This window comes from Bradyrhizobium sp. USDA 3364, assembly GCF_054056355.1.
In genome coordinates this window covers 618486-675748 of sequence record NZ_JBSRYG010000002.1, presented here as the reverse complement: position 1 = coordinate 675748, position 57263 = coordinate 618486, and the positions used below count along the sequence as shown (strand labels likewise).

The window sequence follows — 57263 nt, the reverse complement described above, 5'->3', positions numbered from 1 at the left end:
CGAACAAATCTTGGCAGACTGCCTCAACAAGATCAATGGCTTGCGGTGCGGCAGAAAAGGACTTGTTGAGTGCCGGGAAGAGTGGTCCGACTACCCTAACCAACAATGGAGCGCCGCCCGTGACCGTTCATCAGATTCCGAACACCATCAAGACCGATTCGTTCTGGATGCCCTTCACGTCCAACCGGCAGTTCAAGAAGGCGCCGCGGCTGTTCTCCTCCGCCAAGGGCATGTACTACACCTCGGTCGACGGCCGGCAGGTGATCGACGGCTCCGCCGGCCTCTGGTGTGTCAACGCCGGCCATAGCCGTCCGCAGATCGCCGCCGCCGTGGAGCGGCAGCTCTCGACCCTGGACTTCGCGCCCTCCTTCAACATGGGCCATCCGATGGCGTTCGATTTCGCCGAGCGGCTCGCCGAGATCGCGCCGAAGGGGCTGGACCGCGTCTTCTTCACCAATTCGGGCTCTGAATCGGTCGACACCGCGCTGAAGATCGCGCTGGCCTATCACCGCGCCGCCGGTCAGCCGACCCGCACCCGGCTGATCGGGCGTGAGCGCGGCTATCACGGCGTCGGCTTCGGCGGCATGTCGGTCGGCGGCATGGTCGCCAACCGCCGCCAGTTCGCGAACCATCTGCCGGGTGTCGACCACATCCGCCATACCCATGATCTCGCCCGCAACGCTTTCGCCAAGGACCAGCCGGAGCACGGCGCCGAGCTCGCCGACGATGTCGAGCGGATGGTGGCGCTGCACGGCGCCGACACCATCGCGGCCGTGATCGTCGAGCCGGTGCCGGGTTCGACCGCGGTGCTGCCGCCGCCGAAGGGCTATCTGCAGCGGCTGCGCGAGCTCTGCACCAAGCACGGCATCCTCCTGATCTTCGACGAGGTCATCACCGGCTTCGGCCGCCTCGGCGCGCCGTTCGCCGCCAATTTCTTCGGCGTCACGCCGGACATGATGACGACCGCCAAGGGCATCACCAACGGCACCGTGCCGTGCGGTGCGGTGTTCGCCAGCCGCCAGATCCATGACGGGCTGATGGTTGGCCCGGACAACGCCATGGAGTTGTTCCACGGCTACACTTATTCGGCGCATCCGGTAGCCTGCGCGGCGGGTCTTGCCACGCTCGACATCTACAAGGACGAGGCCCTGTTGACCCGCGGCGCCTCGCTCGCCGAGTACTGGCGCGATGGCCTGCATTCGCTGAAGGGCCTGCCGAACGTCGTCGACATTCGCAATGTCGGCCTGATGGGCGCGGTCGAACTGTCGCCACGTGACGGTGTCGTCGGCACGCGCGGCTACGACGTCATGGTCGATTGCTTCAATCGCGGCCTCTACTTCCGCATGAGCGGCGACTCGCTGGCGTTGTCGCCGCCCTTGATCGTCGAGAAGTCGCATATCGACGACATCGTCTCGATCCTCGGCGATGCCATCAAGCGGGTGGCCTGATAATTGCTAGCCTGATAATTGCTAGTGAGATATCAGTCGTATTGTGTCATGAGCCCCTCATGGTGAGGAGCGCGAAGCGCGTCTCGAACCATGAGGCCCATCTGTGGCCTACATCCTTCGAGACGCCCGCTTTGCGGGCTCCTCAGGATGAGGGGAAGCAGCATTCATGACGCGGTAGATTGGCTAGCTCTACAAATTGCTGTCGCCGTTGCGAAGCAGAGTGGTTTCGCAGCGGCGATTGCGTTTTTGCTGCAGGATGTGAGGAAAAGTGAAGGTCCTTGTTCTCGGCAGTGGCGTGATCGGCGTCACCTCGGCCTATTACCTTGCGCGCGCCGGCCATGAGGTGACGGTGATCGACCGTCAGCCGAAGCCCGCGCTGGAAACCTCCTTTGCCAATGCCGGCGAAGTGTCGCCCGGATACTCGTCGCCCTGGGCCGGCCCCGGCGTGCCTGTCAAGGCGGTGAAGTGGCTGTTGATGAAGCACGGCCCGCTGGTGATCCGCCCGAAGGTCGATCCCGTGATGTGGCTGTGGCTGCTCAAGATGCTGCGCAACTGCACCACGGCGCGCTACGCGGTGAACAAGGCCCGGATGATCCCGATCGCGGAATACAGCCGCGACTGCCTGCAGGCGTTGCGCAGCGAGATCGGCATCAAATACGACGAGCGCGCGAGGGGCACGCTGCAGCTGTTTCGTTATCAATCGCAGCTCGAGGGCACCGGCGACGACATCGCGGTGCTCAAGCAGTACGGCGTGCCGTTCGAGGTGCTCGACCGCGAGGGCTGCATCGCCGCCGAGCCCGCGCTCGCGAGCGTGAAAGAAAAATTCGCCGGCGGTCTGCGGCTGCCGCATGACGAGACCGGCGACTGCCACATGTTCACGCAGGCCTTGGCGTTGGAAGCCGAGAAGCTCGGCGTGCGCTTCAATTTCAACACCGGTATCGAGGGCCTGAACGCAGACGCTACCCGGATCACCGGCGTTGCGACCAGCGCCGGCATGATGACCGCCGATGCCTATGTGCTGGCACTCGGCAGCTATTCGCCGCATCTCGTGCGGCCGCTCGGCATCTCGCTGCCGGTCTATCCGGTGAAGGGCTATTCGATCACGGTGCCGATCAAGGATGCGTCCGGCGCACCGGAATCGACCGTGATGGACGAGAGCTACAAGGTCGCGATCACCCGGCTCGGCGATCGCATCCGGGTCGGCGGCACCGCCGAGATCTCAGGCTATTCGACCAAGCTCTACGCCGCGCGGCGCGCGACGCTGGACCATTCGCTGACCGATCTGTTTCCGCGCGGCGGTGACCTCCCGAAGGCGACCTTCTGGTGCGGCCTGCGCCCGATGACGCCGGACGGCCCGCCCGTGATCGGCGCGACGCGGTTTGCCAACCTGCACCTCAACACTGGCCATGGCACGCTCGGCTGGACCATGGCCTGCGGCTCGGGCCGCGTGCTCGCCGATATGCTGTCCGGCGGGAAGCCCGAGATCGACACCAAGGAGCTGTCGATCAAGCGCTACGATCACAGGTTCGGGTAGGGCGCCGCGGTCGCATACGAACCGCTATTCGGCGGCGTTCCGCACCGGCGGTTCGGCATCGTCGTCGCGCTTCGTGGCCGTCCAGCTCGACAGCGCGTTCGAGAGCCGGTCGAGATAGAGATAGACGACCGGCGTCGTGAACAGCGTCAGCGCCTGGCTCACGAGCAGGCCGCCAACCATGGCATAGCCGAGCGGTTGGCGGATTTCCGATCCGGTTCCGGTACCCAGCATCAGCGGTACGCCGCCGAGCAGGGCCGCCATCGTCGTCATCATGATCGGACGGAAACGGAGCAGCGCCGCTTTCCGGATCGATTCACGCGGCGACAGATGTTCCTCGCGTTCCGCGGCGATCGCGAAGTCGACCATCATGATGCCGTTCTTCTTCACGATGCCGATCAGGAGGATGATGCCGATCAGCGCGATCAGGCTGAAATCGAACCCGAATGCCATCAGGATCGCCAGCGCGCCGACGCCGGCCGACGGCAGCGTGGATAGGATCGTGAGCGGATGGATGTAGCTCTCATAGAGCATGCCGAGGATCAGATAGACCACGACCAGCGCGGCCAGGATCAGGAGCGGCACCGAGCTCAGCGATTGCTGGAAGGCCTGCGCGGTGCCTTGGAAGCTCGAACTGAGCGTGGCCGGCGCGCCGAGATCGGCGACGGCGTCCTGGATCGCATTGGTAGCCTGGCCGAGCGCCACCCCTTGCGCGAGGTTGAAGCTGATCGTGGTCGCCGGAAACTGCCCCTGGTGCGCGATCGCGAGCGGGCGCACCGGGATCGTCGTCCACTTGCAGAACACCGAGATCGGGACCTCGTCGCCCGTGGTCGGTGACTTGATGTAGAGCTTGTTGAGCGTGTCGAGCTTGCCCTGCAACTCGGGCAGGATCTCCAGGATGACGTGATAGCTGTTGAGCTGGGTGAAATACTGGGTCACCTGGCGCTGGCCGAACGCGTCGTACAGCGTGTCGTCGATCAGTTGCGGTTGGATACCGAAGCGCGAGGCGGTGTCGCGATCGATGGTCATCGTCAGCGTCGTACCCTCGGTCTGCTGGTCGGTGGCGACGTCGCGCAGCTCGGGCAGGGTCTTCATCCTGGCCAGGATCTTCGGCGCCCATTCGTTCAGCTCGGCGAGGTTGGCGTCCTGCAGCGTGTATTCGAACTGCGTCCGCGTGGCGCGGCCGCCGAGCCGGACGTCCTGGGAGGCCTGCATGTAGAGCCGCGCGCCCTCCACGGCCTCGAGCTTCGGCCGCAACCGTTCGATGATCTGCTGCGCACTCACGTCGCGCTCCTCGCGCGGCTTCAGCGTGATGTACATGCGGCCCGAATTGAGCGCGGTACCGCCGCCGCCGATGAACTCGGCCATGCTGTCGACCGCGGGATCGGCCCGGACGATGCTGCTGAGCTCCTCCTGATGCCGCTCCATGTCGGCAAACGAGATATCCTGCGCCATCTGCGACACGGCGATCAGGAAGCCGTTGTCCTGTTGCGGGAAGAATCCCTTGGGAATGATCACGAACAGGTAGACCGACAGGGCCACCGTCGCGAAGAAGATGCATAGCGTGGTGCGGCTCCAGCTCAGCGCCAGATCAAGACCGCGTTGATAGCCATGCAGCATCCTGTCGAATGCCGCCTCGCTCCATTGGTAGAGCCGGCCGTGCCTGGTTTCGGAGTGCGCGCGCAGGAAGCGCGATGCCATCATCGGCGTCAGCGTCAGCGACACCACCAGCGAGACGAAGATCGCCATCGCGAGCGTCACCGCAAACTCGCGGAACAGCCGGCCGATCACGCCGCCCATCAGCAGCAGCGGGATCAGCACCGCGACCAGCGAAATGCTGATCGACAGGATGGTAAACCCGATCTCGCCGGCGCCCTGCAATGCCGCGGCGAGCGGCCGCGCACCCTGCTCGACATAGCGCGTGATGTTTTCCAGCATGACGATGGCATCGTCGACCACGAAGCCGACCGCGATCGTCAGCGCCATCAGCGAAAGGTTGTCGAGCGTATAGCCGAACACCCACATCAGCGCGCAGGCGCCGAGCAGCGCCAGCGGCACGGTGACGGCGGGAATAACCGTCGCCCAGAAGCTGCGCAGGAAGATGAAGATCACCATGACGACCAGCACGATGGTGATCAGCAGCGTGATCTGGACGTCCTCGACCGCGGCGCGGATGGTCAATGTCCGGTCGCTGATGATCTTGATCTTGATGGCGGGCGGAATGGCGGCAATGAGCCTCGGAAGCTGCTCCTTGATCCGATCGACCGTTCCGATCACATTGGCGCCGGGCTGCTTGAAGATGACGAGGAACACGCCGCGTTGGCCGTCCGCCCAGGCGGCCTGTTTCATGTCTTCCGGCGCGGCGACAGCCCGGCCGATGTCGCGAATCCGCAACGGACCGCCGTTGCGGTAGGCGACGATGACGTCATTCCAGTCCTTGGCCTCCGGCAGCTGGTCGTTGGCGTAGATCGTATAGGCGCGGCTGGTGCCGTCGATGTTGCCCTTGGGACTGTCTGTCGTCGTGATGGCGATCTGGCCGCGGATATCTTCCAGCGAGAGCCCCTTGGCGACCAGCTTGGCGGGATCGATCTGCACACGAATTGCGGGCTTCTGCTGCCCGCCGATGAACACCTGGGCGACGCCCGAGATCTGGCTGATCTGCTGGCCGAGCTGGGCGTCGACCGCATCGCTCACCTTGATCAGCGGCAGCGTGTCCGAGGTCGCCGACAGTATGAGGACAGGCGAGTCCGCCGGGTTGACCTTGCGATAGGTCGGCGGCGACGGCAGGTTCTTGGGCAACTGGCCGCCGGCGGCATTGATCGCGGCCTGGACATCGTTGGCCGCGCCGTCGATGTTGCGGTTCAGATCGAACTGGATGGTCACCGCGGTCGACCCCAGCGAACTCGTCGAGGTCATTTGGGCGATGCCGGGAATCTGCGCGAATTGCCGCTCCAGCGGCTGCGCGACCGAAGACGCCATGGTCTCGGGGCTGGCGCCGGGCAGGCTTGCGGAGATCTGGATGGTCGGAAAGTCGACCTGCGGCAGCGGCGCGACCGGCAGCAGCGGATAGGCGACCATGCCGACGAACAGGATGCCGGCCATCAGCAGCGAAGTGCCGATAGGGTAGCGGATAAACGGAGATGAGATGCTCTCGTTCATTTCTGCAATCCAAATGAACGGCAGGCGCATCTTTTCCCGAATATCGGGAGTCGTCCTCGAAAGCTCGAGCTCGAACGCGCGTTTCCCTCGCCATGGCCAATCGGCAGATCGCGGAGTTGCCCTCCGCGTCCACCGGTTTTTTTGTCAGCATAGTCATTCCTGGAGACGGCGTGAATGGAAACATCGGATCGCCCATTCGACCTTCGTTGAATTGCCGGATGCCGCCCGCCCCGCGGCGCTGTTTTGGCAGACGTGAAACGTGTGCTCGGCGTGGAGTATATCTTATTACGATATATCTGCAGGCAATCGGTTCGGCCGGCAGGAGGCGAGGGGGGATCATCCCGCGATGACCACGAAAAAGCCCCGGCTTGCCGCGGCGCTCTTCGTCGGCGCAAATGAATCAACGAAAAGCCCGGCACGATGGCCGGGCTGAATCGCAAGTATGGATTGGCATTGGCAATGCGGCGATCCAGCCGGACGCCGATCGAACCATCTGTGCGCTTCGGCACATTCCCGCGGCCTTCGCCTTGCGACGCTCGCCTTGCCATTGGCCGCCGGACTGCCCGGCGCCCCTATGCGGCGCATATGCCGCGCAGCACGCAGTGCTCTCGAATTCATATCCCGCCCTGAAGATATTGCTCCCGAAAGCTCACGCATCGCGACCGTCCGGCCGAAGCGTCGGCCGGACGCGCGAGCGAACGAGAACAGGTGACATCATGACTTCGCTTCAATTGGCCCCCGGCGACAGGATCATCGAGCCGATGATCGCGCTCGCCGGCTGCTCGACCCAGCAACGCATCGTCGTGGCCGGCTCGAAAAGCATCGAACTGATGCTCGAACTGCATCGGCGCGGCTATCTGCGGGCTGCGGCGACCGGCAACTGCGGCCGCCCGGCTGCCCAGTATGACGCTGCGCTGGTCGATTGGCGGCGGCGCACGCTGCATGCGCTCGAGCCGACGCTGGACTGGCTGGCGAATTTCCTCAGCGCCCGCGCGGTGCTGGTGGTGTGGGTCGACGCGCAGAAGGCATCGGCGAACCAGAGCCTGCGCGCGTCGCTGGAGCGGCGCGGCTTCGTCGTCGAGCAGGGCATTGTGCATCAATTCGGATGCGCGCTTGCGGCGCGAAGGTCGCAGGCCCATCCGCTGCGGCTCGCGGCCTGACGCGAATGGAGGCAGTCCGGATGTCCAGGGTCCGACGCGCGATCATTCGCGAATGGATGACGTTGGCGCGTGAGAAACGCGAATTCGCCGAACAGGCATCAGCCTTCGCAACGGCCGCGCTGCAGCGCCACCGCCTGCCGCGCAGCCGGTGCACGCCGCATGCGGTGATCATGAGATGGCTGGGGCCGCGCACCGGTCGCCCCTGAAGCATGGCCCGGAAAGGCACGCGTAGCGGGCGTCGCCCGGATGAGCCAACAGGTCGCCCGAGCGCCACCATGGCGTAAACCTTCGACGTGGCGGGGCGACTCACATCGGCGGGACAAGCGTTCTGCAAGTTTTCCTTTGAAAGTCCGTCCGAAGACCCCACGCGACAGGTAAACCGGAGGAGGGCAGTCATGGCTATCGTGTCGTTTACGCGTTTCAAGAGCGACAAGGCCGAGGAAATAGTCAAGACCGCGAAGCAGGCGAAGGCAATTTTCGAAAAACATGGTGCTGAATTTCTTCGGCTATCACGTTTCCATACCGGCAACTGGGCGGGACAGTATCTGGTGACCGTGCGTTTCGCCAATTGGGAAGTTTACGGCAAAGTGCAGGAGGCGGTTGCTAAAGACGAAGCATTCGCGAAGCTCGTCGCCCATACGGCAACGTTTGCCGAATTGACGGGCCGCAACATCACGGTCGGGATTGATCTCTGACAATGGGCAATGTTGGGCTCCCGTAGCCCGGCAAAATAGAACGAAGGGCCAGCCTGTCCGGCGGGCCTTTCGTGCATGTGCGGACCCCGATCAGCAAACGTGGGTGAGCGAACGGCTAGCGTGCCGGCTTGCGGCTCGCCTTCTTCACAGGCTTCACCGGCGCCGCGTTATCCGCCGGCCGTACGCGCAAACCGTCCACGAACACGTCCAATAGCCGCAGCGCGGTGGTCTGCCAGCCCGGCTGGTCGTGCATGTAGCACATGCCGATCAGCGCGCGCAGCACGTCCTCGGCGCTGATGTCGTCGCGGATTGCGCCGGCCGCAACCGCACGCGCGAGCAGGGTGCCGATCGCCTTGGTCAGGCGATCGAACGAATAGGCATGCAGTTCGGTCGAGCCGGTCGCGACCAGCGCGAGTGCCGCCACCATGCCCTTCTTGGTTGCGACGAATTGCACATTGGCACGCAGCCAGCGCCGCAGCGCCTCGACCGGCTCGGGCGCGCCCTGCAACTGCTCGGCCAGATCGCCGAGCTGCTCGACCTCGCGGCGATAGACCGCCTCGTACAGCGCCTCGCGGGTCGGGAAGTGGCGATACAGCGTGCCGATGCCGACCCCGGCACCGCGCGCCACCGCCTCCAGGCTCGCCTCGCTGCCGCCGGCCGAGAACACGGCCTTGGCCGCTTCCAGCACGCGCTCGCGGTTGCGCACGGCGTCGGCGCGGGGCTTGCGGACAATTTCTGGTGATGGACCGGCCATTCCTTTTTCTTTTCCCCCTCTCTTGTAAACGGAGGACGCCTCCGTATATGGCGACCAGCACCGGGCCTGACAAGGCGCGCCGATCGCGGATCGGCGGCCACGGGAACGCGTTGCCTCGATTCAACCCGACCATACACGGATCGGAGCCCTGCATGAATCTTCCTATCAGTCTCACCATCAACGGCGTCCGCCGGGAAATTGCGCTCGACGATCCCCGCGTCACCCTGCTCGACCTCCTGCGCGAGCGGCTCGACCTCACCGGAACCAAGAAGGGATGCGACCGCGGCCAGTGCGGTGCGTGCACCATCCTGGTCGACGGCCGCCGCATCAACTCCTGCCTCGCCCTCGCCGTCAGCCATGACGGCGCCGAGATCACCACGATCGAAGGCATCGCGCGCGGCGCAGAGCTGCATCCGGTGCAGGCCGCCTTCATCGCCCATGACGGCTTCCAGTGCGGCTTCTGCACGCCGGGCCAGATCATGAGCGGAATCGGCCTGATCCAGGAAGGGCAGGCCGGCGACGATCCGGAGCGCGTGCGCGAATGCATGAGCGGCAATCTGTGCCGCTGCGGCGCCTATGCCGGGATCACGGAAGCCGTGCTCGAAGCCCAATCCAACATGACCGCGACCGAGCAGAGGCGCTCCGCATGATGAATTTCGATTACGTCAGGCCGGCCAACGTCGCGGATGCGATCGCGGCGGCCTCCGAAAAGGGCGCGACCTATCTTGCCTCCGGCACCAACCTGCTCGATCTGATGAAGGGCGGCGTCAGCCGGCCGAGCCGGCTGGTCGACGTCACGCGTCTGCCCGGGCTCGACCGCATCGAGCAGCTCTCCGACGGCGGCTTGCGGATCGGCGCGCTGGTGCGCAATTCCGATCTCGCGCATGACGCCGAGTTCGCGCGCACCTATCCCGCGATCGCCGAAGCGCTGCTGTCGGGCGCTTCCGCCCAACTGCGCAACGCCGCGACCGTCGGCGGCAATCTGATGCAGCGGACCCGCTGCGCCTATTTCTACGACGCCGGCAGCGCCTGCAACCGGCGCTGGCCGGGCGCCGGCTGCGACGCGCTGAAGGGCGAGAACCGCCTGCACGCGGTGCTCGGCTGGAGCGAGGGCTGCATCGCGACCCATCCGTCGGACTTCTGCGTGCCGCTGGTCGGGCTCGATGCCGTGGTCGAAATCGAGGGCAAGGGAGGCCGGCGCGAGCTGCCGCTCGAGGCGCTGCATCGTCTGCCCGGCGATGCGCCGGAGCGCGAGACCGCGCTGGAGCGCGGCGATCTGATCGTCGCGCTGCGCCTGCCGGCCGATGCGAAAAACTTTGCCCGGCATGCCCGCTACATCAAGGTCCGCGAGCGCACCTCCTACGCCTTCGCCGTGGTCTCTGCCGCGGCGGCCTTGCGCATCGAGAACGGCAAGATCCGCGAGGCGCGGCTCGCGCTCGGCGGCGTCGCGGCCAAGCCGTGGCGCGCGCGCGAGGCCGAGCAGGTGCTCGCGGGCGCAACGCCGGATGCGGGCATCTATCGCGAGGCGGCGCGCGCTGCGCTCGCCGAGGCCAAGCCGTCCGGCAACAACGCCTTCAAGATCGAGCTCGCGCAACGCATCATCGTGCGCGCGCTCACCCTTGCCGCCGCAGGCACGCCGGACCGCATTGCCGCGCTGCCGGGCTCTCCCTTCTCATCCGTTGCAGGAGCGTGACGCATGACGCTTGAGATCAGTCTGACCCGCGACCCCGCCCATATCAGGCATGGCTCGAATATCGGCCAGCCGCTGACCCGTACCGACGGCATCCTCAAGGTGACGGGCAAAGCCCGCTACGCCGCCGACAATCATCCGCCAGGCATGCTCTATGCCGTGATCGCGACGAGCTGCATCGCACGCGGCCGCGTCACTGCGCTCTGCGTCGACGCCGCCAAGCGCCATCCCGGCGTCGTCGACGTGATGACCCCGGCGCACAAGCCGGAGCTTGCCGAAGATCCCGACGCCAAGGGCAATCCGTTCGCCTTCCGCATGGAGCTGTTGCAGAGCGACGAGGTGCGCTACGCCAACCAGGCGATCGCGGTCGTGATCGCCGAGACGCTGGAGGTCGCGACCGAAGGCGCGGCGCTGCTGTCGCCGCGCTACCAGGTCGAGATCGCGCGCGTCGGCCTCGATGCGGGCGAGGCCTATGCGCCGCCGGTGGTCGGGATCGGCAACCCGGCCGAAGTCCGTCACGGCGATATCGATGCCGGTCTCGCCGCCGCCTCGAAGCTGACCGATGCGACCTATGAGACGCCGGCGCAGTATCACAACGCGATGGAGCCGCATGCGATCGTCGCGGTGTGGGACGGCGACCGCCTGTTCATCGACACGCCGAGCCAGGGCATGGGGTTCGCGCAGATGCGCGTCGCCGGGCTGTTCGGCATTCCGCCAGCGAATATCCACATCAACAGCCCGTTCCTCGGCGGTGGCTTTGGCTCCAAAGGCCTGATCTCGGGGCCACAGGTGCTCGGCATCATGGCGGCGAAGCTGGTAGGGCGTCCGGTCAAGCTGGTGCTGCGCCGCAGCCAGATGTATGGCCCGGTCGGCCATCGCCCGCCGACCCGGCAGCGGCTGCGCATCGGCACCGACGATGCGGGCATGCTGACGGCGATCGATCACCACGCGCGCATCACGACGTCGAGCTTCGACGATTTCTACGAGCCGGCCGCCGACGCCTCGCATACGCTCTATGCCAGTCCCGCGATCCACACCGCGCATGAGGCGGTGCGCGTCGACACCGGCACGCCGCTGTTCATGCGTGCGCCGGGGGAGGCCACCGGATCGATTGCGCTGGAGGGTGCGATCGACGAGGCGGCGTTCGCCTGCGGCATCGATCCGCTGGAGTTTCGGTTGAAGAACTATGCCGAGGTCGAGCCGACGACGGGAAAGCCGTTCTCGTCGAAGGCGCTGCGGCAGTGCTACGCCAAGGCCGCGGAGCGTTTCGGCTGGGCGCGGCGTCCGCTTGCGCCGAAGCAGATGCGCGACGAGAACGGCTTCCTGGTCGGCTGGGGCGTCGGCACCGCGACGTTCCCTGCGATCATGTTCCAGGGCAATGCCCGCGCCGTGATCCGCGCCGACGGCAAGGGCGTGATGGAGACCGGGGCCCATGACATGGGGCAGGGCGCCTGGACCGCGCTTGCGCAGATCTCGGCCGACTCGCTCGGCGTCGAGCTCGATCAGCTGACGTTCCGTTCCGGCAGCTCCGACCTGCCGGACGCCGGCATTGCCGGCGGCTCCGGCCATACCGCAACCGTCGGCGCCGCGATCCACAACGCGGGGGCTGGCGTGATCGCCAAGCTTGCCGAGCTCGCCACCACGGACCGGCGCTCGCCGCTGTTCGGCGCCGGCAATGCCGGCGTGATCGCGCGCGGCGGCCGGCTGCATCGCCGTGACGACGAGTCGCGCAGCGAAGGCTATGCCGAGATCCTCGCGCGCGCCGGGCTTGCCGAGATCGACGCCGCCGGCAGCGGTGCGGCCGATCCTGCCGCGCAGTCGCAATATGCGATGCACGCGCATGGCGCGGTGTTCGCCGAGGTCAAGGTCGATCCGGAGCTCGGCCAGATCCGCGCGACGCGGATGGTCGGCGCCTTCGCCGCGGGCCGCATCATCAATCCGCTGCTGGTGCAGAGCCAGCTTTATGGCGGCATGATCTGGGGCCTCTCCTTCGCGCTGCACGAGGAGGCAGTGATGGATCACAGATCCGGCCGCATCCTCAACGCAAACCTCGCCGAGTATCATGTGCCCGTGAATGCCGACGTGCCGCCGATGGACGTCATCACCGTCGACGAGCACGATCCGCACGTCAACGCGCTCGGCATCAAGGGCGTCGGCGAGATCGGCATCACCGGCAGCGCCGGTGCGGTCGCCAACGCCGTCTGGCACGCCACCGGCATCCGCGCCCGGAATTTCCCGATCAAGATCGAGGAGATCGTGATGGGGCTGGGCTGACGCGGACTGACCCGATCGCCGTGTAACCATCGTCGTCGTCCCGGCGAAAGCCGGGACCCATAACCACCGGGTCGTGTTGTTTGAGAGGGTTGCGACCCCGCGTCGCGCAATCATTTCCATTCGTGGTAATGGGTCCCGGCCTTCGCCGGGACGACGGTTGAGAAAGCGCGCACTCACCCCGCCGCCGTCACGCAGTTCACCCACAGCACCATGGCCTTGGCATCGCGGGCCGGATTGGAGAACCGGTGCGGTCTGCGGCTGGCGAAGCGGAAACTGTCGCCCTGCTTCAGCGTCCAGGTTTCCGTGTCCACCGTCAGCGTCATCTCGCCGGCAAGCACGAGGCCGGCTTCTTCGCCGTCATGGGTATAGAACTCGTCGCCGGTGTTGCCGCCGGGTTCGAGATGCACCAGGAACAGATTGAGCCGGCTCTCGCTGCCGGCCGGGCTCAACAGCTGCTTTGAGATTCCGGTGCGCCACAATTTCAGCTCGGCGCGCTGCAGCTCGCGGGTCACCACGCCGCCGGCGCTGTCATCCTTCGGCGTCGCGCCGAACAGCGCGGCGATGCCGACACCAAGCACGTCGGCCAAGGTCGCCAGCACGCGCAGCGAGGGCGACGACAGGCCGCGCTCGATCTGGCTGATGAAGCCGATCGAGAGACTGGTCGCGGCGGCAACCGTTTCCAGCGACATCTGCTTGCTGCGGCGGAGGTCGCGGATGCGGTGTCCGACCGCAAGGTCCATCGCGGGCTCGGCAGGCCTCTTGACCGGATTCTTGACTGGCTTCTTGACGGCGCGGCGTGCCGTCGCAGGCTTCGCTGCCGCTCCCTTGCGCATTCTCTTGCCGCCGCTCACGTCAATCCGCTTCCTTCATGTGCATGAAAACCGCTTGCATTGACCGCGGTTTCGTGACCACAATTTCATATTGGTGAAAATAGGCCGGAACGGCGTCGCCCGCAACCAAAAGCGCCGATACGCGGGCGATGCGGCGCCAAGGCCAGCTTCGGGAGGTGTTGCGATGTCCTTTCAGCGTCTCGTGCAGGCCGCGGTCGCGGCGCTTGCCCTTGCCTTGAGCGCGCCGTCAGGGGCGCAGCAGGTGCTGAAGGTGGGCTCGACGCCGACCGGCATCCCCTTCACCTTCCTCGACACCAAGACCAACTCGATCCAGGGCATCATGGTCGATCTCGCCACCGAGATCGGCAAGGACGCCGGCTTTTCCGTGCAGATCGAGCCGATGCAGTTCTCGGCGCTGATCCCGTCGCTGACCTCGAACAAGATCGACATCATCGCAGCCGCGATGTTCGCCACCGCCGCGCGCAAGGAGGTGATCGACTTCTCCGATCCGGTCTACACCTATGGCGAGGGTCTCGTGGTGCCGAAGTCCGACAGCAAGTCCTATGCCACGCAGGAGGATCTGAAGGGCACGGTGGTCGGCGCCCAGGTCGGTACCGCGTTCGTCGATGCGCTGAAGAAGACCGGCCTATTCAGCGAGGTCAAGGTCTATGACGCCATTCCCGACATCCTGCGCGACGTGAATGCCGGCCGCCTCAAGGCCGGCTTCGCCGACTATCCGATCCTCGCCTACAATCTGCAGCAGGGCAATTTCGCCGACGTGCGGCTGGTCGACGGCTACAAGCCCGTCACCGTCGGCACGGTTGCGATCGGCGTGCGCAAGAGCGACACCGAGCTGCTCGCCAAGATCAACGCCTCGCTGGCAAAGCTGAAGGCGAACGGCACGATCGGAAAGATTTTGGAGAAGTGGGGCCAGAAGGCCAACGCATCGTGAGGGACGTGCCGCGATGAGATTTGGTGTTGAGCTTCACTGTGTTCTCCGCGTCATTGCGAGGAGCGCTAGCGACGAAGCAATCCATCTCTCCGAGCTTGCGGACCGATGGATTGCTTCGCTCCGCTCGCAATGACGCTTCTATGATTTGAGCCGATGCAAAAGTTCTTCCACGACGCCGTCGAATTCGTGCCGATCCTGCTGCAGGGTGTCTGGCTGACCATCGTCGTCACGGTCGGCTCGCTCGCGCTGTCGACCGTGCTCGGGCTGGTGTGGGCCTTGATGCGGGTATCCGGCATCCGCATCCTCACAGGTTTCAGTGCGGCGCTGATCAATGTGATCCGCGGCATCCCGATCATCGTGCTGCTGTTCTACATCTATTTCGTGATGCCTGATTTCGGCATCGCGCTGACGGCGTTGCAGGCCGCGATCATCGGGCTCGGCATCGCCTATTCGGCCTATCAGGCGGAGAATTTCCGCGCCGGCATCGAGGCGATCGACAAGGGGCAGATCGAGGCGGCGCAGACCATCGGGATGGGCTGGTGGCTCACCATGCGCCGCGTGGTGCTGCCGCAGGCGGTGCGGATCATCCTGCCGCCCTACGGCAACATCATGATCATGATGCTGAAGGATTCCTCGCAGGCCTCCACCATCACGGTCGCCGAGCTGGCGCTGCAGGGCAAGCTGATCGCCTCCTCGACCTTCAAGAACACCAGCGTGTTCACCCTGGTGGCGCTGATGTACCTCACCATGAGCATCCCGCTCATCCTGCTGGTTCGGCACTTCGAGAACAAGGCGAACCGCAAATGATCGAGCTCAACGACGTTCACAAGAGCTTCGGCAAGGTCGAGGTGCTGAAGGGTATCACGGCGTCGGTCGCCAAGAGCGAGGTGGTCTGCATCATCGGCCCGTCCGGCTCCGGCAAGTCGACCATCCTGCGCTGTATCAACGGGCTCGAAAGCTACGATCGCGGCGAGATCAGCGTCGAGGGCACGCGCGTCGACAGCAATGACCGCTCGATCGTGGCGATCCGCACCCAGGTCTCGATGGTGTTCCAGCGTTTCAACCTGTTTCCGCATCGCACCGCGCTCGAGAACGTCATCGAGGGGCCGCTTTACGTGAAGAAGCAGCCGCGCGAGCAGGCGATCGCCCGCGGCCGTGCGCTGCTGGGGCAGGTCGGCCTCGCCGACAAGGCAGAGGTGCATCCGCCAAAGCTCTCTGGCGGCCAGCAGCAGCGCGTCGCGATCGCGCGTGCGCTGGCGATGCAGCCGAAGGCGATCCTGTTCGACGAGCCGACCTCCGCGCTCGATCCCGAGCTGGTCGGCGAGGTGCTCTCGGTGATGCGCAAGCTCGCCGATGACGGCATGACCATGGTGGTCGTCACCCATGAAATGGGCTTCGCGCGCGACGTCGCCGACCGCGTGCTGTTCATCGACGGCGGCGTCATCGTCGAGCAGGGCGCCGCCAAATCCGTCCTCAACCAACCGCAGCACCCGCGCACCCAGGATTTTCTGCGCCGCGTGCTGCATCCGCTGTGATCCGGTCTCATCCAATGAATGCTCCCGCCCGCCTGCCGCTGCCCCCGAGTCTCTATGCCGACACCGCGGTCGAGGCGACCCCGGCGCCGCCGCTGACTTCGGACAAGAGCGTGCCGGTCGCGATCATCGGCGGCGGCTTCACCGGCCTGTCGACTGCGCTGCATCTCGCCGAGCACGGCGTGCATGCGACCGTGCTGGAAGCGCAGGAGCCGGGCTGGGGCGCGTCCGGCAACAATGGCGGGCAGACCAATCCCGGGCTGAAGCACGACCCCGACCAGATCGAGCAGGATTTCGGCGCCGATCTCGGCCGCCGCATGATCGAGTTCTCCTACGGCACCACCAACTTCACCCATGATCTGATCCGCCGCTACCAGATCCCCTGCGAGGCGCGGCAGAACGGCACGCTGCGCGCCGCCTACAACGAGGCGAGCGCCGCGGCGATCGAGACCACGGCGAAGCAATGCATCCGGCGCGGCATGCCGGTGAAGCTGCTCAACGCCGCCGAGATGCGCGCGATGACCGGCAGCGACCGCTATCTCTGCGCGATGCTCGATGCCCGCGGCGGCGATCTGCATCCGCTGAGTTACGCGCGCGGCCTGGCGCGCGCCGCGATCGGGGCCGGCGTTGCCGTCCATGGCGAGACGCCGGCGCTGTCGCTGCGCCGCGACGGCGGCCGATGGCGGATCGAAACCCCGCGCGCGGTGGTGCACGCCGACAAGGTACTGCTCGCGACCAATGGCTTCACCGACGATCTCTGGCCCGCGCTTCGCCGTACCATCGTGCCGGTGTTCTCGTCGATCGCGGCGACCGCGCCGCTGCCCGACGAGATCGCCCGCGCCATCATGCCGAGCCGCCCGGTGCTCTACGAGAATGGCCACATCACGGTCTATTACCGCATCGACCAGCACAACCGGCTCTTGATGGGCGGCCGCGGCCCGATGCGCTGGATCAGCAAGCCGGACGACGTCGCCTATCTGATCCGCTACGCCGAGCGGCTGTGGCCGCAGCTCAAGGGCGCGAGTTGGACCCATGGCTGGAACAGCCGTCTCGCCATCACCGCCGATCATTATCCGCATGTCCATGCGCCGGCTGAGAATCTGTTGATCTCGCTCGGCTGCAACGGCCGCGGCGTCGCGCTCTCGACCGCGATGGGGGCGCAGCTGGCCCGCCGCCTGATCGGCGGTGCCAAAACCGAGATCGACATGCCGGTGACCGGCATCAAGCCGATCCCGATGCACGCCTTCTGGCGGGTCGGCGTCACCACGGCGGTGCTGACCGGGCGGGTGCGGGACCGGCTCGGTGTGTGAACCGGCTAACACAATTACAGAATGTGCTGGGCTATTCTCGCGCGTCGGATATATTCGCAGTCTTTACTGAAAGGCTGTTCATGCAGTGCGAGCGATGCGGTCATGCGAACCGGGCTGGCAACGATTATTGTGAAGATTGCGGTGCGCCGTTAGGCCTCAAATGTGATTCCTGTCACCATGTGAACGGGCCCTCCAGCCGCTTCTGCGGCCGCTGCGGCACCGTGCTCGCCGCGGCCGGCGCTCGTCCGGACATGCCCTCGCAGCGGATGCTGCGCTCGCTCAGCAGCAAGGGCGGCGAACGCAAGAACCTGACCTTGCTGTTCGCCGATATCCGCAACTCGACCAATCTGATCGACAGCCTCGGCGATCCCGAACTCGGGATGCGGCGGCTGGAGCCGGTGCTCGACCTGATGAAGGAGGCGGTCCACCGCTACGACGGCATCGTCAACAAGATCCAGGGCGACGGCGTCATGGCGCTGTTCGGCGCGCCGCCGCGCCCGCACGAGGACCATGCGGTCCGCGGCTGTCTCGCCGCCTTGGCCATGCAGGATTCGGTCGCACGGCTCGCCGATCCCGGCATGCAGATCCGGGTCGGGCTGCACACCGGCGAAGTCGTCGTCCAGACGGTGGAAAACACCATCTATCAGACCTACGACGCCGCCGGCGCCAACGTCCATATCGCCAACCGGATGGAGCAGATGGCGGATGAGGGCGCGATCCTCATCACGCGGGACACCTATCTCGGCGCGAGGCAGTTCGTCGAGGTGATGCCGCTCGGCATGCAGACCATTCGAGGCATCTCCACGCCGGTTGAGGTGTTCAGGCTGACGGGGCTGCTCAGCGCACCCGCCAGCGACGTATTCCGCAGCGGTAAGCGCCTGACCTCGATGGTCAACCGGACCGAGCAGATGGCCGCGCTGGACCACGAGTTGTCGCGGGCGGTCGGCGGCGACGGCCGGGTCGTCGGCCTGGTCGGCGACGCCGGCATCGGCAAGAGCCGGCTCTGCTTTGAGTTCACCGAGAACAGCCGCCGCAAGGGTATTCGCGTCTACGAGGGCCGCGTGCTGGCGCATGGACGCGCAACCCCCTTCCAGCCCGTGCTCGAATTGCTGCGCGACGTTTTCGGCATCCGCGTCAAGGAGCCCATCGAGACGTCGAGGCGGCGCGTCATCGACCGTTTCGCCGAGATGGCGTCGTCGGACCAGGAACTGCTGGTGCTGCTCGAATTTCTCGGGCTTGCCGATCCCGAGCATCCAGCCCCGAAGCTCGATCCGCGCGCGCTGAAGCTGCAGCTGCTCGACCTGGTTCGAACGCTGGTGCGCGCCCGCCCCGGCGACACGCCGACGGTCGTGCTGATCGAGGACCTGCACTGGATCGACGCCGCGAGCGAAGAGTTCGTCGAGACGCTGGTGGATGCGATCGTCGGCACTGCGACGCTGCTGGTAGTCAATTTCAGGCCGGGCTTCACCGCACCGTTCATGCAGCGGTCGCACTACCGCCAGATCGCACTGCCGCCGCTGCCGTGGTCCGATTCGACCGAGCTGCTCCGCGAGCATTTCGGCAAGCATCCCTCGCTGGCCTCGCTGAGCAGCAATGTCATCGAGCGTGCGCAAGGCAACCCGTTCTTCATCGAGGAGCTTGCCAACTCCGTCGTGGAGCGCGGCAATGTCGAGGGCGAGCGCGGCAACTACCGGCTCAAGCACGGCGTCGACGCGGTGCCGCTGCCCGCGACGGTGCAGGCCGTGGTGGCCGCGCGCATCGATCATCTCGAGGAGGTCGCCAAGCAGGTGCTCGAAACCGCGGCCGTGATCGGCCGGCTGGTCGCGATGTCGGTGCTGCGCCCGGTCGCGGCGCTGCCGAATGACGATCTCTTGAACGCCATCGCGCAGCTCCGGCAGGCCGAGCTGTTGTACGACCTGCCGCCCTACGACAAGGGACTGCTCGCGTTTCGCCATCCGTTGATCCAGGAGGTGGCCTACGCGACCCAGCTGCGGTCGCGGCTGACCACGCTGCACGCGACCGTCGCCAAGGCGATCGAGAGCTTCGACTGGGGCAAGCTCGACGAGTTTGCCGGATTGCTCGCCTATCACTACGAGGCCGCCGGTCAGCCGCTGGAGGCGGTCACGCATTTGCAGCGGGCGGCGCGCTGGATCGGCAAGACCAACTCCGCCGAGGCGATGAGGAGCTGGAAAAAGGTTCGCGGCCTGCTGCAGGACCTGCCTTCGTCCGACTATGTCGACCGGCTAAGGGCGATGTCGAGCGGCCAGATCCTCAACTTCGGCTGGCGCGAGGGCATGTCCGCCGAAGAGGTCAAGCCCTACGCCGAGGAGGCGATCAAATACGCACGCGCGGCGGACCCGATGCACGAGCCGATCCTGCTCGGCGCCTATGGCCGGATCCTGGCCGCGACCGCGGCGGCCGACGACTACGTCAATCTGGTGCAGGACGCCTTGAAGCTCACCTCCGGCACCGGGGACGTCGGGCGCTTTGCGACCGTCAATGCCATGCTGAGCCAGGCGTTCCTGCTGTCGGGCCGCCTCGGCGAAGCGTTCGACGCCGGGCAGGTGGCGCTCGCCGCCATTGCCGAACAGGGCGGCTTTCACAACAACGTCACACTCGGTCTCAACCCCAACCAGATTCTCGGCTTCGACGTCGAGCATTGGATCAAATGCGTCAGTGCCCGAATCCTGGTTCGCCTGGGCCGGTTTGCCGAAGCCGAACGACAGATTGCCGAGCTGTTGCGGGCAGGGCCTGAAGGTTTTGCGCCGGTCGTGCAGTTCATTCCGCATCTTGCGCTGGTGGAAATGGCCTGGAGACGGGGCCGGCCCAACCTCGCAAAGCCGCACGCGGCCAAGATCGCCGAATTGGCCGAACGGTCCGGGATGCCCTACCTCCGGGTCGCCGCGGTCTCCAGTGCCGGCCTTGCCAGCGCTACGACGGGCGATTTCAAGGTCGCCGCGGTTCAGCTTCGGGAGGCGCTCGACCTTGCGCGCTCCGCGCGCGCCGGCCTCGAATTCGAGGCCAGCATGCTCGCGGATCTGGCCGAAACCCTTTATCGCGCCGCCGACCATCACGCAGCTCTGCAAACAGCCGACGAGGCACTAATGGTAGCTCGTCGGCGAACCGATCGCGTCGCCGAGCTGCACGCCACCGTGCTGCGCGGCCTGATCATTTGCGCTTTGGGCAGCACGTCACATGATGAGCTTGACGAGCTTGTCGGCGGCGCTCAGAATTTGTTCGATATCTCCGGGGCAGTCTACTTCGCGCCACTACTCGACCAGCTTCGATTGCACCATGAGCGGCGTCGCTAGCGCGACGTTTTTTTCATTTCTGGAAACAAAGTACTGAGGGGGTTTTGATGGGAGCTTTCATTAAGGACGAAACGACGCGGGATGTTCTGGACCTGCTGAACAAGCGGTTCGGCCCGGACGGGATCAAGGAGATGGTCGAACTGCAAAAGGAATTCGACATCTTCTCGCCCGATCATCCGCTCGAGCAATCTTTCAAGCTGATCGGGATCGTGCCGAGCGACCCGGCTGAGCGGCAGCGTTGGTACACCTTCCTCGGCAAGCTCAAGAGCTATCCGTCAGACATGGCGAATGTGAACGGATACGATCGGGTGATCCAGGCATTCCGGCAGGCGCTGACGCAGGGGTCCGCCCTGCCGGTCCACGTCGGCGTTCACACCATGAAGGGCAACCCGCAGGTGACGTTCTCGTCCGAGGGCAGCTCGCCGCTGATCTACTCGACCCAGTCGTTCCGGGTGCTGTCGATCCCGACCAAGCCCAGCAAGGTCGCCCGCAAGGATGCCGCGGCGGCAGCCAAGCAACGGCGAGCCAAGAAGAAGTGAGTGAGAAGTGAGCCAGACATGAGCATCGCGGCGGAGACCGCGGACCCCGGCACCGAGGGCGACCGGGCGCGGTTCTCCGACCTCTATGCCGATGTCGAGTCCTACTACAGCGCGCGGGTCGCCAAATACGGCGCCACCCCACGCGGGGTGGACTGGTCCTGCCAGGCCACCCAGGATCTCCGCTTCGTGCAGTTGCTGAAGATCTGCGATTTTTCCGCGCCGTTCAGCCTGAACGACATCGGCTGCGGCTACGGCGCACTGTGCGCCTATCTCGCATGGCGTCACCCGCAGGCTGAGATCGACTATCTGGGGACCGACCTGTCGCGCGCCATGATCAGCCGCGCGCGACGCCGCTTCTCGGCGCCGGGACGGCGGTTCAAGGTCGGCTACGGCAGCCCGCGCCGCGCGGCCTACTCGGTCGCGAGCGGCATCATGAATGTCAATGTCGGCGGCTCCCGCGCATCCTGGGAGGCGTTTGTCGCCGAGATGCTGGCCGACCTGCGCCGCGCCAGCCTGCGCGGCTTCGCCGTCAACTTCATCACCGGCGCGGCGGAAGGCGCGGCTGGTGCTGATGCCGCTCCGGTGCAGCTCTACTGCACCAGTCCGGAGGCGTGGATTCGCTATTGCGAACGCGAGCTCGGCTGCACTGTCGAGACCATCGACGGCTACGGCATGAACGAATTCACCCTGCTGGCGCGGTGTAGCGATCGCTGATCGAACTGGCCGCGCTATCGCGCTCCAGCCTCGCCCAGATGCATTCTGAAGAACGCGATGGCCTCGGCGTGGAAGCGCTGGTGAAACGCGGCGCGATCGAAGCCCGGCGCGTCGGTGCAGATGGCTGGAATCTTCTCGGCCTCCTTCGGCGTGCAGAGCGCGAGGAAGGAGAAGTGTTCGCCGGCCCGTCAGGGCCGGCTGGAACGTCGAAGGACCGCAGCCCGGCCGCCTGTGCCGCAGAAGCCGCAAGCAACAGCAGAGCGGACAGCACGAAGCAATGACGGCGCATGGCTATCGCTTGTCCAGAACCCGCAACTCGGCCGTCGCGGTCGCGACCGTCATGTTGTCAGCGTCGATCAAGTCGGCCGCGACGATCATGTCGCGGTCGGTCTGCGAAACGACCTTCGCCTTGGCCATGATCGGGCCGACGCGCGCCGGCTTGAGAAATCGCGTGGTGAGCGTTCTGGTCACCACGGTGCGCGTCGGAGGAAGCGCTGCCAGCGCGCCGAGCCCCGTGGCCGAGTCCAGCATCGCGGCGAGGAAGCCTCCCTGGATCGTGCCGTGCCGATTGGTGAAGGAGGGCTGCGCCTCGAAGCGGATCGAGGCGGTTTCACCGTCGATGCCCAGCCACTCGCGTCCAAGGAGTTGAGCGCCGGGTGGTGCGTCTGCGCTTGCATTGCTCAAGCCGGTCACCCTTGCTTGTCGTCAGTCCGAGCGGACTGTCTCGGACCTTACGCCGCCTTCGGAAACAATGGCCGGAAGAACGACCGGTCATAGCGCGTGAAGCAGCCCGTCTCCTTTGCGAAGGCTATCGCCTTCTGAACGTCCGGATCGGCGGCGGAATCCTTCCGATATTGCTCGTAGGCCGCGAGGCTCGGAAAGCTGAACATCGCCAGCGCGACGTCGCTCGCGCCTTCGGACGGCAGGAAGTAGCCGTGATGGATACCGCCGAACCGCGGCACCAGATCGAGCCACATTGCAGCATAGGTTTCGAAGTCGGCGAGCTTGCCCAGTCTGACCTCGTAACGCAGGTAACAGGTGATCATTCCGCGGTGCTCCCCGCCATCATTGACCAACGCTTCTCACTATATCTCAGCGGCAAACTCGCGCCACACCACGGCGTTTCGCGCGAGGGTGTTACCGGTTGGACACGACGGGCAACTCAGCAAGACCTGTCAATCCCGAGATAAGAAAATATTCCGTAGAGCAACGAAACGAAAGCTCGGACGATTTATGTCGCGAGAATGCGGAAGTTCGACTCACAGGCCGTGCAACAAACACAGTGTCGTCCCGGCGAAGGCCGGGACCCATAACCACAAATGCTCATGTTACGCGTGTTGCAACGACGAGTCCCACCGACAACATCTGCCGCGGAGTATGGGTCCCGGCCTTCGCCGGGACGACGGTGGAGATCACGTTTCACTCCGCCGCCGGCCACCACGGATACTGGCTCGGCATGTCCTGCGAGACCTTGCCCGGAAAGGCCGGTTTTCGCTTCTCGATGAAGGACTGCACACCCTCGCGCACGTCGGCGTGGCCCCCGCGCTCGACCGACATCGGTTTGTCGATCGCGAGCAATTCGAACGGATCGGGCGCGCCGGCGAAGCGCCAGAGCATCTGACGGGTCAGCGCGACCGACACGGCCGACGTCTCTGCCGTCATCTCCTGGGCGATCTGCCGCGCGCGATCGAGCAGCGCGGCAGGCTCGACCACCTCGCTGACGAGGCCGCCTTTCAGTGCCTCGCCCGCCTCGAAGGTACGGCCGGACAGGCACCAGCGCAGCGACTGCGGCAGGCCGACGAGTTTCGGCAAGAACCACGCGCTGCCGGCCTCCGGCACCAGCCCGCGGCGCGCGAAGATGAAGCCGATCTTGGCGCCGTCGGAGGCGATGCGGATGTCCATCGGCAGCGTCATGGTGATGCCGACGCCGACCGCGGCGCCGTTGATCGCTGCGATCGAGGGTTTCCGGCAGTTGAAGATGGCCTCGACGAAACGGCCGCTGCGCTGGCCGGAGCTTGCGAACACGCCGGCGCCGTGGCTGCCGGACGTGTCGAAGCTCTTGGCGCCGCCGGAGACGTCGGCGCCGGCGCAGAACGCGCGGCCCGCGCCGGTGACGATGACGGCCCGGACATTGTCGTCCTCATCGGCGCGCTGGAAAGCGTCGGCGATTTCCGCGCCCATCGTTCCGGTGTAGGCGTTGAGCTTATCCGGCCGGTTGAGTGTGACGGTCATCAGGGAGTCGCCGATGTCGCACGTGATCTGTTCGTAGTTCATGACCGCCTCCCCGGGATATTGTTGTTATGCGAGTCGTGATCGCCTCAGCCCTCCGCCACCGCATCGCTCCACGGATGAAACGGCTCGGTGGCGCCGCTGTTTGCCGTGCCTTCGCGCAGCACGATGCTGGGGCAGGCGAACTTCTTCGGCTGGGTCTGGATGCGTGCCTCCTCATAGTCGAAGCGGCCGCGCAGCGTGTCACGCACGGCTTGCGGCAGGCGGACATCGCCGATCACGACCGCGCCCTCGCTGGCGTCGATCCGCGGCTGATGGATCGCGGCGTCGAGATCCATGCCGAAATCCATCACGAAGGAGAGCAACTGCGATACCGCGGGCAGGATGCGGCGGCCGCCCGATGCGCCCGCGGCGAGACGTCGTCCATCGGCCGCCTCGGCCACCACAGGCGTGTAGTTGGTCAGGCAGCGCTTGCCCGGCGCCAGCGAGTTCGGATTGCCTTGCGCCGGATCGAACCACATGATGCCGTTGTTCATGGTGAGGCCAGTGTTCGGCGTCACGAATTTGGAGCCGAAGGTCGACAGCAGCGTCTGCGTCACTGCGGCCATGTTGCCGTCGCGATCGACCGCGGAGAAGTGCGTGGTGCAGCTTGGTGCGATCGCCTCCGCGCCGAGCGAACGGCGACCGTCGACGTCGCCCATGTCCTTCAGCCGCTCGCGATAGGCGGCCTGCAGCGTCTCGGCATAGGCGGCGTAGGCAACAGCATCCGGACCGCCCTGCGCCGGCGCGAGCGCCTTTTGCAACAGGCCGAGTGTGCGCGCCATGGTGGGACCGGCCGTCAGTTCCGGCGTCGCATAGACCGTGCCGCCGCGATAGGGAATTTTCAGCGGCTCGCGCAGATGGGCGCGGAACGCGGCGAGATCGCGCACCGACAGCGCGCCGCCGGCGGCCTGGATGTCGTCGGCGATGCTGCGCGCCAGATCGCCCTCGTAGAAATCGCGCGGACCGGCGGCGGCGAGTTGCGCCATCGCCGCCTTGAGCTTGTCCTGCGGCATGCGGACCACCGAACGGATGCCCCATTGCGCGTTCGGCGGCAGGCCATCCTGCAGATACGCCGCGGCGCTGGCGGAATAGCGCCTGAGATCGGCGGCGGAGCTTGCGATCATCGCGGTGGTCCACCAATCGACCAGCAGGCCTTCGCCCGCGAGCTTGACGCTCGGCGCCAGCAGGTCCTTCCACGGCATCTTTGCGTGGCGGCGATGCGCCTCTTCCATGCCGGCGACGACGCCGGGCACGGCGATCGAGCCCGGACCGTGCAAATTGCGGTCGTCCCTGACCCGTGCCCAGGGGAACAGGTCGGAGGCCGCGCCGCCGGTCAGCGGATAATCCTCGATGCGCAGGCCGTCCGGGGCGCGCATGCCGTAGTCGATCACCTCGACGCGGTTCTCGCGGGCGCGGTACAGCACCATGGCGCCGCCGCCGCCGGCGCCGCTCATCCAGGGCTCCACCACGCCAAGGGCAAAGGTCGTCGCAATCACGGCGTCGACACAATCGCCGCCCGCCGCCAATACCTCTGCGCCGACCTCGGCCGCCCTGCGCGACTGCGCGGCGACGATGCCGCCCTTGGCGCTGACGGCCGGCTTGCGGATCACTTGTGAGCTGGAGAACTGGTCGGACATGGCGTTGCTTTCGCTGTTCTTGTTGCGGGCGGGTTACGTTGGCGTAGCATGCCAAGCATGGCACTGTCAGTGCAACAACAAGAACCAATTTCAGGGAGCGGAAAATGAGCGGTGTGAAGCGCGAACGGGACGGCAAGGTCGGCATCCTGACGCTCAACGATCCCGCAAGCTTGAACGCGATGACGCCGGACCTGCTCGGCGATCTCGCGCGCGCCGTCGCCGAGATGAGCATCGATCCCGGCATCCGCGCGCTGGTCCTGACCGGGGAGGGACGCGGCTTCTGCTCGGGGCAGAATCTCAAGGCGTTCCAGTCGCTCGGCGATAATATCTACACCGGCGTGATGACGCATTACTGGCCGGCGATGCGGGCCTTGCGTGAATGCCGCGTGCCGGTCGTGGTCGCGGTCAACGGCGTTGCCGCGGGTGGCGGCTTCAGCCTCGCGATGTCCGGCGACATGATTTTGGCCGCGCGCTCGGCGAGCTTCATCCAGGTGTTCAGCCGGATCGGCCTGGTGCCCGATCTCGGCTCGACCTGGCTGCTGCCGCGGCTGGTCGGGCGCCAGCGCGCGCTCGACCTGATGCTGCTGAACGAGCCGCTGTCGGCCGAGCGGGCCAAGGAGTGGGGATTGGTGCGCGACGTGGTCGACGATGCAAGATTGCTCGACGAGGCGAAGACGCTCGCCGGCCGCCTCGCCGATGGCCCGACCCGCGCGCTGGTCGCGACCCGGCAGCTGCTCGAGGAGAGCGAGCACGCGAGCTATGCCGATCAGTTCCGCCGCGAGATCGAGTTGCAACAAGTGATCCGCGAGAGTGCCGACGCGAAGGAAGGCCGGCAGGCCTTCGTCGAGAAGCGCAAGGCGCAGTTCACGGGGCGCTAGGCATACATGTTAGCTGATCGCAATCGCGATCTTGCCGAAATGCGCACCGCTCGCCATGTGGGCGAACGCGTCCTTGACCTGGTCGAAGGCGAACACCTTGTCGATCACGGGCTTGACGCCGTGCATGCTGATGCCGTCGCACAGCGCCTGCAGATCCTCGATCGAGCCGACGGTGACGCCTTGCAGCCGCTGCTGCTGCATCACCATCAGCGGCAGCCTGCTGTCGGAGGAGGCCGGACCGGCGAGCACGCCGATGAAGGCGATGGTGCCGCCGATCCGGGTGGCGCGGATCGACTCGTTCAGCGTGCCGACGCCACCGACCTCGACGACGAGATCGACGCCGCGCCCGGTCACTTCGCGCGCCTTCTTGCCCCAGTCGGGCGTGGTCTTGTAGTTCAGCGTGACATCGGCGCCGAGCTGCTTGAGCCGCGCGATCTTGGCGTCGCTGGACGAGGTCGCGATGACGCGGGCACCGCACATCCTGGCGAATTGCAGCGCGAACAGCGAGACGCCGCCGGTGCCCTGGGTCAGCACCGTCTGTCCCGGCTTGATGTCGCCGAGCTTGACCACCGCGCTCCACGCCGTGAGGCCCGCGCATGGCAGCGCCGCGGCCTCGATGTCGCTGAGATGCTCGGGCGAGCGTACCAGCGCATGCGCGGGAAATATCCGGTACTCGGTCAGCACGCCGTCGACGCTGCCGCCGAGCGCCGCGCGCATCCGTGCCTCGCTCGGCTCGCCGCCGAGCCAGCTTTCGAAGAAGCTGCCGATCACGCGATCGCCGGCCGCGAAACCCTTGACCCCGGCGCCGACCGCCTCGACGACACCTGCGCCGTCGGAGACCGGCACCAGCGGAAATTTCTGGCGCGAGCCGTAGCCGCCCTTGACCGTGAGCAGGTCGCGATAGTTCAGCGTCGCCGCCTTCAGCCGCACCAGGACCTCGCCGGGGCCGGCTTGCGGAACCGGCTTGTCGACCAGCGCCAGCGCGTCGACGCCACCAGGGCCTTGCAACTCGTAGCATTTCACGGGACGTCTCCTGCTGGGTGTTCTTGTCTTGGGCCGCTTTTGGGCCGCGCTCCCGGCGCCGCCGCACATGCGCTGAGCATATGTCAGGCCTGCCGCGCGTGGCCAGAGCAGGCGGCACGGCCGACGGAATGGCGCCCATGCTTGAACGCGTTGGTACCGCCGACAAATACCGCCAATCTGTGCTGTCAATGAAGTGACCGAGCGGAGGTGACGATGGCTGCCTTGCTTGAGACGAAACGCAATCTGGTCGCCACGCGCGCACGCGGCGTGGTTCGTGTGCTGCTTGCCGCTGCATTGGTCAGTTGGGGTGGCGCGCTGGCGGCCGCCGACGACAGTCTTTACCGCGCGCAGACCGTCGTCACTGGCCAGGGCGAGCCGAACCGGATCGTCGGCTTCGGTGCATGTCTGGAGGACGTGCTGATCAAGGTTTCCGGTCAGCCGGCGCTGGCGAGCGACCGCCGGCTCGCCGCATACAAGTCGAAGGCCAAGGAGTTCGTCAGCAGCTTCGACTATCACGACCAGTACGCCGGCAAGCCGCATCATGACGAGCAGGGCACCCGCGACCGGCCCTACGACCTGACGGTGGCCTTCGACGACACGAAGATCGACGGCATTCTCGCCAAGCTCGGGCTCAAGCCGTGGCGATCGCAGCGGCCGGTGCTCGGCGTCTTCGCCGAGATGCAGCACGGTCCGAAGGACTACATCGTCACGTCGGACGGGACGCAATCGGACTTGCAGCGCGATGCGCTTGCGGCGGCGGCCGGCAAACGCGGCATGCGCTTCGTGCTGCCTGATGCGGCCGCCTTGACGAGCGCCAATGTCACCGCCGCCGGGCTCTTGAAGCAGCCGCGGGCGAGGCTGACGCCGATCGTCGCGCCACAGGGGGGTGAGGCTGTTCTGGTCGGACGGCTGGTCTGGGACGACAAGGATCTCGGCTGGGCCACGCAATGGCGGATGGCCTGGCATGGCAAGGACTACAAATGGCAGTTTCGCGGCGTCACCTTCGATGAAGCCTTCCGCCGCGGCGTCGGCGGCGCCGCGCAGGTGCTGTCCGACAATGGCGATCCGGGAGGCGCGAAATGAGCCTGCGCTCGCGCTGCGGCCGCGTCGTTCTAACCGGCGTAGCCGAGCGTCTGCGACGGGTATTCCCCGAACATCGCGCGGTAATATTGCGAGAAGCGCCCGAGCTCGATGAAGCCCTGTTCGAGCGCAACTTTGGAGACCGTGGTCTGGTCCGGCGTGCTCGCGCGCAGGATCGAGCGGACCGTGCAGAGCCGCTTGTAGCGCAGGAACGTCACCGGGCCGATGCCGAACACCTCGTGGAAGGCGCGGTGCAGGCTGCGGCGCGAGAGCCGGAGCTCGGCGCAGATTTCCGAGACATGGACCGGACGGGTGCCGGCGACGTGCAGATAGTCCTCGACGTGGCCCACCAGCTTCATCGCCGACGGCAGATAGCTGCTTTCGTCGGGCGGCAGCGCCGTGATGACCGTCCCCCTCACGCAGTCGATGATCGCGCGTTTCCAGAATTCAGCCGACGCGTTCGACAACGCGTCGGGATACTGCGCCAGATGCGAGATGATCTGCGGCAGCCTGTCCGCGCCGCTCATGCCGATGGCGGGGTCGGCGCGAAAGTGGTTCTTCGCTTGCCAGGTTTCGGCATCGGCGAGCCGCGGGTCGCCGCCGAATATGTCAGGCAGGTCGGCGAGGTCGAACCGGATGGCCGCGTAGGACGAGGCCTTGTGAAAGACGCCGTCATGCTCAACCGACGGAGGAATCACCAGCACGTCGGCCCGCTGCATGTCGAATGCCCAATGCGTGACGCGGTCCGTCGCATTGAGCAGCATTCCGATGATCAGCTTGTCGTCTGCCGAGGTGCGCTGGGTGCGGACCCCGACATTGAACGCACCGATACTGAGCGAAAAATCGCCGATTCCGACATGAGACAATGTGCCGCGCAGCCTGCCGCGCTCAAGCTGCATGACTTCGACATGCGATCCCTTGACGGCCTCGTGGAGTCCCTCGAAGCCGTCAAGCTCGCCGGTGCTGACCGTCAGGTGCTGGCCCATATCCACGCTCACAACTGTAGCGTGATTGGTTCGGTGAGGCCAAGTGCTTTAGGTCAATTCGCAGTACGCCCTGCGACAAATATGTGGGTTGATTTGTTCGCGTGGCGACATCGTCGCCGACGCGCGGATGGCGACGGACGAGAAAGGGAAGCAGGGCTGACGGATCAACGCCGCCGACGAGCCCGCACCGCCGGTGGTCAGGCTGCCATCAGTTGCTGAAGCGCAACAGCCTGCTCGCGGGTCTGGAATGCGATCGCGGTGTGCGTGAAGCCCGACGCGGCCTGGGTCTGCGCGATGTGGTTGAGGACATCGTTGCCCTTGACCACGTGAAGATCCATTCCAGGGCCGGCCGGGAAGATGCCGAGCACGACATCGTAGGCCTCGACGATCGCCTTCAGGGCGCCGCCCTTGTCTTCCGACGCGTCGATGAAGATACGAACATCCGCGGCGATACTACGAAGTTCGTCAAAGTCGATCACTGGAAGTCTCCCATACGCAACGCACTGATCGATCCTAGCTGCAACTTGCTTACTGAAACATAAATTACGCCCGGTTCCGTCATGCACTCACCGCACCGTGACTCGGATGTCGATCCGCGCGATCGTCGCTTTGCCGGCCTGCTGCGCTCAGGCGCCGGTCGGCGATCTCCGCTTCGCGATGCGCTTGACCGGCGCATGGGCCGGCGCGGCATTGCCGGACGGGTCGGCCATGTGGGGAATACGCTGCTCAATGTGATCAACGACACGGAAGAAGGTGTCCAGCGCCCTGGCGTCGAGGCCGGCGGTGAGGTTGCTGTGCCGGCGCAGGATTTCGTCCAGGCTGCGGTCGAGCAGCGCCACGCCCTGGGCGGTCAGCCGGATCTCGCTCCGGTTCCGGGCGCTGCCGCGGACCGGGGTCAATTCGATCAGTCCCTTCTTCTTCAGCGACGTCGTCTCGCGGCTGACGACGGCTTTGTCGAGCTGCGCGTTGGTCCAGATGTCGTAGGCGCTGGCGGGCTCATGCTCCCTGAGGAAGGACAATACCCGCCATTCGGCGAGCGACACGCCATAGGCCTGCGGGAAGAACGCGTTGGCGTTCGCGCGCAATTTCGCGACCAGGCTCGAGAGCACCGTCGGCACGTAGCGCTCGAAATCGATCACCAGTTCGGAGCGCGCGTCCTCTTGCGGGGCGCGGCGCGGGTCGGGGGCCTTGGTGCGGCCTGGTGCAGTCCGGCTTTTCATTCTTTCACGAGTTGAGAGCGGGCGATCAAGACCAGCACCGCCGCGAGGAGGAGAACGCCTGTTACCACGAGGAATCCGATGGTAAAACTGCCCGAGGCGTCCTTGGCGCGTCCGATCACGATCGGGATCGTCGCGCCGCCGATGCTGCCGATCATGCCGACCAGGCCGATCGCGCCCGGCGCGCTCTGCCGCGACATGTAGGACTGGGGGATGGTCCAGAACACGGCCTGCGTTCCATAGACACCGACATTGGCGACCATGAATCCGATGATGATCCAGACTGGTGACGTCGAAAAGGCCGCGATCGCAAAGCCCGCGGCGGCGATCACGAACGTCGTGGCCGCGTAGTAGAAGCGCTCACCGACATGATCGGAGTGCCGCGACAATGCAATCATGCCGATCAGGCCGGCGATCGGCGGGATCGCGGTCACGAAGCCGACCTGCGAGTTCGGCAGGCCGAACGACTTGATGATCTGCGGCAGCCAGGGGAACAGCGACGCCAGCCCGCAGAACAGGCCGAAATTGCACAGGCCGAACAGCAGCACCATCGGCTTGGTGATGGTCCTGAGCACGCCTTCGGCATGCACCACCCCGGTCGCCTTGGCGTCACGCTCCAGCGCGCCGATCAGCCAGTTGCGCTGCGCCGTCGACAGCCAGGTTGCCTGCTGCGGGCGGTCGGTCAGATAGAAGATGCCGACGATCCCGAGAATAACGGGCGGCAGGCCTTCGAGGATGAACAGCCATTTCCAGCCCGCAATCCCGAACAGCCCGTTCAGCTCGAGGATCGCGCCGGAGATCAGCGAGGCGAAGATATAGGAGATCGGCACCGCATAGTTGAACATCGCGTTGTAGCGGGCGCGATAGCGGAACGGAAACCAGAGGCTCAGCAGCAGCATCACCCCGGGAAACAGGCCGGACTCGGCAAACCCGAGGAAGCCGCGGAATGCATAGAGACTCAGCGGGCCCTGGGTGAATGCCATCAGCATCGTGGCGATGCCCCACAGGATCGCGATCCGCGTCAGCGTGATCCGCGCGCCGTACTTGCCGAGGATCAGATTGCTCGGGATCTCGAAGATGGCATAGGTGAAGTACATGATCCCGACCGCGATGCCGAACATCTCGGCACTGAGCCCGAGCTCCTTGTTCATCTGCAGTGCGGCAAAGGAGATGTTTCCGCGGTCGAGAATGGCGAGGAAGTACATCGCCATCACGAACCACATCAGGCGCAGCGCGACCTTGCGGATTGTGGTGCGTTCGATCTCCGGATCGGCGGTCGTTATCGCCGCCTTGTCGATCACGACTTCGGTCATCCCTGTTTCCCCCGGTTCTTGATTTTTGATCGCTGCCTCATGCGGGCAGGCAGACTTCCAGCCGGTCGCCTGTCACCCGGACGGGATAGGTCTGGATGTCGATCTCGACCGGACTGGTCAGCGCCTCGCCGGTCCGGATATCGAAGCGGCCCATATGCAGCGGGCATTCGATCTCGCAGCCCTCCAGCATGCCGTCGGACAACAGCGCTTCCGCATGCGTGCAGATGTTGCTCGTGGCGTAGTACTCATCGCCGACCCGATAGAGCGCGATGTGATGACGGCCGATTTCGATGCCGTACGGCTCGCCTTCGTTCAGTGCGCTCAGTGCGGCAGCTTCGTGCCAGGTTCCTTGATCCGCCATGCGTCCTCTCAAATGCTGTAGAAATCGAGCACGGTCGGGATGCGGTCATTGACCAGCGTGATGACCTTGCGCGCGATCTTCCAGGTGCCGCCCTCACGCCTCAGCGTGTGCTGATAGCGCCCGTGGCGCAGATGCTCCTTCGCCACGCGCGGGTCGTAGACATGGACCGAGAACACCGAGTGGCAGGTGATCTGGTCAGGTCCGGTTTCGGACGCCTCCAGGTTCGAGACCTGGTGCACGGTGCGCGGCAGCGGCAGCGCGGTGATCGATTTGCGCGACTCGATGCGCGCGATCCGCTCTTCCAGCCCGCGCCGCGCATCGTGGTAGAGCAGCGAGACCTGCGTATCGGGATCGCTGGTGGTGGTGTACTCGTCGAGCCATGCCGGCACCCAGTAGACGGCATCCTCGCAATACATCGCGACCCAGTCGGCCCACTCGCCGGTGTCGAGCAGGCGGGCCTCGCGGAAGATGGTCGCGGCTGCGACCGGGTGGGCATCCGTTTGCTTGATTGCGCCGTCAGCCATCACGCCGTCTCCCCCGCGGCGTGCTGCAACAACCTGCGCCACTCGCGATATCCGGGGTGGAAATTGGTCTCGCCGCCGAAGCTGGTGGGGCCGAACGACCATTCGGATGCGGTGATGCCGAGCTCGCGCGTATGCGTGCTCTCGCCGTGGCCGACATCCGCGACGCCTCGCAGATAGCCTTGCGTCGGCGCGGCGGTGGTCGCCTCGTAGCCGGTCTGGCAGAATTCATACATGACGTTGTCGTCGGAGCTCGCGAGTCCGGAGGCGTTGAAGAAGTCTTCGTAGTTGCGGATCCGAAGCGTGCGCGCCGCGGCGCTTTCGCCGACCGGCGCCAGGCAATGCGACACCATCTCGGTCCTGTCCGGCGCCAGCGGCCGCCAGGTCCGGACCTGCGCCGACAGGATGTCGATGACCTGCAGGTTAGGAAAAATCGTGAGGTTGCGCTGGCGGAGCATCCATTTGGCGCGGGTGCCGCCGACGCGCTGCCGCACCGCGTCAAGACGTGCGGGATCCATGCCGAGCGGCCGGCCATAGAGCTGCGTGCGCTTGATCGACCAGTTGACGGCATGGCCGTAATCGAAGCTGAAGCTGCCTTGCCCTTCCTGCTCGCCCTCCGGCTCCGCAGTGAATCCGGCGTCCGCACCGGCGGTGGCATTGCGCTTCTTCAGGATGTCGACATAGGAGCTGTGGGTGGTCGCGAAATGGTAGTAGTCGAGGCCGTTCTCGAACTGCAGCTTCCAGTTTGCGTCGAACGTGTAGGTGCTGGCGCCCGGCACGAACTCGACTTCACCGCTGTCGCTCTGATCGATGATGAGGTCGAGGAAGGCGCGGGTGTCGCCGAGGAAATCTTCCAGCGGCGGAACGTCGGCGGAAAGGCTCGCGAACAGGAATCCGCGATACGAGCCGAGCCGCGCGACCGGGAGCAGGTCGTGATTCTGGTTCGAGAAGGACGGCGGATACTGCCCGCTCGCTTCCTCCGTCACCGAGATGTTGCGTCCGCTCGAATCGTAGGCCCAGCCGTGATAGCGGCAGACATGGAATTTCTGCCGGCCGTGCTTGAACGGGCAGACGATCGTGCCGCGATGCCGGCAGGTGTTGAGGAATGCGCCGACCTTGCCGTCGGCACTCCGCATCACCAGGATCGGATGCCGGCCGATATGGGTGGTGACGAAGTCGTTCGGCCGGGCGACCTGGGATTCCAGGCCGATGAAATTCCAGGTGGCCTCGAAAATATGCCGCAGCTCGGCGTCGAACACGTCGGGATCGGTGAAGATCCGGCGATCGACCTCGAAGATGCGTTCGGCGGGGCGATCGTCAACCAGCCGGGAAATCTCCCGCAGCCGTGCCGCGTGGTTCTTCGAAGCAGCGTTCATGGCATCCTCCCTTCGATTAACCGCCGGCCGTGCACGACGCGGGGCAAGCCCCGAGGTCGCCCGCACCGCCATTGCAGTCTCACGGCTCTCGTCGTTCCACGGCGAGACCAGCCGGCTTGATCGCCAATCTTGGAATGACTCTATAGTTGGCATGACAACTATGGTCAAGACGGTTGGCCGACCGGAATGCCGGGGCATGGACGCAGTGCAGCCGGGCCGACCGTCTGTAACGGGCGACCGGAATGCAGCAAATGTGACGCGCGCATGCGGCCACTGCGCGGACGCAGCAGTCGTGGCGGTCAGTGTTCAGGTTTTGCGCGCCGGCGCGGTCAGGATGATTCCCTCATCCATCAAGGCGCGGCAGATCTTCTTCAACGCGGTGATCGCCTCGCGCGTTGCCCGGCTCACCGGCCGGCCGCGCGGCAGCGCCAGCACGCGCTCGGCGCGCATCCACGGCAACAACGCCGCCGAGAGCGCGCCGGCCGCCACTTCCTGGTGAATGCCGGAGAAGGGCAGCAAGGCATAGCCGAGGCCCGAGGCCACCATGCGCTTCATCGGCGTGCTGTTGTCGACCCGCACCGCACAGAGCATCGTCGACGGGAACGGGCTGCGGCTGAGCGGGGCCACGGCGGAGGGCAACGCGTCGAACTCCTTGCGGGTCAGCCTGCCACGCGTCAGCAGCGGATCGCGCGGCGGGCCGATCAGGAATACCTGTTCGACCATGAGCAGTTCATAGTCGAGGTGATCGTTGGGCGACGGTGTCGTCACGATCGCCAGATCGAGCTCACCCCGCAACAGCCGTTCGGACGCGCTCTCCGTCAGGCCCTCGCTCAACTCGAGCCGAACGCGCGGAAATTGCCTCACGAATGTCTGGGCAAGCGGCGGGTAGAGGATATCGCCGAGGCTCGGCGGCGCGCCGATCCGTACCGTGCCGCTGGGCTCGCGGTTCTCCGTGCGCACCTCGGCCTTGATGTCGTCGATCGTCCCGAGCAGCCAGCGTCCTCGCGCGAGCAGCACCTTGCCGGATTCCGTAACCGAGACGCCGCGCGCGCCGCGCTCGAGCAAGGCGCCGCCGAGTTCTTCCTCGAGTTCCTTGACGTGCCGGCTGAGCGCCGACTGGGCGACATTCAGCGTGCTCGCGGCGGCGGCGAAACCGCCACGCTCGGCGACGGCGACGAAATAGCGGATCTGCCGCAGGTCCATGATCGGCCTCCATCTCAAATCGAGATGGAAACCATATCAAACATATTCTTGTGAGATATCAAAAAGAGCGCAGTCTCCTCGCAACGGTCAAATGGAGGAGAGACGAGGATGGGCATCGCCACCGATGAGGCACGCCGGACGTCCGTATTCATCGCCGGCGGCGGGCCGGTCGGGCTTGCGATGTCGCTGCTGCTCGATCGCTTCGGCATCGACTGCGTGGTGGTCGAGAAGAGCCCGACGACGACAGATCATCCGAAATCGCGCGGCTGCTGGGTCCGCACCATGGAGATCTTCCGCCAGTGGGGCATCGAGCAGGCGATCCGCAACCGCGGCCTGCAGGACAATTCCGACATGTTCGTGTTCCTCGACAGCATCGCGGGACAGGAGTTCGGCCGCACCCGTCCCGAGCCGAATGTCGGTCATACGCCCGCCTGGAAGAGCCTGGTCGCCCAGGACGCCGTCGAGGAGGAAATCCTGCGGGTGGTCGAGAAGTCCAAGCACGCCACGGTGCTGTTCAACACGTCCTGTGAATCGTTCGAGGAGACCAACAGCGGCGTCAAGGTCACGACACGGTGCGAAAAGACCGGCGAGGTGACCCATTGGACGGCGACTTACCTGATCGCCGCCGATGGTGCAGGCAGCCAGACGCGGCGCAGCGCCGGGATCGAGATGGTCGGGCCCTCGACGCTGGCGGTGATGTCGAACGAGTATTGGCGTGCCGATCTGTCGCGGCTGCCGATCGCGCGCGAGGCCGCAGGCTTCATCATCGTCCCGGACAGGCCCGACCTGCCGCGCGCCGGCATCCTGAACACCAATGGCCGCGATCGCTGGCTGACGGTGACGCAAATCGGCCTGACCAAGGACGATCGCGAGCGGCCGTGGACCGACCAGGAGTTCATCGAGATCGCGTGCGGCCATGTCGGCATTCCCGATCTCGATGTCACTCTTTTGAACCGCTCGATCTGGCGCGTCAGCATGCAGGTGGCCGAGACCTTTCGAAAGGGCCGGGTGTTTCTGGTCGGCGACTGCGCACACCGCTTTCCGCCGACCGGCGGCTTCGGCCTGAACTCCGGCGTTCAGGACGCGCATAACCTCGCGTGGAAGCTGGCATTCGTGCTGAAGGGCTTTGCGGACGAAAAGCTGCTCGACAGCTATTCCAGCGAGCGACGTCCGATCGCGCAATCCAATGCCAATTTCAGCTACGGCAATCGGCTGAGATTCGGGCTGACCGACGACGCCGTGCGATCGCGCAATCCGGACCGGATCAGGTTCTGGATCAACGACATGGACAATCACCTGCACAGCATCGGGCAGAACCTCGGTCACAATTACGAGGAGGGCGCGGTGATCCCCGATGGCACCGTCGCGAAGGCGTTGAACTCCCGTTACTACACGCCGACGGATCGTCCCGGCGCGCGATTTCCGCACATGTGGCTCGAGCCCTCGCGCAAGAAGTCGACACTCGACTGGTTCGACAAGCAGTTCACCGTCGTCACCGGTCCGCTCGGCAGCGAATGGCTGGAGGCGGGACGGCAGGTCTCCGAGAAAACCGCCCTGCCACTGTCGCTGAAGCAGTTGCCGTCGGCGGATCCGGCAGACGGCTTTCAACTCGGCATGCGCGGCGCCGTGCTGGTGCGCCCCGACGGGCATGTGGCGTGGCGGATGCCGTGGCTGCCGTCGGATCCGGCGAAGGAACTGGCCGGCGCGCTTTCAACGCTGCTGCATTAGCGGGGACACCGATGCAATCGTTCGAATTCAACGGCGTCGTCACGGCGTTTGAGAAAACCGGGCGCGGCGAGCCGATCGTGCTGCTGCATGGCGGCGAGGCTGATCATGCGATGTTCGACGGCCTTGCGCCTGTCCTTGCGGCGAACTTCACGGTGATCGCCTATGACCAGCGCGACTCCGGTGCCACCCGAAACCCTCCGTCGTCCTATTCGCTGGCCGATTTGGCCGACGACGCCGCGGCCTTGATCGGAGGGCTCGGTTACGATCGTGCCCATGTCTTCGGAACCTCGCTGGGTGGGCAGATCGCGCAGGTGCTGGCGGCCCGTCATCCCGATCGCATCGACCGCCTGATCCTGAGCAGCACCTGGAAGGTCAACAGAAGCCCGCTCGACGTCAATGCGGATGTCTTTCGCAAGCTCGCTTCCTGGCGCGCGGACACCATCGCCAACGCATCGAAGATTGCCGAGTTCTTCTTCCCGCCGGCTTATCTGCGGGCGCGACCCGAACTGATCGAGATCTTCCGCGGCTCCAGCCGCGACGAGGGACAGAAGGCGCGCCGTGGCGCCTTGCTTGCGCAGCATGTCGCCGCCGATCTGACCGGCTTTGATCGCCCGACGCTCTTGCTGGCGGGCGGTGATGACCGGCTGATCCCGAATGCGGAAACATTTGCGCTCGCCCGCCATCTTGCGCGCGTCGAGACCAGGACCGTCGCAGGCGTCGGCCATGTCGCGTCGATCCAGGCCCCCGAGCGGGTGGCGGAGGCGGTGACGGCATTTCTGAATTCAAACAAGAAGGCGGCTTGACAACACCAGGGGGAGACCATGGCGGAGCAAACGAGCGCAGTGCCGTTCGACGAAGCGCCGGTAACGACGCGCTATTGGCTATCGATCATCATCTTCGCCGTCACCGGCGTGGTCGATTTCTTCGATTTCTTCGTGGTCGGATTCCTGGTCTCGGTGCTGGCGCCGAAATGGCACCTGACGTTTGGGCAAACCTCGATGATGCTGATGAGCGCCGGGATCGGCGCGATGCTCGGGGCGTTCGTTGCGGGGATCCTCGCCGATCGTTTCGGGCGCAAGCCGCTGGCGATATCAGGCGTTCTGCTCTGCGGCCTGACCTCGGGCGCGATCGCGTTCATTCCGGAAGACGGCTGGGTGGCGTTTGCGATCCTGCGCTTCTTCGTCGGCTTCGGCCTTGCCGCTGGCGCTGCGGCGGCGGTTCCGGCGATCGTCGAGTTTGCTCCCACCCGTCACCGCACCCTGGTCACGAGCCTCGTGGTCGTACCGGTCGCCTTTGGCGTGCTGTCGGCGTCGGTGACGGCGAGCTTCCTGCTGCCGCTGGTCGGCTGGCGCGGATTGGCTGCGGTCGGCTTCCTGCCGATCCTTCTCGGGATTCTGACCATGATCATCATGCCGGAATCGCCGCGCTGGCTCATCAGCAAGGGCCGCGTCCGTGAGGCGCAGGCGAACATCCGGAAACTCTATCGGGTCGGCGGCGATGAGTTTGCGCTACCCACACCGCCGCCCGCGAATTCAGCAACGTTTGCCGATCTGTTTGCCGAGCAGCGACGCTTCTGGCTGACGGTGCTGATCTGGTTCGGCGCCAGCACGGCGAATTACGGCGTGTTCCTGTGGGGGCCGACGATCGTCGCCCTGCTGCTCGGCGTCGCGCCCCAGGAGGCGGCGAAGATGTTCATCTATGTCAGCTTCGCCGGCGTCCTCGGCCGGACCGGCTTCGCCTTCCTCGCCCATCGGATCGGCCGCAAGCCGTGCGGCCAGTTGATGGGCTATGGCACAGCGGTTTCGCTGGCGCTGGCCGCGTATTTTCACAATGACTTCGCCGGCTCGGTGCCGCTGTTCCTGGTCTTCCTGATCGTCGGCGCCGTGTTCTTCGATGGTGGATTTTCGAACATCGGACCCTATCCGGCGGAAATCTTCCCTGTTCAGCTCTCGGGACGCGCAGTCGGCCTTGCCCAGCTCTCGAATGGGATCGGCAAGATCGTAGGTCCCCTATGTCTCGCATTGATCGCCGGTGCGGATAATCTCGTGCATCCAAGTGCGACCGCCGCGGCGGTGATGCCGGCGTTCTGCTTCCTTGCCGGCGCAGGCCTCCTGATCGGGCTCGCCTTCACGTTCCTTGGCGTCGAGCCGCACGGACGCCCGGTGGCGCTGTTTGGCGACAACGCAAGCGCGAGCGCCACATCGAAGTCGCTGGCGGCGAAAACGGCCACTTGAGAAGATGAAAGGTCACACCATGGACAATGCGTTCGACACGATCGCAACGGCGGCACCGTTCGATACGGCGAAGCTCGATCGGCTGATGGACGAGGCGGGGCTCGATATCCTGATCGCCACCTCGCGTCACAATGTGCAGTATTTGCTCGGCGGATACCGCTTCTTCTTTTTCGACGTCATGGAGGCGATCGGCACCAGCCGCTATCTGCCCGTCTTCGTCTATCACAAAGGGCACCCGGAGAATTCCGTCTATATCGGCAACCGCATGGAAAAGTTCGAGCAGGAACTCGGACGGATCTGGACACCGATGGTCAAGGTGGAGACGTGGGGAACGATCGATGCGATCGGCCTTGCGATCGACCATGTGCGAAAGCTCGGGGGCGCAGCCGGGCGTGTCGGCATCGAGGCCGGCTTCCTGCCCGCCGACGCCAGGGATCATTTGCTTGCCGGCCTTGCGAATGCCGAGTTCCGCGAAGCCCATTTCACGCTTGAGCGCCTTCGTGCGGTGAAATCTCCCGCCGAACTCGATCTCATCAGGGAAGCCTCCGAGCGCGTCGTCGATGCGATGATGGCGACGTTCAGGGTCTGCGCGCCCGGCATGACCAAGAACGATGTCGTCGCCCGTCTGCGCCGTGAGGAGCAGGAGCGAGACCTTGTCTTCGAATATTGCCTGATCGCCGCCGGCAAGAGCCATAACCGCGCGCCGTCGAACCAGCGTCTTGCGGCAGGTGACGTGATTTCGATCGATTCCGGCGGAAACTACCGGGGCTATATCGGCGACCTCAGCCGCATGGGTATCCTGGGAAAGCCCGACAGTGAGCTGCAGGAGCTGCTGCAACAGGTCGAGGACATCCAGCAGGTGGCGCGGCGCGCGATCCGGCCGGGCGCCATGGGTGGCGATATCATTGCGGCGGGCGAGGCTGCGGTCAAATCCTCGCCACGCCGTGCCGTGCTCGACTTCACCGCGCACGGCATCGGGCTCGTCAGCCACGAGGCGCCGCGCCTGACCGCAACTGGCCCGGTGCCTTATGCGCCGTATGACGCCGACCGGCCGCTCGAGCGCGGAATGGTGATCTCGATCGAAACCGCGCTGCTGCATCCGGCGCGCGGCTACATCAAGCTCGAGGATACATTGATCGTCACAGAAGCGGGCTGGGAAGCGCCTGGTGACCATGGCCGGGAATGGAATTCATCGCGTCTCATGGCGTGAACCGGTCAACGCCAGGGCGGCATTTTTGGATGGGGCACCGATTGAGCTGCGGCGCTGGAGGCGCCCTTCGGTCGATTTCGGAATATTAGAAATATATCCCTGATTTGCCCGACGTGTCAAGCTGCCCTGTCGCCGCCGGCTCCTTTGCATGGGGTTGTTTTCGATATTTCGGCAGCGCCCGCCTGCCGGCGGTCTTTGCTTCACTCGCGCCTCCGGTCATGCGATGCTTCGAACTGGTTGCAGCGGCGGTTCCGTGCTGTCTGCTCGCCAGGTCGGCGCCGACGATGGGCAGGTGCAACCGATAAGGATTGCCTCCCATCGACAGAAGCGACCCGATGACCGCCAACGCACTCCGCGACTACGCCCAGAGTATCCTGACCGCCCGCGTCTACGACGTGGCGGTCGAGACGCCGCTCGACCCGATGCCGCGGCTCTCGGAGCGACTGTCGCGATCCGTGTTGCTGAAGCGGGAGGATTTTCAGCCGATCTTCTCGTTCAAGCTTCGCGGCGCCTACAACAAGATCGTCAGGCTGCCGGAGGCGCAGCGCAGGCTGGGCGTCATCTGCGCGTCGGCGGCAATCACGCGCAGGGCGTGGCGCTGTCGGCGCGCAAGCTCGGCATTCCCGCAACGATCGTGATGCCGCGGACGACGCCCGCCATCAAGGTCGAAGCCGTGCGGCGGCTGGGCGGCGACGTTGTCCTGCATGGCGATGCGTTCGACGAGGCGCAAACCAAGGCGAGAGAGATCGAGGCCGCGCGCGGCCTGACCTTCGTGCATCCGTTCGACGACCCCGATGTGATCGCCGGCCAGGGCACGGTCGGGATGGAAATCCTGCGCCAGCATCCCGATCCGATCGAGGCAATCTTCGTGCCGATCGGCGGCGGCGGACTGGCGGCCGGCGTGGCCGCATTCGTGAAATTCCTCAACCCCTCGATCAAGGTGGTCGGCGTGGAGCCGGCAGATGCTGCGTCGATGGCGGCCGCGCTTGCCAAGGGGAACGTTGTCGCGCTGGATCAGGTCGGCCTGTTCGCCGACGGCGTCGCTGTCCGCAAGGTCGGAACCGAGACGTTCCGTCTTTGCCGCGACCTGCTCGACGAGGTCGTCACCGTGGATACCGACGCGATGTGCGCGGCGATCAAGGATATCTTCGATGACGTGCGATCGGTTGCCGAGCCTTCGGGGGCATTGGCGCTCGCAGGGCTGAAAGCCTATGCCGAGCGAGGCGCCCTGAGCGACGGAAGCCTGATTGCCGTCAACAGCGGCGCCAATCTGAATTTCGACCGGCTGCGTACCATTGCCGATCGTGCCGAGGTCGGTGAACATCGCGAGGCGCTGTTGGCCGTGACCGTGCCGGAGAAGCCGGGCAGCTACCGGCACTTCATCCGCATCCTCGGATCGCGCGCGATCACGGAGTTCAACTACCGCTTTGCCGAGACCACTGCACCGGCGCAGCTCTTCGTCGGCATCGCGCTGAGCCGCGGGGAGGCCGAGAAGCGCGAAGTCATGGAACTGCTGCGGCGCGAGGGCTATCCGATCCTGGATCTGAGCGACAACGAGATGGCCAAAGACCATGTGCGCTACATGGTCGGCGGTCGCGCGCCGCTGCTCAAGGATGAACTGATCTACCGCTTCGAGTTTCCGGAGCGTCCCGGCGCGTTGCTGATGTTCCTCGAGAGCCTCGCGCCCGACTGGAACATCTCGCTGTTCCACTACCGCAATCACGGCGCCGACTACGGACGCATCCTGGCCGGCATCGAGGTCAAGCCGCAGGAGCGCGCCCGGTTCGTTCAGGCGCTGGATGCGCTCGGCTATCCCTACTGGAACGAGAGCGAGAATCCGGCCTATCGGCTGTTCCTCTCCGCCGAGCAGGGATGACGCCGCTGGTGAAGACCGTTCGATCCGGGGTGGATCAGCGATCGGCGGTCAGTTGCCGGCGATAGCGCTCGGCGTCCCAGTTCAGCAGCGCGTGCTCATTCTCTGCCGTCAGATAGTTGACCCGCGCGGTCAGAGGCAGGCGGCAGGTGACCAGTGCAAGACAGCTCAGCATGGCTTCCGCGCCGTCGCTGGCATCTTCGCGGATCAGGCTGCCGACATCCGGGACGAGAAGCGCAACCGGCGGCGGCAGGCCGTTCGCGATGGTCTGCGCGGTCATGACGTTCAGGCTCTCGTGATGCTCGAGGACCGGCAGGCCCGGGCCAAGAAAGACGACATGATCAGGATACAGCGAGCCGCTGGTCGCGATCGCGCGGCTGTAGCGGTCGGTGGCGACGTCGTGGGCGCGCGGATCTCGCGGCAGGCGATAATTCGTGCCGGCGCAGATCGTCCGGAGCGCATCATGATCCGCAGCCGGCGCGCCACGCCGCTCCAGCGCGAGGCGTTGCTCGACCTCGGCGACCAGAGCCTCCGCCGCGTCGCAGGTGGCGGCGCCGACCACCAGGCCGTGATTGCCGAGGATCAGGAGGTCGACCGCATCCGGCGCGATCGCCTCGCTGACCGCGCGCGCCAGCGGCAGCCCGGGGTGGTGATAGTCGAGGTAACGCCAGGCCAGTCCGTCCAAGCGCCGGGCAAACTCGTCGCGGGCGTCGGTTCGCACCGCCCATGCGATGGTGTTGACGGAATGGACGTGCAGCACGATCCGATGCGGCATCAGCGCATGCAGCGAGGTCTCGATCGAAGCGCGCAGCGTCGTTCCGGCGTCCGGCGCGAGCGGCACGCGCTCGTCGCCCTGGGTCAGCGCCGCGCGAGCGGCCGACAGTGCGACCGGGACGAAGATCTCCTTGTCCTCGGCGTCGGCGAGCCAGGTGCCCGACGCCTTCACCCACAGCACGTCGCCATCCTTGACCGACGAATTGCCGCCGGCGCCCTGCACCAGCAGGATATTCCTGCCGACGCGTGCCGACATGCGGCGCAGTTCGTTCAGTGTTTGAGGTGGTCGCATCGCGCTGTTCTCACCAGGTCAGATGGTCCATCGTCCAGTGCGGCATCCGCGCGGCAGCGCCGGCGACGGTCTTGATCGCCCGCGGCAGATCGCTCGCCTGCGCGAACGTCGCGCGGTGCGCGCCGGAGCCGATCAGCAGGGTCAGCATGCCGGCGGTGCGTCCACCGGCGATATCGTGATCGAGGGAATCGCCGATGACGAGGATCCGCTCCGGCGGGGGATGTCCCAATTGATCGCGCGCGGCGGCAAACATCGGCGGATACGGCTTGCCGACGAACAGCACGGTGCCGCCGAGCGATTGATAGAACGCGGCGAGCGCGCCCGGCGCCGGGATCAACCCTGCGACGCCGAACATCACGAGGTCGGGATTGGCGCACAGCATCGGCAGGCGCCGCGCGGCGGCCGCCGTCAGTTGCGCACGCCAGCGCTCGGGCTCGGCCGCATCATCGTCGAGCCCGCCGAGCAGGATGAAATCGGCCTCGCGGATGCTCGAGACCACCACGAGGTCGGTGCCGTCGATGATCGAACGATCGCTGTCGCGGGAAATCAGGAAGCAGGCGCGTCCGAGCTCGGCAAAGGGCGCCTGCTCGCGCGCATGCAGGCCGCGCCAGGTGACCTCGCCCGACGACAGCACGCCGTCATAGGCCTCCGGCGGCAGGCCGAGCGCGGCAAGGCGCCGCTGGTTGCTGCCGGCGCGCTTGCCGGAATTGGAGAGGATCAGGATGCGCTTGCCGGCCTCGCGCAGCCGCGCCACGCAATCCAGCGCTGCGGGAAATACCGCCATGCCTTCATGCAGTGTGCCCCACTGGTCGAGCAGCACATGATCGAAACGGTCGGCGATGGCGTGAAGGCCGGCGATCGCGGTCGCATCGGCCTTCATGGCGGACCTCCGTTCAGTGCGAGCAGCGCGGCGCCGTAGCTTGCTTCGGTCTGTTCGGCGACCGAGACGGGCACACCGAGCACGCGGTGCCTGATCCTGGTCCATGCGTCGTTCTTGGCGCCGCCGCCGATGCCGATGACGCGGCGCAGAGTTGGCGCGCCGAGCCGTGCCAGCTGGCGGTAGGCGAGGGCTTCGACCGAGGCGATGCCTTCGAGCAGGCCCTGGAAGAAGCGGCAATCTTCCGCCGGGCGCGGCGTGATCCGCGCGGCGAGCGCCGGATCGGCGATCGGGAAGCGTTCACCGGGTTTCGGCAGCGGGTAGTAGTCGAGCCCGGTCGGCTGTTCCGGCTCGACCTGCGGCGTCAGCCGCTCAATCTCGTCGGCGGTGAAATGCAGCAGCAGCGCGGCGCCGCCGGAGTTCGAGGCGCCGCCGGCGAGCCAGCGCTCGCCGAGCCGGTGCGAATAGACGCCCTGATCGGCCGCGAAGATCGGCTGGCTCGCAAGCTGCTTCACCACCAGCGTGGTGCCGAGCGAGGTGACGGCGTCGCCCGGCTGGTCGGCTCGCGTCGCGATGAAGGCTGCGACGCCATCGGTGGTGCCGGCCGCGACCTGCGCTGTGGCTGGCAGCCCGAGCGACCGCGCGATCTGCGGATCCAGCTCGGAAAATGGCGTTCCCGGCACCAGCACTTCGGGAAGCAGATCGTCGCGCACGCCGAGCTGGTCGAGCCAGGACGGCCAGCCGCGCGCGACCGGGTCATAGCCGAGCTTCAGCGCGTTGTTCTCGTCGCTGATGCCATGATGGTCCGCAAGCCGGCCCGCGATCCAGTCCGCCTGGTGCACGGCGTGGCGCGGATCGCCGATGTAGCCATCGTTCTGCAGATACAGCAGCTTGGCGAGCGCGCTGCTCGCGCCATGCGCGCCGCTCTCGCGCGGTGCGACCGCGGCCACGCGCGTCGCCTCTTGCGTGGCGCGTGCATCATTGTACATCAGGCCCGGCGAGCAGGGGCGGCCGGCCGCATCGACCAGCAGCAGCGTGCCCGACGTGCCGTCGACGACGATGCGCGTGACGTCGCCGAGACTGACGGTCTTGCCGAGCTCGCGGATCGCCGCCACCACCGCCTGCCACCACAGCTCCGGTGTTTGGTCGATGGCATTGCCGTCGACGCGCGGTGCAGGCAGGGCGACCGATGCGAAGCCGCGGATGCCGGCCTGCGGATCAATCGCGCAGGCGCGGACTCCGCCCGTTCCGACATCGATGCCGAGATACAAACCTCCCATCCGACTTCACCGCTCTCCGGTGCCCGCGCATCGACATTGGTTGCGCTGCAGCACGTTTGGGGGATTGACGCCCCGTTCGGCCTCTGCAATTTTTTGCAGGACGTGAAGAAATTTGCAAGCGGACTTTTCCGGACATGCCGACCCCGCCCGACAGGCTGCCGATCATCGACGGCGAGGCGTCGCTCGCGACGCGCGCGGCGTGGCTGTACTTCGCGGCGGGGCTGACGCAGTCGGAGGTCGCCGACCGGCTCAACATCCAGAGCACCAAGGCGCACCGCCTGATCGCGCGCGCCAGCCGCGAGGGCATGATCCGCGTCTTCGTCGAGGGACCGGTCGCCGAATGCGTCGCGCTGGAGAACGAGCTCGCGCAGCGTTTCGGGCTGTCGTTCTGCCGCGTCGCGCCCGATCTCGGCGAGGGCGATTGGCCGCTGAAGGCGCTGGCGCTGGAAGGCGCGAGCTTCCTGCGCCAGATCCTCGAGCGCGGCCAGGACAAGGTGATCGGCTTCGGTCACGGCCGCACGCTTGCCGCCGTGGTCGAGCAGATGCCGCAGACGCCGGCGCGCGAGGCGCAATTCGTGTCGCTGCTCGGCGGACTGACGCGGAAATTCGCCGCCAATCCGTTCGACGTGATTCACAAGCTCGCCGAGCGCACCGGCGCGGAAGCCTATCTGCTGCCGGTGCCGGTGTTCGCCAACTCGGTCGCCGACCGCGCCGTGCTGATGCAGCAGTTCGGCATCGCCGACGTGTTCGCGCTGGCGCGCAAGGCTTCGCTGCTGTTCGTCGGTATCGGTCAGGTCAGCCGCGACGGCTTCCTGGTGTCGAGCGGCATGATCAAGCCCGACGAGGTCGTCGAGCTGAAGCGCGTCGGCGCCTGCGCCGATCTGCTCGGACATTTCTTCAGCGCCGACGGAACGGTGTTGGACACCGATCTCTCGGCCCGCGCTACCTCCATGAGCATGGCCGATCTCAGGAAGCACCGCATCGTCGCCATCGCCGGCGGCCCGGCCAAGGTGACCGCGCTGCGCGGCGTGCTGCGCAGCGGCGTGCTGCACGGCCTCATCATCGACGAAGCGACCGCAAAGGCGCTCGCCACCGACAAGCCGGAGACCACATCCGGCAAGACAAGAAGCAAGACCCGGAAGGACACATAAAACAAGCGTCAACAAGGAGAGGAAATACATGTTCGATCGCGAGAAGAATCTGTTCGACTCCTACGCTGCAAAACGCATCAGCCGCCGCGATCTCCTCGACGGCGCCGCCAAGCTCGGCATCGCGGGCATCGCCGCAAATGCCGCCTTCGCCTCCTCGATGTCGAAGGCGATGGCCGCGGACTTCAACTGGAAGGCCCAGAGCGGCAAGAGCGTCAAGCTGCTGCTGAACAAGCACCCTTACGTCGACGCGATGATCGGCGATATCGAGGCGTTCAAGTCGCTGACCGGCATGAACGTCACCTACGACATCTTCCCGGAGGACGTCTATTTCGACAAGGTGACGGCGGCGCTGTCGTCGAAGTCGGACCAGTACGACGCCTTCATGACCGGCGCCTACATGACCTGGACCTATGGTCCGGCGGGCTGGATCGAGGACCTCAACACCTACATCAAGGACCCCGCCAAGACCAACCCGGCGTTCGCCTGGGACGACGTGCTGCCTGGCTTACGCGCCTCCACCGCATGGGACGGCGTCGCCGGCTCCGAGCTCGGCTCGGGCAAGGCCAAGCAGTGGTGCATCCCGTGGGGCTATGAGCTCAACAACATCACCTACAACCGCAACGTCTTCGACAAGGTCGGCGTCAAGCCGCCGAAGAACCTCGACGAGATGCTGGAGGTCGCGGCCAAGATCACCAAGGACGCCGGCGGACCCTACGGTGTCGGCGTGCGCGGCTCGCGCTCCTGGGCGACCATCCATCCCGGCTTCCTATCGGCCTATTCGAACTTCGGCCAGAAGGACTTCGTGATGGAGGGCGGCAAGCTGAAGGCCGCGATGAACACCAAGGCCTCGAAGGACTTCCACGAGAAATGGGTCAAGATGATCCAGACTTCGGGCCCGAAGAACTGGTCGACCTACACCTGGTACCAGGTCGGCACCGACCTCGGCGCCGGTGCTTCCGGCATGATCTTCGACGCCGACATCCTCGGCTACTTCATGAACGGCGGCGACAACAAGGAGAAGGGGCATCTCGGCTACGCGCCGTTCGCCGCCAATCCGGCCGCCAAGGCGCCGACCCCGAACGTCTGGATCTGGTCGCTCGCGATGTCGAGCTTCTCCAAGCAGAAGGAGGCAGCCTGGCTGTTCATGCAATGGGCGGCCTCGGTCGAGCACGATCTGTTCGGCGCGCGCAAGATGGACTTCGTCAACCCGGTGCGTGCATCGGTGTGGAAGGACAGCGAGTTCCGCGACCGCATCGCGAAATCCTATCCCGGCTATCTCGAGCAGCACGACATGTCGTCGCCCGGCGCCAAGATCTACTTCACGGCGCAGCCGCTGTTCTTCGACCTGACCACCGAATGGGCCGCCTCGCTGCAGAAGATGGTGGCGAAAGAGGTCAGCGTCGACGAGGGGCTGGACAAGCTCGCCGACAGCATCAACCGCCAGCTCAAGCAGGCCGGCCTCGGCTGACGGGTCGACTGTGCGGTGCTTGATCCCCCGCACCGCACCCATCCGCCGGCTCGGACCCTTGTCCCATCCGAGCCGGCGGCGTTTGCCAGCCCAACGCGATCTCTTATCATCATGAGCATGGTCCAACTTATCCAGACGAACGCGCAGGCGGCGCCGGCCAAGCCAAGGCCGCGCGTGCGCCTCTTGCCCTATCTGCTCAGCCTGCCGGCGCTGCTCGTCTGCGTGGCGATCCTGGTTCCGTTCGTGACCGCGGCGGTCTATTCGCTGCAGCGCTACCGGCTGAACCTGCCCTATCTGCGCGGCTTCATTGGCGCCGGTAACTATATCGACTTCCTGTCCGACCCGGCGTTCTGGAATACGTTCCAGATCTCGATCACCTATACCGCGGTGACGGTCGTGCTCGAACTGCTGCTCGGCCTCGGCATCGCGCTGCTGCTGCGCCGGCCGACCCGCTTCCACAATGCGGTGTCGATCATGCTGTTGCTGCCGCTGATGACGGCGCCGGCGATCGCCGCGCTGATGTGGAAGCTGATGACCAACCCGAGCTTCGGCATCCTGTCATATCTGGTCGGCCTGTTCGGCGTCACCGATTTCAAATGGGCCTCCGATCCGTCGAGCGCGCTGTTTACGGTCGTGCTGGTCGACGTCTGGGTCTACACGCCCTTCATCATGATCCTGCTGCTCGCCGGCCTACGCTCGCTGCCGCGGCAACCGTTCGAGGCGGCGGCGCTCGACGGCGTGCCGGCGAGCTTCGTCTTCTTCCGCATCACGCTGCCGATGCTCGCGCCCTACATCATCACGGCGTCGCTGTTCCGCCTGCTCGATTCGATCCAGCAGTTCGACATCATCTACGCGATGACGCAGGGCGGCCCCGGCGACCGGCTGATGGTGTTCCAGGTGCAGGCCTATCTGGAGTTCTTCCAATACACCAATGTCGGCAGGTCGGCGGCGCTGTTGATGATCCTCTGGCTCATCACCAACATCCTGTCGAACATCTTCATCAAGAACTGGCTGCGGCTGCGCGAACGTGCGCACGGCCACGCGTGACGGGGAGGGGCGCGATGGAACATTCCAGCCTTGCCGGTCGCATCTTCCGCGCCGTGGCGCTCACGTTGATCCTGATCTTCTTCATGTTTCCGATCGTCTGGATCTTCCTGATGTCGTTCCAGACCAACGAGCAGATCTTGAGGATACCGCCGCGGATCCTGTTCGAGCCGACGTTTGCGAATTACGAGGCGCTGATCTCCGGCCAGCTGCGCACCGCGGCCGGCAATCTGCAGATCTCGTTCATGCGCAATCTCTTCAACAGCGTCGTGCTGTCGAGCGCGGCGGTGCTGCTGGCGCTGCTGCTCGGCGTGCCGGCGGCTTACGCCTTTGCGCGCTTCAAATTCCGTCTCGGCGAGACCATCGCGTTCACGCTGCTGTCGTTCCGCTTCGCGCCGCCGCTGCTCGTGCTGCTGCCGCTGTCGCTGTACTATCAGGAACTCGGTCTCAACGACACCTACTTTGGCATCGTCTGGGTCTACCAGTTGATCGCGCTGCCGCTGATCCTGTGGATCGTGCGCGGCTATTTCGAGGATATCAGTCCTGACATCGAGCACGCCTATCGGCTCGCCGGGCATTCCTGGCGCGAGGCCTTCACCCGGATCGCGGTGCCGTTGGCGGGACCCGGGATCGCCGCGGCGGGGCTGCTGTCGTTCATCTTCTGCTGGAACAACTTCGTCTTCGCGCTGATCCTGGCCTCGGCCGACAAGCAGCCGGTCACGGTCGGCGCGCTCGCCTTCGTCACCGCATCGGGAATCCAGTACGGTCAGATCGCGGCGGCGATCGTGCTGTCGGTGACACCGACCTTGTTGCTCGCGCTCTATGCGCAGCGCTATCTGGTCGAGGGTCTGTCGCTCGGCGCGGTGAAAGGCTGATCCGATGGCGCGTCTCGAGATCAATTCGGTGAGCAAGGCATTCGGTGCGCAACGGCCGGCCGACGGATTGTCGCTGGCGGTCGAGCCCGGCGAGATAGTGGCGGTGTTCGGTCCGTCCGGCAGCGGCAAGACCGTGCTGCTGCGCATGATCGCCGGCATGTTCGAGCCCGACGACGGTGACATTACCGTTGGCGGCCGCTCGGTGGTCGGTGCGCCGCCTGAGCGGCGCGGCATCGGCATGGCGTTCCAGAACTTTGCCCTTTTTCCGCACATGACCGCCCGCGACAATATCGCGAGCGGCCTGCGCGCGAAGGGCGGCGGCGGCGATGTCGCGGGCCGGGTTGCAGCGATCAGCAAGCTACTCAAGATCGAGCATGTGCTCGGCCACACACCACGCGAATTGTCGAACGGACAGAAGCAGCGCACCGCGCTGGCGCGGGCGCTGATCGGCAATCCCGACGTGCTGCTGCTCGATGATCCCCTGCGCAACGTCGACGCCAAACTGCGCTACGAGATGCGGCTCGAGCTGCCGAACCTGCTGCGGCGCGGGACGGCCGCGGTGCTCTACGTGACCCAGGACTATCGCGAGGCGATGGCGATCGCCGACCGCATCGCGGTCTTGATCGACGGCCGGCTCGCGCAGGTCGCGACCCCTGCCGATATCTATGCCCAGCCCGCGTCGGGTCGCGATCGCGCGGCTGTTCGGCGATCCGACCATCAACCTCGCCGAGGTAGCTCCGGTCGCTGAGCATGGTGCGCTGTCGGCGGAAGTCGCCGGTGCGTGGATGCGGCTTGGTACGGCCGATGGTGCAGCGCCTCCCGGCGCGTGCTGGCTTGGCGTGCGGCCGGAGGATCTCGCGGTCGCGTCTGTCTCCACGGACGACGCCATTCCGGCGCGAGTTCTCGCGATCACGCCGATGCATGAGAAGGCGGTGCTGCTGCTCCGTCTCGCCGATGGAACGGAATGGCTGGCAGCGCTGCCGCCGGATGCGCCGCATGGTGCGGCCGACGACAGCGTGTTCGTCCGCTTCGCGCCCGATGCCGTGATGCTGTTCGATCGCGCGACCGGGCTGCGGATCGGGTCGTCGCACCGGCTCAAGGCGGCATAGGAGCGGATGGTCATGGACATGCTCGAGCTTCGAGGCATCGACAAGGTCTATCGCAGCCGCGGCAAGGCGCCGGTGCACGCGGTGCGCGCGCTCGACATGGCGGTCGAGAAGGGCGAGATCGTCGCGCTGTTGGGATCGTCGGGCTGTGGCAAGACCTCGACCTTGCGCATGATCGCAGGCTTCGAGGACGTCTCGGCCGGTTCGATCGCGCTCGGCGGGCGACGGATCGACGAGCTGCCGCCGGCGCGGCGCAAGGTCGCGATGGCCTTCGAGGGCTACTCGCTCTATCCGCCGCTCACGGTCCGCGAGAACATCGCGTTCGCGCTGAAATCCGCCCAGCTGCCGCGCAGCGAGGTGAAGCGTCGCGTCGACGAGATCGCCCGCCTGGTCGAGATCGAGGACATCCTCGACGCCTATCCGCGCGCGATCTCCGGCGGCCAGCAGCAGCGCGTCTCGCTGGCGCGGGCGCTGGTGCGCGACGCCGATCTCTATCTGCTCGATGAGCCGATGGGGCAGCTCGAACCGCAGCTGCGCGCGGTGCTGCGCGGCCGCATTAAGAGCCTGCTCGCCGAGCGCGGCATGACCGCGATCTTCGTCACCCACGACCAGACCGAGGCGAGCGCGCTGGCCGACCGCATCGCGGTGATGGAAGGCGGCGTGCTGCAGCAGTTCGCCAGCGAAAAGGAGCTGAAAGGCCGCCCCGCCAATCTGTTCGTCGCGAGCTTCATCGGCGAGCCGCCGATGAACCTGCTCGACGCGGAGGTCGCGCGGTCGGAGGGAGGCTTCCGCCTGTCTGTCGGGACCGACATGGGGTTCCATATCGGCGGCGCCGGGCTCGACAGCGAGGCGGCGAAGGCGCTTGCCGGCACATCCCAGGTGCGGATCGGCATCCGTCCGCAGAAGATCGCGGTCGGGAGCGGCGACGTCAGGGTGAAGGTCGTCTCCAACCAGTGGCTCGGCGATCAGTCGCATATCGGCGGCGATTGCGGCGGCCGCATGCTGATCGCGGTGATGCCGGGCCGGGTCGCCGCGCGGCCGGGCGACATTGTGCCGTTCGCGCTGGAGCCGCGCCATCTGCACATCTTCGGCAGCGACGGAACCTGCATTCGCCATGCGGAGGTGTCCTGACCATGGTCGCAAGCCGCGACGTCATCATCGGCATCGATGCCGGCACCTCGTTGATCAAGGCGGTGGCGTTCACGCTGGCCGGCGAGCAGCTTGCCGATGTCTCGCAGCCGAATGCGTATAGCAGCCTGGCCGGCGGCCATGTCGAGCAGGATATGGCGCGGACCTGGACCGATACGGTCGCGGTGATTCGCGCGCTGGCGAAGTCGGTGCCTGATCTGTCCGCGCGGATCGCGGCGATCGCGGTGACCGGGCAGGGCGACGGCACCTGGCTGATCGACGACGACGGCCGGCCGGTTGCGCCGGCGCTGCTCTGGCTCGATTCTCGCGCCGGCCGGCTGGTCGAGGAGATCCGCGCCAGCGAGCGCAACGCTCCGCTCTACCGCCGTACCGGCTCCGGGCTCAATGCCTGCCAGCAGGGGCCGCAACTGGCGTGGCTGCAGGCGCATCTGCCCGAGGTGATCGCCAGGGCGACGACGGCGTTCCATTGCAAGGACTGGCTCTATTTCCTGCTCACCGGCGAGCGCGCGACCGACCCGTCGGAAGCGACCTTCTCCTGCGGCGAATTCCGCAAGCGCGGCTTCGATGCGGAGACCGCAGGGTTGATCGGCATCGCCGACCTGACGCACCTGTTCCCGCAAGTCGTCGACGGTGCGGTGACGACGCATCCGCTCACCGCGGCCGCGGCGATCGAGATCGGCCTGCCGGAAGGCGTGCCGGTCTGCCTCGGTTATGTGGACGTGATCTGCAACGCGCTCGGTGCCGGGCTCTACGATCCGTCTCCCGATGTCGGCTGCACGATCATCGGTTCGACCGGCATGCATATGCGGCTGGTGTCAAGCGCCGACGCGGTGACGCTGAACCGCGAGGCGACCGGCTACACCATGGCGTTCCCGGTGCCGGGTCACTATGCCCAGATGCAGTCCAACATGGCGGCGACGCTGAACATCGACTGGATGCTCGATCTCGCATGCGACATGCTGGCGGCAGAGGGCGTGACGCGCACACGCACTGAGCTGATCCGCCGGCTCGACGATCAGGTGCTGCGGGCCAAACCCGGCGAGGTGCTGTTCCATCCATTCATTTCAGATGCGGGTGAACGTGGTCCGTTCGTCGCCCATGAGGCCAGCGCGCAATTCTTCGGCCTGCGCTCCCGCCACCGCTATGGCGATCTGATGCGTGGCGTGATGGAGGGCCTGGCCTTCGCCGCGCGGGACTGCTACGCCGCGATGGGTTCGCTGCCGCGCGACGTCAGGATCACAGGCGGCGCGGCGAAGAGCCGTGCGCTCGGTGCCATCCTCGGGGCCGCGCTGGATAGCGACGTCCGCATCTGCAGCCGGGGCGAAGCCGGCGCCGCAGGCGTCGCGATGATCGCCGCCGTGACCATCGATGCCTTTCCCGACATGCGCGTCTGCGCCGAGCGGTGGGTTACGCCGCACCTGAGTGCCCCGCAATCGCCTGACGCCGCGCTGGCGAAGCGCTACGCCAGCATCTTCCCGACTTATCTCGATGCAAGGCTGGCGTCGCGGCCGGTCTGGAAGCAACTCGCCGCGCTGCGGGCCGGAGGCGATCATGTCTAAGTCCATCGCCATTATCGGCGACCGCTTCATGCTGCCCTCGATGTTCGTCGATCACATCCGGGCTGCCTGCGGCAATGGCGTCGATATCCGCTCGCTGGAGCAGCCCTGGCCGGACGAGCCGATGGAGCACGGTTACGCCGGCTCGAAGCTCGATGGCCTGAAGGAATTCATGGGGCAGCCGGACGAGATCATCGGCTTCATCGGCGATGCCGAGCTGCTGGTCACCCATCTGGCGCCGATCTCGCGGTCGATGCTGGAGCGGCTGCCGAACCTGAAGTTCATCGCGGTGACGCGGGGCGGCCCTGTCAACATCGACATGCAGGCGGCACGCGACCATAACGTGCTGGTAGTTAACACGCCCGGCCGCAATGCGAGCGCGGTCGCGGAGTTCACCATCGGCGCCATTCTCGCCGAGACGCGCCTGATCCGCAGCGGCCACGAGGCGCTGCGCGGCGGGGAGTGGCGCGGCGATCTCTATCGCGCCGACCGCACTGGGCGCGAGCTCGGCGAGATGACGGTCGGCATCGTCGGCTACGGCGCGATCGGCAGCCGCGTGGTCAAGCTGCTGAAGGCGTTCGGCTGCAGGATCCTGGTCGCCGACCCCTATGTCCAGCTCAGCGCCCAGGACCGCAATGACGGCGTCGAGCATGTCGCGGTCGGCGAATTGCTCGGCCGCGCCGACGTCATCACGCTGCATGCGCGGGTGACGCCCGAGACCACCCGTTTCATCGGGCGCGACGCACTGATGCAGATCAAGCGCGGCGCGTTCCTGATCAACACCGCGCGCGGTCCGCTGGTCGATTATGAGGCACTCTATGATGCGCTGGCCTCGGGGCATCTTGGCGGCGCCATGCTCGACACCTTTGCGGTCGAGCCGGCCCCGGCCGACTGGCCGCTCTTGCGACTTCCCAACGTTACCCTGACGCCGCACATCGCCGGCGCCTCTGTGCGTACCGTCACCGTGGCCGCCGAGCAGGCGGCCGAAGAGGTTCGCCGCTTCCTGGCCGGCGAGCCGCCACGCAATCCGTGCTGAAGAAGAAAGGCAGTCCGTATGACCCGTGAGGAACGACAATTGCGCGAGGCTGTTATCGCCAAGTGCCGATGGATGAATGCATCGGGCCTCAACCAGGGGACATCAGGCAACATCTCCGCTCGCTACAAGGACCGGATGCTGATCACGCCGTCGGCGACCCCCTACGATTCGATGAAGCCGGAGATGATCGCCTCGATGCCGCTCGAGGGCGACTATGGCGCGTGGGAGGGGCCGCTGCAGCCGTCCACCGAATGGCGCTTCCATCTCGACATCACGCGCGCCCGGCCCGACGTCGGCGCCATCGTCCATACCCATTCGACCTACGCGACCGTGCTCGCGATCGCTCGCAAGCCGATCCCGGCCTGCCACTACATGATGGCGGCGTTCGGCGGCACCGAGATCCGCTGCGCCGGCTATGCGCGCTACGGCACCAAGGAATTGTCCGATCATGCGATCGCCGCGCTCGAAGGACGCAATGGCTGCCTGCTCGCCAATCACGGCATGATCGCGCTCGGCGCCAATCTCGACAAGGCGATGTGGCTCGCGGTCGAGCTCGAGACCATCGCGCGGCAGTACTACCTCGCGCTTGCGCTCGACTCGCGCGTCATCCTCACCGACGAGGAGATCGCCGACACCGCCAAGGGGTTCTCGACTTATGGCTTGCAGGCGCCAAAGCCGGGCAAGCCACGCGCGACGGCGAAGGCGGCGCCGCGCCGCGCCGAGAAACGGCGCAGCAGCAAGCGATGACGGGTACTGCGCCGGTCGCAGGCAGAGATCACGGGCTGGTCGATATCGCCGTTATCGGTGGCGGCATCAACGGTGCCGGCATCGCCCGCGACGCCGCCGGGCGCGGGTTGAGGGTCCTGCTCTGCGAGAAGGATGATCTCGCCGAAGGCACCTCGTCGCGCTCGGGCAAGCTGATCCATGGCGGGCTGCGCTATCTCGAATATTACGAGTTCCGCCTGGTGCGCGAGGCGCTGATCGAACGCGAGGTGCTGCTGGCGTCTGCGCCGCACATCATCTGGCCGATGCGCTTCGTGCTGCCGCATTCGCCGGAGCAGCGGCCGGCCTGGCTGGTCCGCACCGGGCTGTTGCTCTACGACCATCTCGGCGGCCGCAAGCAGCTGCCGGCAAGCCGCGGCCTCGATCTGTCGCTTGCCCCCGAGGGCGCGCCGCTGCGTCGGGAATTCCGGCGAGGTTTTGAATATTCGGACTGCTGGGTCGATGACAGCAGGCTGGTGATCCTCAATCTGATCGACGCCGCGCAGAACGGCGCACGCATCCTGCCGCGCACACGGGCCGTGCGCGCGGGCCGGGACGGCGAGACCTGGCAGCTCGAGATGCAGGGCGATGACGGCACGGCGCAGGTCGTTCGGGCGCGCGCGCTGGTCAACGCCGCCGGGCCGTGGGTTCAGGATGTCATCCGGGGCGTCGCGGGATTGAACTCCGCCCAGAGCGTGCGGCTGGTCAAGGGCAGCCACATCGTGGTGCCGAAGTTCTGGGACGGGCCGCAGGCCTACCTGCTGCAGAACAGCGATCGCCGGGTGATCTTCGTCAATCCCTATGAGGACGATCTCGCGCTGATCGGCACCACCGACATTCCCTATCAGGGCCGCGCCGAGGACGTCGCGATCGGCGAGGACGAGAGCGATTACCTGCTGCAGGTGCTGCGCCGCTATTTCCGCACGCCGCCGCGGGCAAGCGAGATCGTGCACGCCTTCTCCGGCGTGCGGCCGCTCTACGATGACAACGCCGACAATCCGTCGGCGGTGACGCGCGACTATGTGTTCGAGGTTCACGGCGCCGGGGGCGCACCGCCGCTGCTCTCGATCTTCGGCGGCAAGA

Annotated in this window: 49 protein-coding genes and 2 pseudogenes (1 of these 51 only partly in view); 32 read left to right on the top strand and 19 right to left on the bottom strand. The window is 65.9% G+C overall.

Features of this window, described 5'->3' with window-relative positions; translation table 11 throughout:
- Positions 1-119 precede the first annotated feature (119 nt).
- Together ACVILL_RS03430 and ACVILL_RS03425 are read left to right on the top strand one after the other, a co-directional pair.
- A complete protein-coding gene (locus tag ACVILL_RS03430) occupies positions 120-1448 on the top strand; it encodes an aminotransferase class III-fold pyridoxal phosphate-dependent enzyme (RefSeq protein WP_456727862.1) in 1329 nt (442 codons plus the stop codon).
- A 268-nt stretch (positions 1449-1716) separates the two neighbouring features.
- Positions 1717-2982 (top strand): D-amino acid dehydrogenase, encoded by a 1266-nt coding sequence (locus tag ACVILL_RS03425; RefSeq protein WP_456727861.1) that lies wholly within the window; start codon positions 1717-1719, stop codon positions 2980-2982.
- A 24-nt stretch (positions 2983-3006) separates the two neighbouring features.
- Here the strand turns inward: ACVILL_RS03425 and ACVILL_RS03420 are convergent, their stop codons facing one another.
- Positions 3007-6138, bottom strand: a complete 3132-nt coding sequence (locus tag ACVILL_RS03420; protein ID WP_456727860.1) for a multidrug efflux RND transporter permease subunit — start codon at positions 6136-6138, stop codon at positions 3007-3009.
- 716 nt (positions 6139-6854) lie between these two features.
- On the opposite strand from ACVILL_RS03420, the gene ACVILL_RS03415 reads away from it, so the two are divergent.
- Together ACVILL_RS03415 and ACVILL_RS03410 are read left to right on the top strand one after the other, a co-directional pair.
- On the top strand, positions 6855-7298 hold the full coding sequence (locus ACVILL_RS03415; RefSeq protein WP_456727859.1) for a hypothetical protein: 444 nt from the start codon (positions 6855-6857) through the stop codon (positions 7296-7298).
- A gap of 395 nt (positions 7299-7693) precedes the next feature.
- A complete protein-coding gene (locus ACVILL_RS03410) occupies positions 7694-7993 on the top strand; it encodes a DUF6854 domain-containing protein (protein ID WP_456727858.1) in 300 nt (99 codons plus the stop codon).
- A 115-nt stretch (positions 7994-8108) separates the two neighbouring features.
- Here ACVILL_RS03410 and ACVILL_RS03405 read toward each other — a convergent pair whose 3' ends face one another.
- A complete protein-coding gene (locus ACVILL_RS03405) occupies positions 8109-8747 on the bottom strand; it encodes a TetR/AcrR family transcriptional regulator (protein ID WP_456727857.1) in 639 nt (212 codons plus the stop codon).
- Between the two features lie 152 nt (positions 8748-8899).
- Between ACVILL_RS03405 and ACVILL_RS03400 the strand changes: the two genes are divergently transcribed.
- The 3 genes from ACVILL_RS03400 to ACVILL_RS03390 are packed head-to-tail and all read left to right on the top strand — an operon-like array spanning position 8900 to position 12711.
- Positions 8900-9397 carry a (2Fe-2S)-binding protein gene (locus ACVILL_RS03400; protein ID WP_456727856.1) on the top strand — a complete coding sequence of 166 codons (498 nt, stop codon included), beginning with the start codon at positions 8900-8902 and terminating at the stop codon, positions 9395-9397.
- Positions 9394-10440, top strand: a complete 1047-nt coding sequence (locus ACVILL_RS03395) for an FAD binding domain-containing protein (RefSeq protein ID WP_456727855.1) — start codon at positions 9394-9396, stop codon at positions 10438-10440. The genes ACVILL_RS03400 and ACVILL_RS03395 overlap by 4 nt, the downstream gene beginning before the upstream one ends.
- Positions 10441-10443: 3 nt before the next feature.
- Positions 10444-12711, top strand: a complete 2268-nt coding sequence (locus ACVILL_RS03390) for a xanthine dehydrogenase family protein molybdopterin-binding subunit (protein WP_456727854.1) — start codon at positions 10444-10446, stop codon at positions 12709-12711.
- A 173-nt stretch (positions 12712-12884) separates the two neighbouring features.
- Here the strand turns inward: ACVILL_RS03390 and ACVILL_RS03385 are convergent, their stop codons facing one another.
- Complete coding sequence (locus ACVILL_RS03385; RefSeq protein ID WP_456727853.1) at positions 12885-13544, bottom strand: cupin domain-containing protein; 660 nt, start codon at positions 13542-13544, stop codon at positions 12885-12887.
- Positions 13545-13725: 181 nt separating this feature from the next.
- On the opposite strand from ACVILL_RS03385, the gene ACVILL_RS03380 reads away from it, so the two are divergent.
- The 8 genes from ACVILL_RS03380 (at position 13726) to ACVILL_RS03345 (ending at position 22180) form a co-directional block, all read left to right on the top strand.
- Complete coding sequence (locus tag ACVILL_RS03380) at positions 13726-14493, top strand: ABC transporter substrate-binding protein (RefSeq protein WP_456727852.1); 768 nt, start codon at positions 13726-13728, stop codon at positions 14491-14493.
- 153 nt (positions 14494-14646) lie between these two features.
- Positions 14647-15300: an amino acid ABC transporter permease gene (locus tag ACVILL_RS03375; protein ID WP_456727851.1), complete on the top strand. Its 654-nt coding sequence runs from the start codon at positions 14647-14649 to the stop codon at positions 15298-15300.
- On the top strand, positions 15297-16028 hold the full coding sequence (locus ACVILL_RS03370; protein ID WP_456727850.1) for an amino acid ABC transporter ATP-binding protein: 732 nt from the start codon (positions 15297-15299) through the stop codon (positions 16026-16028). Before ACVILL_RS03375 ends, ACVILL_RS03370 begins: the two co-directional genes overlap by 4 nt.
- 14 nt (positions 16029-16042) lie before the next feature.
- Positions 16043-17335: an NAD(P)/FAD-dependent oxidoreductase gene (locus tag ACVILL_RS03365; RefSeq protein ID WP_456727849.1), complete on the top strand. Its 1293-nt coding sequence runs from the start codon at positions 16043-16045 to the stop codon at positions 17333-17335.
- A gap of 80 nt (positions 17336-17415) precedes the next feature.
- Positions 17416-20646: an AAA family ATPase gene (locus ACVILL_RS03360; protein ID WP_456727848.1), complete on the top strand. Its 3231-nt coding sequence runs from the start codon at positions 17416-17418 to the stop codon at positions 20644-20646.
- 47 nt (positions 20647-20693) lie between these two features.
- Positions 20694-21185 (top strand): hypothetical protein, encoded by a 492-nt coding sequence (locus tag ACVILL_RS03355; RefSeq protein WP_456727847.1) that lies wholly within the window; start codon positions 20694-20696, stop codon positions 21183-21185.
- A gap of 18 nt (positions 21186-21203) precedes the next feature.
- Positions 21204-21899, top strand: a complete 696-nt coding sequence (locus tag ACVILL_RS03350; protein ID WP_456727846.1) for a class I SAM-dependent methyltransferase — start codon at positions 21204-21206, stop codon at positions 21897-21899.
- A gap of 38 nt (positions 21900-21937) precedes the next feature.
- Positions 21938-22180 carry a hypothetical protein gene (locus ACVILL_RS03345; protein WP_456727845.1) on the top strand — a complete coding sequence of 81 codons (243 nt, stop codon included), beginning with the start codon at positions 21938-21940 and terminating at the stop codon, positions 22178-22180.
- A 10-nt stretch (positions 22181-22190) separates the two neighbouring features.
- Here ACVILL_RS03345 and ACVILL_RS03340 read toward each other — a convergent pair whose 3' ends face one another.
- The 4 genes from ACVILL_RS03340 to ACVILL_RS03325 all read right to left on the bottom strand — a co-directional run bounded on the left by ACVILL_RS03340 (position 22191) and on the right by ACVILL_RS03325 (position 25807).
- A complete protein-coding gene (locus tag ACVILL_RS03340; protein ID WP_456727844.1) occupies positions 22191-22592 on the bottom strand; it encodes a PaaI family thioesterase in 402 nt (133 codons plus the stop codon).
- 38 nt (positions 22593-22630) lie between these two features.
- Positions 22631-22945 (bottom strand): NIPSNAP family protein, encoded by a 315-nt coding sequence (locus ACVILL_RS03335; RefSeq protein WP_456727843.1) that lies wholly within the window; start codon positions 22943-22945, stop codon positions 22631-22633.
- A 373-nt stretch (positions 22946-23318) separates the two neighbouring features.
- Entirely contained in the window at positions 23319-24173 is an 855-nt protein-coding gene (locus ACVILL_RS03330; protein WP_456727842.1) for an enoyl-CoA hydratase-related protein, read from the bottom strand.
- Between the two features lie 44 nt (positions 24174-24217).
- Positions 24218-25807 carry a gamma-glutamyltransferase gene (locus tag ACVILL_RS03325; RefSeq protein WP_456727841.1) on the bottom strand — a complete coding sequence of 530 codons (1590 nt, stop codon included), beginning with the start codon at positions 25805-25807 and terminating at the stop codon, positions 24218-24220.
- 104 nt (positions 25808-25911) lie between these two features.
- Between ACVILL_RS03325 and ACVILL_RS03320 the strand changes: the two genes are divergently transcribed.
- Positions 25912-26685, top strand: a complete 774-nt coding sequence (locus ACVILL_RS03320) for an enoyl-CoA hydratase-related protein (RefSeq protein WP_456727840.1) — start codon at positions 25912-25914, stop codon at positions 26683-26685.
- Between the two features lie 9 nt (positions 26686-26694).
- Here the strand turns inward: ACVILL_RS03320 and ACVILL_RS03315 are convergent, their stop codons facing one another.
- On the bottom strand, positions 26695-27708 hold the full coding sequence (locus ACVILL_RS03315) for a zinc-dependent alcohol dehydrogenase family protein (RefSeq protein ID WP_456727839.1): 1014 nt from the start codon (positions 27706-27708) through the stop codon (positions 26695-26697).
- Between the two features lie 213 nt (positions 27709-27921).
- On the opposite strand from ACVILL_RS03315, the gene ACVILL_RS03310 reads away from it, so the two are divergent.
- Positions 27922-28791, top strand: coding sequence for a DUF2066 domain-containing protein (locus ACVILL_RS03310; RefSeq protein WP_456727838.1), 870 nt, complete (start codon positions 27922-27924; stop codon positions 28789-28791).
- Positions 28792-28820: 29 nt separating this feature from the next.
- Here the strand turns inward: ACVILL_RS03310 and ACVILL_RS03305 are convergent, their stop codons facing one another.
- The 8 genes from ACVILL_RS03305 to ACVILL_RS03270 form a co-directional block, all read right to left on the bottom strand.
- On the bottom strand, positions 28821-29774 hold the full coding sequence (locus ACVILL_RS03305) for a helix-turn-helix domain-containing protein (RefSeq protein ID WP_456727837.1): 954 nt from the start codon (positions 29772-29774) through the stop codon (positions 28821-28823).
- Between the two features lie 197 nt (positions 29775-29971).
- The gene (locus tag ACVILL_RS03300) at positions 29972-30253 is read right to left on the bottom strand and encodes a hypothetical protein (protein WP_456727836.1); all 282 of its coding nucleotides are present in this window, start codon (positions 30251-30253) and stop codon (positions 29972-29974) included.
- Between the two features lie 147 nt (positions 30254-30400).
- The gene (locus ACVILL_RS03295; RefSeq protein ID WP_456727835.1) at positions 30401-30913 is read right to left on the bottom strand and encodes a MarR family winged helix-turn-helix transcriptional regulator; all 513 of its coding nucleotides are present in this window, start codon (positions 30911-30913) and stop codon (positions 30401-30403) included.
- Positions 30914-30990: 77 nt separating this feature from the next.
- A complete protein-coding gene (locus ACVILL_RS03290; RefSeq protein WP_456727834.1) occupies positions 30991-32304 on the bottom strand; it encodes an MFS transporter in 1314 nt (437 codons plus the stop codon).
- 37 nt (positions 32305-32341) lie between these two features.
- Positions 32342-32665 (bottom strand): non-heme iron oxygenase ferredoxin subunit, encoded by a 324-nt coding sequence (locus ACVILL_RS03285; RefSeq protein ID WP_456727833.1) that lies wholly within the window; start codon positions 32663-32665, stop codon positions 32342-32344.
- 8 nt (positions 32666-32673) lie between these two features.
- Positions 32674-33189 carry an aromatic-ring-hydroxylating dioxygenase subunit beta gene (locus ACVILL_RS03280; protein ID WP_456727832.1) on the bottom strand — a complete coding sequence of 172 codons (516 nt, stop codon included), beginning with the start codon at positions 33187-33189 and terminating at the stop codon, positions 32674-32676.
- Positions 33189-34562, bottom strand: coding sequence for an aromatic ring-hydroxylating oxygenase subunit alpha (locus ACVILL_RS03275; RefSeq protein ID WP_456727831.1), 1374 nt, complete (start codon positions 34560-34562; stop codon positions 33189-33191). Before ACVILL_RS03275 ends, ACVILL_RS03280 begins: the two co-directional genes overlap by 1 nt.
- 306 nt (positions 34563-34868) lie before the next feature.
- On the bottom strand, positions 34869-35765 hold the full coding sequence (locus ACVILL_RS03270; protein ID WP_456727830.1) for a LysR family transcriptional regulator: 897 nt from the start codon (positions 35763-35765) through the stop codon (positions 34869-34871).
- A 108-nt stretch (positions 35766-35873) separates the two neighbouring features.
- Between ACVILL_RS03270 and ACVILL_RS03265 the strand changes: the two genes are divergently transcribed.
- The 5 genes and pseudogenes from ACVILL_RS03265 (at position 35874) to ilvA (ending at position 42813) form a co-directional block, all read left to right on the top strand.
- Complete coding sequence (locus tag ACVILL_RS03265) at positions 35874-37493, top strand: FAD-dependent monooxygenase (RefSeq protein WP_456727829.1); 1620 nt, start codon at positions 35874-35876, stop codon at positions 37491-37493.
- An 11-nt stretch (positions 37494-37504) separates the two neighbouring features.
- Positions 37505-38296 (top strand): alpha/beta fold hydrolase, encoded by a 792-nt coding sequence (locus tag ACVILL_RS03260; protein ID WP_456727828.1) that lies wholly within the window; start codon positions 37505-37507, stop codon positions 38294-38296.
- Between the two features lie 18 nt (positions 38297-38314).
- Positions 38315-39727 carry an MFS transporter gene (locus tag ACVILL_RS03255; protein WP_456727827.1) on the top strand — a complete coding sequence of 471 codons (1413 nt, stop codon included), beginning with the start codon at positions 38315-38317 and terminating at the stop codon, positions 39725-39727.
- Positions 39728-39731: 4 nt separating this feature from the next.
- Positions 39732-40937: a M24 family metallopeptidase gene (locus ACVILL_RS03250; protein WP_456727826.1), complete on the top strand. Its 1206-nt coding sequence runs from the start codon at positions 39732-39734 to the stop codon at positions 40935-40937.
- A gap of 335 nt (positions 40938-41272) precedes the next feature.
- Positions 41273-42813, top strand: a pseudogene (ilvA, locus tag ACVILL_RS03245) (threonine ammonia-lyase, biosynthetic).
- 34 nt (positions 42814-42847) lie between these two features.
- On the opposite strand, the gene ACVILL_RS03240 reads toward ilvA, so the two are convergent.
- Genes ACVILL_RS03240 through ACVILL_RS03230 form a run of 3 tightly spaced genes read right to left on the bottom strand, consistent with a single transcriptional unit; the run spans position 42848 to position 46033 of the window.
- Entirely contained in the window at positions 42848-43876 is a 1029-nt protein-coding gene (locus tag ACVILL_RS03240) for a class II aldolase/adducin family protein (protein WP_456727825.1), read from the bottom strand.
- Positions 43877-43886: 10 nt separating this feature from the next.
- Positions 43887-44756, bottom strand: coding sequence for a TIGR01459 family HAD-type hydrolase (locus tag ACVILL_RS03235; RefSeq protein WP_456727824.1), 870 nt, complete (start codon positions 44754-44756; stop codon positions 43887-43889).
- Complete coding sequence (locus ACVILL_RS03230; protein WP_456727823.1) at positions 44753-46033, bottom strand: FGGY-family carbohydrate kinase; 1281 nt, start codon at positions 46031-46033, stop codon at positions 44753-44755. The genes ACVILL_RS03235 and ACVILL_RS03230 overlap by 4 nt, the downstream gene beginning before the upstream one ends.
- 134 nt (positions 46034-46167) lie before the next feature.
- On the opposite strand from ACVILL_RS03230, the gene ACVILL_RS03225 reads away from it, so the two are divergent.
- The 10 genes and pseudogenes from ACVILL_RS03225 to ACVILL_RS03180 all read left to right on the top strand — a co-directional run.
- Positions 46168-47184, top strand: a complete 1017-nt coding sequence (locus ACVILL_RS03225) for a sugar-binding transcriptional regulator (RefSeq protein ID WP_456727822.1) — start codon at positions 46168-46170, stop codon at positions 47182-47184.
- A gap of 28 nt (positions 47185-47212) precedes the next feature.
- A complete protein-coding gene (locus tag ACVILL_RS03220; protein WP_456727821.1) occupies positions 47213-48652 on the top strand; it encodes an extracellular solute-binding protein in 1440 nt (479 codons plus the stop codon).
- A 117-nt stretch (positions 48653-48769) separates the two neighbouring features.
- Complete coding sequence (locus ACVILL_RS03215) at positions 48770-49699, top strand: carbohydrate ABC transporter permease (protein WP_456727820.1); 930 nt, start codon at positions 48770-48772, stop codon at positions 49697-49699.
- Between the two features lie 14 nt (positions 49700-49713).
- Complete coding sequence (locus ACVILL_RS03210; protein WP_456727819.1) at positions 49714-50571, top strand: carbohydrate ABC transporter permease; 858 nt, start codon at positions 49714-49716, stop codon at positions 50569-50571.
- Positions 50572-50575: 4 nt separating this feature from the next.
- Positions 50576-51680 (top strand): annotated as a pseudogene (locus tag ACVILL_RS03205) (ABC transporter ATP-binding protein).
- 12 nt (positions 51681-51692) lie between these two features.
- Complete coding sequence (locus tag ACVILL_RS03200; RefSeq protein WP_456727818.1) at positions 51693-52808, top strand: ABC transporter ATP-binding protein; 1116 nt, start codon at positions 51693-51695, stop codon at positions 52806-52808.
- A 2-nt stretch (positions 52809-52810) separates the two neighbouring features.
- Entirely contained in the window at positions 52811-54385 is a 1575-nt protein-coding gene (locus ACVILL_RS03195) for an FGGY family carbohydrate kinase (RefSeq protein ID WP_456727817.1), read from the top strand.
- Positions 54378-55418, top strand: coding sequence for a 2-hydroxyacid dehydrogenase (locus tag ACVILL_RS03190; RefSeq protein WP_456727816.1), 1041 nt, complete (start codon positions 54378-54380; stop codon positions 55416-55418). The genes ACVILL_RS03195 and ACVILL_RS03190 overlap by 8 nt, the downstream gene beginning before the upstream one ends.
- 18 nt (positions 55419-55436) lie before the next feature.
- Positions 55437-56165: a class II aldolase/adducin family protein gene (locus tag ACVILL_RS03185; protein ID WP_456727815.1), complete on the top strand. Its 729-nt coding sequence runs from the start codon at positions 55437-55439 to the stop codon at positions 56163-56165.
- Positions 56162-57263 carry the 5' portion of a glycerol-3-phosphate dehydrogenase gene (locus ACVILL_RS03180; RefSeq protein ID WP_456727814.1) on the top strand. It continues 407 nt past the right edge of the window, so only the first 1102 of its 1509 coding nucleotides appear in the window; its start codon is at positions 56162-56164; the stop codon falls past the right edge of the window. The genes ACVILL_RS03185 and ACVILL_RS03180 overlap by 4 nt, the downstream gene beginning before the upstream one ends.

Excerpts from the sequence above, each read along its gene's own strand:
- ACVILL_RS03420 (WP_456727860.1), bottom strand. The coding sequence starts at position 6,138 with ATGAACGAGAGCATCTCATCTCCGTTTATCCGCTACCCTATCGGCACT.
- ACVILL_RS03415 (WP_456727859.1), top strand. The coding sequence starts at position 6,855 with ATGACTTCGCTTCAATTGGCCCCCGGCGACAGGATCATCGAGCCGATG.
- ACVILL_RS03410 (WP_456727858.1), top strand. The coding sequence starts at position 7,694 with ATGGCTATCGTGTCGTTTACGCGTTTCAAGAGCGACAAGGCCGAGGAA.
- ACVILL_RS03405 (WP_456727857.1), bottom strand. The coding sequence starts at position 8,747 with ATGGCCGGTCCATCACCAGAAATTGTCCGCAAGCCCCGCGCCGACGCC.
- ACVILL_RS03400 (WP_456727856.1), top strand. The coding sequence starts at position 8,900 with ATGAATCTTCCTATCAGTCTCACCATCAACGGCGTCCGCCGGGAAATT.
- ACVILL_RS03395 (WP_456727855.1), top strand. The coding sequence starts at position 9,394 with ATGATGAATTTCGATTACGTCAGGCCGGCCAACGTCGCGGATGCGATC.
- ACVILL_RS03390 (WP_456727854.1), top strand. The coding sequence starts at position 10,444 with ATGACGCTTGAGATCAGTCTGACCCGCGACCCCGCCCATATCAGGCAT.
- ACVILL_RS03385 (WP_456727853.1), bottom strand. The coding sequence starts at position 13,544 with ATGCGCAAGGGAGCGGCAGCGAAGCCTGCGACGGCACGCCGCGCCGTC.
- ACVILL_RS03380 (WP_456727852.1), top strand. The coding sequence starts at position 13,726 with ATGTCCTTTCAGCGTCTCGTGCAGGCCGCGGTCGCGGCGCTTGCCCTT.
- ACVILL_RS03375 (WP_456727851.1), top strand. The coding sequence starts at position 14,647 with ATGCAAAAGTTCTTCCACGACGCCGTCGAATTCGTGCCGATCCTGCTG.
- ACVILL_RS03370 (WP_456727850.1), top strand. The coding sequence starts at position 15,297 with ATGATCGAGCTCAACGACGTTCACAAGAGCTTCGGCAAGGTCGAGGTG.
- ACVILL_RS03365 (WP_456727849.1), top strand. The coding sequence starts at position 16,043 with ATGAATGCTCCCGCCCGCCTGCCGCTGCCCCCGAGTCTCTATGCCGAC.
- ACVILL_RS03360 (WP_456727848.1), top strand. The coding sequence starts at position 17,416 with ATGCAGTGCGAGCGATGCGGTCATGCGAACCGGGCTGGCAACGATTAT.
- ACVILL_RS03355 (WP_456727847.1), top strand. The coding sequence starts at position 20,694 with ATGGGAGCTTTCATTAAGGACGAAACGACGCGGGATGTTCTGGACCTG.
- ACVILL_RS03350 (WP_456727846.1), top strand. The coding sequence starts at position 21,204 with ATGAGCATCGCGGCGGAGACCGCGGACCCCGGCACCGAGGGCGACCGG.
- ACVILL_RS03345 (WP_456727845.1), top strand. The coding sequence starts at position 21,938 with ATGCATTCTGAAGAACGCGATGGCCTCGGCGTGGAAGCGCTGGTGAAA.
- ACVILL_RS03335 (WP_456727843.1), bottom strand. The coding sequence starts at position 22,945 with ATGATCACCTGTTACCTGCGTTACGAGGTCAGACTGGGCAAGCTCGCC.
- ACVILL_RS03330 (WP_456727842.1), bottom strand. The coding sequence starts at position 24,173 with ATGAACTACGAACAGATCACGTGCGACATCGGCGACTCCCTGATGACC.
- ACVILL_RS03325 (WP_456727841.1), bottom strand. The coding sequence starts at position 25,807 with ATGTCCGACCAGTTCTCCAGCTCACAAGTGATCCGCAAGCCGGCCGTC.
- ACVILL_RS03320 (WP_456727840.1), top strand. The coding sequence starts at position 25,912 with ATGAGCGGTGTGAAGCGCGAACGGGACGGCAAGGTCGGCATCCTGACG.
- ACVILL_RS03310 (WP_456727838.1), top strand. The coding sequence starts at position 27,922 with ATGGCTGCCTTGCTTGAGACGAAACGCAATCTGGTCGCCACGCGCGCA.
- ACVILL_RS03305 (WP_456727837.1), bottom strand. The coding sequence starts at position 29,774 with ATGGGCCAGCACCTGACGGTCAGCACCGGCGAGCTTGACGGCTTCGAG.
- ACVILL_RS03290 (WP_456727834.1), bottom strand. The coding sequence starts at position 32,304 with ATGACCGAAGTCGTGATCGACAAGGCGGCGATAACGACCGCCGATCCG.
- ACVILL_RS03285 (WP_456727833.1), bottom strand. The coding sequence starts at position 32,665 with ATGGCGGATCAAGGAACCTGGCACGAAGCTGCCGCACTGAGCGCACTG.
- ACVILL_RS03280 (WP_456727832.1), bottom strand. The coding sequence starts at position 33,189 with ATGGCTGACGGCGCAATCAAGCAAACGGATGCCCACCCGGTCGCAGCC.
- ACVILL_RS03275 (WP_456727831.1), bottom strand. The coding sequence starts at position 34,562 with ATGAACGCTGCTTCGAAGAACCACGCGGCACGGCTGCGGGAGATTTCC.
- ACVILL_RS03270 (WP_456727830.1), bottom strand. The coding sequence starts at position 35,765 with ATGGACCTGCGGCAGATCCGCTATTTCGTCGCCGTCGCCGAGCGTGGC.
- ACVILL_RS03265 (WP_456727829.1), top strand. The coding sequence starts at position 35,874 with ATGGGCATCGCCACCGATGAGGCACGCCGGACGTCCGTATTCATCGCC.
- ACVILL_RS03260 (WP_456727828.1), top strand. The coding sequence starts at position 37,505 with ATGCAATCGTTCGAATTCAACGGCGTCGTCACGGCGTTTGAGAAAACC.
- ACVILL_RS03255 (WP_456727827.1), top strand. The coding sequence starts at position 38,315 with ATGGCGGAGCAAACGAGCGCAGTGCCGTTCGACGAAGCGCCGGTAACG.
- ACVILL_RS03250 (WP_456727826.1), top strand. The coding sequence starts at position 39,732 with ATGAAAGGTCACACCATGGACAATGCGTTCGACACGATCGCAACGGCG.
- ACVILL_RS03240 (WP_456727825.1), bottom strand. The coding sequence starts at position 43,876 with ATGCGACCACCTCAAACACTGAACGAACTGCGCCGCATGTCGGCACGC.
- ACVILL_RS03235 (WP_456727824.1), bottom strand. The coding sequence starts at position 44,756 with ATGAAGGCCGATGCGACCGCGATCGCCGGCCTTCACGCCATCGCCGAC.
- ACVILL_RS03230 (WP_456727823.1), bottom strand. The coding sequence starts at position 46,033 with ATGGGAGGTTTGTATCTCGGCATCGATGTCGGAACGGGCGGAGTCCGC.
- ACVILL_RS03225 (WP_456727822.1), top strand. The coding sequence starts at position 46,168 with ATGCCGACCCCGCCCGACAGGCTGCCGATCATCGACGGCGAGGCGTCG.
- ACVILL_RS03220 (WP_456727821.1), top strand. The coding sequence starts at position 47,213 with ATGTTCGATCGCGAGAAGAATCTGTTCGACTCCTACGCTGCAAAACGC.
- ACVILL_RS03215 (WP_456727820.1), top strand. The coding sequence starts at position 48,770 with ATGGTCCAACTTATCCAGACGAACGCGCAGGCGGCGCCGGCCAAGCCA.
- ACVILL_RS03210 (WP_456727819.1), top strand. The coding sequence starts at position 49,714 with ATGGAACATTCCAGCCTTGCCGGTCGCATCTTCCGCGCCGTGGCGCTC.
- ACVILL_RS03200 (WP_456727818.1), top strand. The coding sequence starts at position 51,693 with ATGGACATGCTCGAGCTTCGAGGCATCGACAAGGTCTATCGCAGCCGC.
- ACVILL_RS03195 (WP_456727817.1), top strand. The coding sequence starts at position 52,811 with ATGGTCGCAAGCCGCGACGTCATCATCGGCATCGATGCCGGCACCTCG.
- ACVILL_RS03190 (WP_456727816.1), top strand. The coding sequence starts at position 54,378 with ATGTCTAAGTCCATCGCCATTATCGGCGACCGCTTCATGCTGCCCTCG.
- ACVILL_RS03185 (WP_456727815.1), top strand. The coding sequence starts at position 55,437 with ATGACCCGTGAGGAACGACAATTGCGCGAGGCTGTTATCGCCAAGTGC.